General features: G+C 30.3%; 46 protein-coding genes (2 of these 46 cut by a window edge). 26 read left to right on the top strand and 20 right to left on the bottom strand.

Annotation, left to right across the window (positions count from 1 at the left end; translation table 11 throughout):
• The 6 genes from AC2GW8_RS04180 to rlmD form a co-directional block, all read right to left on the bottom strand.
• Window positions 1-149 carry the start of a DUF1835 domain-containing protein gene (locus tag AC2GW8_RS04180; protein ID WP_440881534.1) on the bottom strand. It extends 793 nt beyond the left edge of the window, so the window shows 149 of its 942 coding nt (coding positions 1-149); the start codon lies at window positions 147-149; its stop codon lies off the left edge, out of view.
• A 154-nt stretch (window positions 150-303) separates the two neighbouring features.
• Window positions 304-627: a translation initiation factor gene (locus AC2GW8_RS04175; RefSeq protein WP_440881533.1), complete on the bottom strand. Its 324-nt coding sequence runs from the start codon at window positions 625-627 to the stop codon at window positions 304-306.
• 2 nt (window positions 628-629) lie between these two features.
• A complete protein-coding gene (locus AC2GW8_RS04170; RefSeq protein ID WP_440881532.1) occupies window positions 630-1,577 on the bottom strand; it encodes an isopenicillin N synthase family dioxygenase in 948 nt (315 codons plus the stop codon).
• A gap of 61 nt (window positions 1,578-1,638) precedes the next feature.
• Window positions 1,639-2,355, bottom strand: coding sequence for a DUF6048 family protein (locus tag AC2GW8_RS04165; protein WP_440881531.1), 717 nt, complete (start codon window positions 2,353-2,355; stop codon window positions 1,639-1,641).
• Complete coding sequence (locus AC2GW8_RS04160; RefSeq protein WP_440881530.1) at window positions 2,336-2,821, bottom strand: DUF6452 family protein; 486 nt, start codon at window positions 2,819-2,821, stop codon at window positions 2,336-2,338. Before AC2GW8_RS04160 ends, AC2GW8_RS04165 begins: the two co-directional genes overlap by 20 nt.
• A gap of 44 nt (window positions 2,822-2,865) precedes the next feature.
• Window positions 2,866-4,317: a 23S rRNA (uracil(1939)-C(5))-methyltransferase RlmD gene (rlmD, locus tag AC2GW8_RS04155; protein WP_440881529.1), complete on the bottom strand. Its 1,452-nt coding sequence runs from the start codon at window positions 4,315-4,317 to the stop codon at window positions 2,866-2,868.
• 270 nt (window positions 4,318-4,587) lie between these two features.
• Here rlmD and rocD point away from each other — a divergent pair, with 270 nt between their 5' ends.
• Window positions 4,588-5,826, top strand: a complete 1,239-nt coding sequence (gene rocD / locus AC2GW8_RS04150) for an ornithine--oxo-acid transaminase (protein ID WP_440881528.1) — start codon at window positions 4,588-4,590, stop codon at window positions 5,824-5,826.
• 73 nt (window positions 5,827-5,899) lie between these two features.
• Here the strand turns inward: rocD and AC2GW8_RS04145 are convergent, their stop codons facing one another.
• From AC2GW8_RS04145 to AC2GW8_RS04130, 4 genes are all read right to left on the bottom strand, one after another.
• Window positions 5,900-8,872: a DEAD/DEAH box helicase gene (locus AC2GW8_RS04145; protein ID WP_440881527.1), complete on the bottom strand. Its 2,973-nt coding sequence runs from the start codon at window positions 8,870-8,872 to the stop codon at window positions 5,900-5,902.
• A gap of 167 nt (window positions 8,873-9,039) precedes the next feature.
• The gene (locus tag AC2GW8_RS04140; protein WP_440881526.1) at window positions 9,040-9,372 is read right to left on the bottom strand and encodes a CCC motif membrane protein; all 333 of its coding nucleotides are present in this window, start codon (window positions 9,370-9,372) and stop codon (window positions 9,040-9,042) included.
• Window positions 9,373-9,395: 23 nt separating this feature from the next.
• Window positions 9,396-9,668, bottom strand: coding sequence for a DUF2752 domain-containing protein (locus tag AC2GW8_RS04135; RefSeq protein WP_440882182.1), 273 nt, complete (start codon window positions 9,666-9,668; stop codon window positions 9,396-9,398).
• 23 nt (window positions 9,669-9,691) lie between these two features.
• Window positions 9,692-10,015, bottom strand: coding sequence for a YbaB/EbfC family nucleoid-associated protein (locus AC2GW8_RS04130; protein ID WP_440881525.1), 324 nt, complete (start codon window positions 10,013-10,015; stop codon window positions 9,692-9,694).
• A gap of 68 nt (window positions 10,016-10,083) precedes the next feature.
• On the opposite strand from AC2GW8_RS04130, the gene AC2GW8_RS04125 reads away from it, so the two are divergent.
• The 3 genes from AC2GW8_RS04125 to AC2GW8_RS04115 all read left to right on the top strand — a co-directional run bounded on the left by AC2GW8_RS04125 (window position 10,084) and on the right by AC2GW8_RS04115 (window position 14,218).
• Window positions 10,084-12,246: a S9 family peptidase gene (locus AC2GW8_RS04125; protein WP_440881524.1), complete on the top strand. Its 2,163-nt coding sequence runs from the start codon at window positions 10,084-10,086 to the stop codon at window positions 12,244-12,246.
• Window positions 12,247-12,333: 87 nt separating this feature from the next.
• Window positions 12,334-13,341 (top strand): cysteate synthase, encoded by a 1,008-nt coding sequence (gene capA, locus AC2GW8_RS04120; protein WP_440881523.1) that lies wholly within the window; start codon window positions 12,334-12,336, stop codon window positions 13,339-13,341.
• A 16-nt stretch (window positions 13,342-13,357) separates the two neighbouring features.
• On the top strand, window positions 13,358-14,218 hold the full coding sequence (locus AC2GW8_RS04115; RefSeq protein WP_440881522.1) for a glycosyltransferase family 2 protein: 861 nt from the start codon (window positions 13,358-13,360) through the stop codon (window positions 14,216-14,218).
• A gap of 84 nt (window positions 14,219-14,302) precedes the next feature.
• Here AC2GW8_RS04115 and clpB read toward each other — a convergent pair whose 3' ends face one another.
• Window positions 14,303-16,909 carry an ATP-dependent chaperone ClpB gene (clpB, locus tag AC2GW8_RS04110; RefSeq protein ID WP_440881521.1) on the bottom strand — a complete coding sequence of 869 codons (2,607 nt, stop codon included), beginning with the start codon at window positions 16,907-16,909 and terminating at the stop codon, window positions 14,303-14,305.
• A gap of 142 nt (window positions 16,910-17,051) precedes the next feature.
• Here clpB and ytxJ point away from each other — a divergent pair, with 142 nt between their 5' ends.
• Both ytxJ and AC2GW8_RS04100 read left to right on the top strand, forming a co-directional pair.
• A complete protein-coding gene (gene ytxJ, locus AC2GW8_RS04105) occupies window positions 17,052-17,444 on the top strand; it encodes a bacillithiol system redox-active protein YtxJ (RefSeq protein ID WP_440881520.1) in 393 nt (130 codons plus the stop codon).
• 70 nt (window positions 17,445-17,514) lie between these two features.
• Window positions 17,515-19,071, top strand: coding sequence for a DEAD/DEAH box helicase (locus tag AC2GW8_RS04100; RefSeq protein WP_440881519.1), 1,557 nt, complete (start codon window positions 17,515-17,517; stop codon window positions 19,069-19,071).
• Between the two features lie 112 nt (window positions 19,072-19,183).
• Here the strand turns inward: AC2GW8_RS04100 and fahA are convergent, their stop codons facing one another.
• Window positions 19,184-20,464, bottom strand: coding sequence for a fumarylacetoacetase (fahA, locus tag AC2GW8_RS04095; RefSeq protein WP_440882181.1), 1,281 nt, complete (start codon window positions 20,462-20,464; stop codon window positions 19,184-19,186).
• Between the two features lie 202 nt (window positions 20,465-20,666).
• Here fahA and glyA point away from each other — a divergent pair, with 202 nt between their 5' ends.
• Complete coding sequence (gene glyA / locus AC2GW8_RS04090) at window positions 20,667-21,941, top strand: serine hydroxymethyltransferase (RefSeq protein ID WP_440881518.1); 1,275 nt, start codon at window positions 20,667-20,669, stop codon at window positions 21,939-21,941.
• 212 nt (window positions 21,942-22,153) lie between these two features.
• On the opposite strand, the gene AC2GW8_RS04085 is transcribed toward glyA, so the two are convergent.
• Window positions 22,154-23,530 carry a DNA recombination protein RmuC gene (locus tag AC2GW8_RS04085; protein ID WP_440881517.1) on the bottom strand — a complete coding sequence of 459 codons (1,377 nt, stop codon included), beginning with the start codon at window positions 23,528-23,530 and terminating at the stop codon, window positions 22,154-22,156.
• A gap of 103 nt (window positions 23,531-23,633) precedes the next feature.
• Here AC2GW8_RS04085 and AC2GW8_RS04080 point away from each other — a divergent pair, with 103 nt between their 5' ends.
• Window positions 23,634-24,167: a lysophospholipid acyltransferase family protein gene (locus AC2GW8_RS04080; protein ID WP_440882180.1), complete on the top strand. Its 534-nt coding sequence runs from the start codon at window positions 23,634-23,636 to the stop codon at window positions 24,165-24,167.
• Between the two features lie 392 nt (window positions 24,168-24,559).
• Here the strand turns inward: AC2GW8_RS04080 and AC2GW8_RS04075 are convergent, their stop codons facing one another.
• From AC2GW8_RS04075 to AC2GW8_RS04060, 4 genes are all read right to left on the bottom strand, one after another.
• Window positions 24,560-27,541 carry a TonB-dependent receptor gene (locus tag AC2GW8_RS04075; protein ID WP_440881516.1) on the bottom strand — a complete coding sequence of 994 codons (2,982 nt, stop codon included), beginning with the start codon at window positions 27,539-27,541 and terminating at the stop codon, window positions 24,560-24,562.
• A 132-nt stretch (window positions 27,542-27,673) separates the two neighbouring features.
• A complete protein-coding gene (locus tag AC2GW8_RS04070; RefSeq protein ID WP_440881515.1) occupies window positions 27,674-30,385 on the bottom strand; it encodes a TonB-dependent receptor in 2,712 nt (903 codons plus the stop codon).
• Window positions 30,386-30,607: 222 nt separating this feature from the next.
• On the bottom strand, window positions 30,608-31,621 hold the full coding sequence (locus tag AC2GW8_RS04065; RefSeq protein ID WP_440881514.1) for a FecR family protein: 1,014 nt from the start codon (window positions 31,619-31,621) through the stop codon (window positions 30,608-30,610).
• An 83-nt stretch (window positions 31,622-31,704) separates the two neighbouring features.
• Window positions 31,705-32,271: an RNA polymerase sigma factor gene (locus tag AC2GW8_RS04060; protein ID WP_440881513.1), complete on the bottom strand. Its 567-nt coding sequence runs from the start codon at window positions 32,269-32,271 to the stop codon at window positions 31,705-31,707.
• A 150-nt stretch (window positions 32,272-32,421) separates the two neighbouring features.
• Here AC2GW8_RS04060 and ychF point away from each other — a divergent pair, with 150 nt between their 5' ends.
• Both ychF and AC2GW8_RS04050 read left to right on the top strand, forming a co-directional pair.
• Window positions 32,422-33,513, top strand: a complete 1,092-nt coding sequence (gene ychF, locus AC2GW8_RS04055) for a redox-regulated ATPase YchF (RefSeq protein ID WP_440881512.1) — start codon at window positions 32,422-32,424, stop codon at window positions 33,511-33,513.
• An 80-nt stretch (window positions 33,514-33,593) separates the two neighbouring features.
• Window positions 33,594-34,265, top strand: coding sequence for a DUF2461 domain-containing protein (locus tag AC2GW8_RS04050; protein WP_440881511.1), 672 nt, complete (start codon window positions 33,594-33,596; stop codon window positions 34,263-34,265).
• A gap of 46 nt (window positions 34,266-34,311) precedes the next feature.
• Here the strand turns inward: AC2GW8_RS04050 and AC2GW8_RS04045 are convergent, their stop codons facing one another.
• A complete protein-coding gene (locus AC2GW8_RS04045) occupies window positions 34,312-35,637 on the bottom strand; it encodes an MATE family efflux transporter (RefSeq protein ID WP_440881510.1) in 1,326 nt (441 codons plus the stop codon).
• 109 nt (window positions 35,638-35,746) lie between these two features.
• Between AC2GW8_RS04045 and AC2GW8_RS04040 the strand changes: the two genes are divergently transcribed.
• The 4 genes from AC2GW8_RS04040 (at window position 35,747) to AC2GW8_RS04025 (ending at window position 41,114) form a co-directional block, all read left to right on the top strand.
• Complete coding sequence (locus AC2GW8_RS04040; protein ID WP_440881509.1) at window positions 35,747-36,139, top strand: acyl-CoA thioesterase; 393 nt, start codon at window positions 35,747-35,749, stop codon at window positions 36,137-36,139.
• Window positions 36,140-36,170: 31 nt separating this feature from the next.
• Window positions 36,171-37,289 carry a DEAD/DEAH box helicase gene (locus AC2GW8_RS04035; RefSeq protein WP_440881508.1) on the top strand — a complete coding sequence of 373 codons (1,119 nt, stop codon included), beginning with the start codon at window positions 36,171-36,173 and terminating at the stop codon, window positions 37,287-37,289.
• A 1-nt stretch (window position 37,290) separates the two neighbouring features.
• A complete protein-coding gene (locus AC2GW8_RS04030) occupies window positions 37,291-37,920 on the top strand; it encodes a trimeric intracellular cation channel family protein (protein WP_440881507.1) in 630 nt (209 codons plus the stop codon).
• A 128-nt stretch (window positions 37,921-38,048) separates the two neighbouring features.
• On the top strand, window positions 38,049-41,114 hold the full coding sequence (locus AC2GW8_RS04025; RefSeq protein WP_440881506.1) for a glycosyl hydrolase family 18 protein: 3,066 nt from the start codon (window positions 38,049-38,051) through the stop codon (window positions 41,112-41,114).
• Window positions 41,115-41,424: 310 nt separating this feature from the next.
• Here the strand turns inward: AC2GW8_RS04025 and AC2GW8_RS04020 are convergent, their stop codons facing one another.
• Window positions 41,425-42,636: an RsmB/NOP family class I SAM-dependent RNA methyltransferase gene (locus AC2GW8_RS04020; protein WP_440881505.1), complete on the bottom strand. Its 1,212-nt coding sequence runs from the start codon at window positions 42,634-42,636 to the stop codon at window positions 41,425-41,427.
• A 608-nt stretch (window positions 42,637-43,244) separates the two neighbouring features.
• Here AC2GW8_RS04020 and AC2GW8_RS04015 point away from each other — a divergent pair.
• From AC2GW8_RS04015 to AC2GW8_RS03980, 8 genes are all read left to right on the top strand, one after another.
• Window positions 43,245-43,454: a hypothetical protein gene (locus tag AC2GW8_RS04015; protein WP_440881504.1), complete on the top strand. Its 210-nt coding sequence runs from the start codon at window positions 43,245-43,247 to the stop codon at window positions 43,452-43,454.
• Between the two features lie 386 nt (window positions 43,455-43,840).
• Window positions 43,841-44,131, top strand: coding sequence for a hypothetical protein (locus tag AC2GW8_RS04010; RefSeq protein ID WP_440881503.1), 291 nt, complete (start codon window positions 43,841-43,843; stop codon window positions 44,129-44,131).
• 259 nt (window positions 44,132-44,390) lie between these two features.
• On the top strand, window positions 44,391-46,508 hold the full coding sequence (gene recG, locus AC2GW8_RS04005; RefSeq protein ID WP_440881502.1) for an ATP-dependent DNA helicase RecG: 2,118 nt from the start codon (window positions 44,391-44,393) through the stop codon (window positions 46,506-46,508).
• A gap of 1,180 nt (window positions 46,509-47,688) precedes the next feature.
• The gene (locus AC2GW8_RS04000; protein WP_440881501.1) at window positions 47,689-48,414 is read left to right on the top strand and encodes a helix-turn-helix domain-containing protein; all 726 of its coding nucleotides are present in this window, start codon (window positions 47,689-47,691) and stop codon (window positions 48,412-48,414) included.
• 104 nt (window positions 48,415-48,518) lie between these two features.
• Complete coding sequence (locus tag AC2GW8_RS03995) at window positions 48,519-49,160, top strand: peroxiredoxin family protein (protein ID WP_440881500.1); 642 nt, start codon at window positions 48,519-48,521, stop codon at window positions 49,158-49,160.
• Window positions 49,161-49,338: 178 nt separating this feature from the next.
• The gene (locus AC2GW8_RS03990; protein ID WP_440881499.1) at window positions 49,339-50,616 is read left to right on the top strand and encodes an N-acetylmuramoyl-L-alanine amidase; all 1,278 of its coding nucleotides are present in this window, start codon (window positions 49,339-49,341) and stop codon (window positions 50,614-50,616) included.
• Between the two features lie 1,419 nt (window positions 50,617-52,035).
• Window positions 52,036-53,445, top strand: coding sequence for a hypothetical protein (locus tag AC2GW8_RS03985; RefSeq protein ID WP_440881498.1), 1,410 nt, complete (start codon window positions 52,036-52,038; stop codon window positions 53,443-53,445).
• 74 nt (window positions 53,446-53,519) lie between these two features.
• Window positions 53,520-54,776, top strand: a complete 1,257-nt coding sequence (locus AC2GW8_RS03980) for a thiol-activated cytolysin C-terminal domain-containing protein (protein ID WP_440881497.1) — start codon at window positions 53,520-53,522, stop codon at window positions 54,774-54,776.
• A gap of 231 nt (window positions 54,777-55,007) precedes the next feature.
• On the opposite strand, the gene AC2GW8_RS03975 is transcribed toward AC2GW8_RS03980, so the two are convergent.
• Entirely contained in the window at window positions 55,008-55,175 is a 168-nt protein-coding gene (locus AC2GW8_RS03975) for a hypothetical protein (protein ID WP_440881496.1), read from the bottom strand.
• Between the two features lie 298 nt (window positions 55,176-55,473).
• On the opposite strand from AC2GW8_RS03975, the gene AC2GW8_RS03970 reads away from it, so the two are divergent.
• The 4 genes from AC2GW8_RS03970 to AC2GW8_RS03955 form a co-directional block, all read left to right on the top strand.
• Window positions 55,474-56,049, top strand: coding sequence for an SEL1-like repeat protein (locus AC2GW8_RS03970; protein ID WP_440881495.1), 576 nt, complete (start codon window positions 55,474-55,476; stop codon window positions 56,047-56,049).
• Window positions 56,050-56,634: 585 nt separating this feature from the next.
• Window positions 56,635-57,033 (top strand): GlcG/HbpS family heme-binding protein, encoded by a 399-nt coding sequence (locus AC2GW8_RS03965; RefSeq protein WP_440881494.1) that lies wholly within the window; start codon window positions 56,635-56,637, stop codon window positions 57,031-57,033.
• An 85-nt stretch (window positions 57,034-57,118) separates the two neighbouring features.
• A complete protein-coding gene (locus tag AC2GW8_RS03960) occupies window positions 57,119-57,622 on the top strand; it encodes a hypothetical protein (protein WP_440881493.1) in 504 nt (167 codons plus the stop codon).
• 15 nt (window positions 57,623-57,637) lie between these two features.
• On the top strand, window positions 57,638-57,671 hold the beginning of the coding sequence (locus AC2GW8_RS03955) for an MIP/aquaporin family protein (RefSeq protein ID WP_440881492.1). Its footprint extends 608 nt past the window's final position; only the first 34 of its 642 coding nucleotides appear in the window; its start codon is at window positions 57,638-57,640; the stop codon falls past the right edge of the window.

The following is a 57,671-nucleotide window of genomic DNA, read 5'->3' as shown; positions in this document are numbered from 1 at the left end:
TTCCAAAAAACTTCGCTTCCAACATTAATAGTTGTTTTTCCTTCACATAATATTTCCCGCCATGTAATGATTTCACCGTTAATTCTTATGTGTTTTAAAGCTTGGGTAATGTTGTCTCCGTTTGCGATGTGTAATGTTGAAGCTGTCATAATTTTGGGAATGATTGAAGATTTCTTAATAGTATAATTAAAACGATACTTTTTTATTTGTATTGTTTGTTGTTAATTATTTGTATGGTGTAATATTAAGATAAAATTTATTAAAAATAAAATGCTAGGGTTTATTTCCTAGCATTTTAACTTTTTAGCCTCCAACTCTTTTGACATTAAACCCTTTTTCTTTAAGTAGTTTCATTATTTTGTCTCTGTAATCTCCTTGAATTATAATACAATCGTTTTTATAGCTACCTCCAACGCTTAATTTAGTTTTTATTTCTTTGGCTAATTTTTTAAAGTCTTCAGTAGCGCCATCATAACCGTCAATTATGGTTATTGGTTTTCCTTTTCGTTTTTCGTACTTACATAATAGTGGCTTTTCTTGTAGCCAGATATTAGACTTTTTTTCCTCTTTTTTTTCTTCAAATTGATGATCTGGAAAAAGATTTTTAAGTTGGTCTTGTAAATCCATTCTTATTTTATAAGTCCAAGTTCCCTTAAACGTTCATTTAAAAAATCTCCAGCTGTAATATCTTCAAATTGTTTAGGGTTGTTTTCTGAAATACAATTTTCTAAAACATTTAATTTCATATCAGAAATTGGGTGCATGAAGAAAGGTATTGAATATCTTGAAGTTCCCCAAAGTTCTTTTGGTGGATTTACAACGCGATGAATAGTTGATTTTAATTTATTATTACTATGTCTTGATAGCATATCTCCTACATTAATCATTAACTCATCTTGTTGCGCGATAGCATCTATCCATTGTCCTTCATGGTTTTGAACTTGTAGTCCTTTCCCGTGAGCTCCCATGAGTAATGTAATTAAATTAATATCACCATGAGCCGCTGCTCTAACAGCTCCTTTTGGTTCTTTGTTTATGGGAGGGTAATGTATGGGTCTTAAAATACTATTTCCATTTTTAATGTATTCATCAAAATAAGTTTCTTCTAAGTCTAAATATAAGGCTAAAGAACGCAATACATATTTAGCCGTTTTCTCGAGCATTTTATATGTTTTTTTACCAACTTCATTAAATTTAGATAGTTCTTTAACTTCGACATTTTTTGGATATTCAGCCTCTAATTTTGGATTGTTTTCAACATATTGACCAAAATGCCAGAATTCTTTTAAATCTCCCTCTTTTTTACCTTTTGCAGATTCTTTTCCAAAAGACACATAGCCTCTTTGTCCTCCAATACCAGGAATTTCATATTTCTGCTTGGTATCAACTGGTAAATCAAAAAACTTTTTAATTTCGTCATATAAATCATCTACCAATTGCTTACCTAAAAAATGACCTTTTAGAGCGACAAAACCAATGGTTTCATAAGCATTTCCAATTTCATTAATGAACCTTTGTTTGCGTGTTTCATCTTCTGATAGAAAGTCTTCTAAATTTACACTTGGAATTTTATTCATTGTTAATAAGTTTTTATGTAATTCTCGGTAAAGTTAGTGAAACAAGGAATAATAAGAAAAATTACTTATTAACAAAAGGAATTAAATAGGAAATTGTGTAGAAAAAACCAAAGCCTGTGTTACTTTCTAAAATTCTATTAAAACCTGGGGTATATAGGGTTTTAAATCCTGTTTGATCTTTAATGCTTAATAGTATTTTATAGGAAAAACCACCGCCAATGAATAAGTTTTTAAAGGTTTCAACCTTAATTCCAAGTTGTATTTCTATCCAATGAGCGGTTAGTCCTGTTTGTTCTCGTTCAGAATTAATTGTATTTACTGGAAAGTAGATCGATGAACCAGGTCCTTGAGTGACGTTTGGAGTATAACTGTCTAGGGAATGATCAAACAAAGCGAAACCATATCGTCCACCGACAAAGATTTCATTATTCATATCCAGCCAGTTCTCATAAGCATTATAGTTAACCCCAACCCTAACGAAATTACCTTTTGAAGAAGAGGTGGTAAAATCTTCAAAAGTAGTTTCTTTTTCATAGCCCAACTCTGATGCTAAGTACCAATTTTTTGCTATTCTATAATCTCCAATAAATTCAATACCATTGTAACTTTTATCAAAAATTCCTAGAATAGGTCTACTGATGTCCATACCAATTCTTAAACCATAGCCTGTTTTATATTTGATACTGTCGTTTGATGAATTTTTTAGAGACTCTTCTTGTGTATAGCAACTAAAAGAAACTAGAAAAAATAGAATAGGACTAATGAAATACTTGTACATGTGATCGGATTTGGTTGTTAATTTCAGGAATACTTTTATTGGAAATACTATCAATCCATTCGTTATTAGTTGTTGATAATTCAATATTTTTAAAAATATATCTAAACCCACAAGACCTTGAAACATAATCTTCAACAGAATTGTAATTTATTCTTAGAGTTACATACTTATTATTAGCTAAAGTACCTTCTTTATCATTTATTTTTAGAGTATAAACTGTTTCCGAGGTGTTTCCATTAATAGGAATGGCGATAGAGTCTAATGATTGGTTTGTGAATAGACTGTCTGTTTTGCTCTCTGCTATTGCTGAAAATTGATTTACACTTTTTAGAGAGGTGATATCATTTTTATCATAAAACCTAATTATTAAGTTAGGCGTTACAGGATTTTCTGTGCAAAAATCATCTTTTTCACATGAATTAAAGGCGAATAAGCATAGTAATAAAACACTAAAACATTTTTTCATTTGTGTATCTTTCAAAATATTGATAAGTAAACTTAGTTATTAAGCTATTTTTCAAATAGCACAACAGTTTCTATATGGGATGTATGTGGAAACTGATCTACCAAACTTATTTTTTTAATTTGATAGCCTGAATTCACTAACTCTTCCGTATCACGAGCCTGAGTTGCTGGGTTACAAGATACATAAACCATTCTATCCGCGCCTAAATTTATTATTTTTTTAAGTGTTTTTGGTGCGATACCAGCTCTTGCGGGGTCTAAAATAATTGTTCTTATTTTATTTCTGAATTTCGGGTGCTCCATTAAGAATTTTCCTACGTCAGCAGCAAAAAAATCAACTCCTTTAATGTTGTTGCGCTTTGCATTTTTTTTTGCATCTCTTATGGCAGAAGCGACGATATCAACGCCTACAATTTTTGTATTTGTTGCCTTTGAAGCAATAATTTGACCAATAGTTCCTGTTCCACAAAATAAATCCATTACGACTGTATTATCAATAGCATCTTTATTTTCAAGAGCATAATCAACAACTTTAGAGTATAGTTTTTCAGCAGATTTTGGATTTGTTTGAAAAAAGCTTTTCATACTTATTTCAAATTTTAAGTTTAGCAGTTTCTCAACAATTTTTTCATCACCGTAAATGAGCTTTATACTACCGGTAGTGGCAATAGTTCTGTCTCCAGTTTCATCGTTAATGGTGTGTAAAAGCCCTGCAACTCTACTTCCAAATAAATCAATTAAAAATTGAGAAAATTTATTAAGATTAAACCTTGAAAGGTCTTTTGAGGTGGTTACTAAATTAAAAAGAAGTTGATTGGTATCAAACGATTTTCTAACCACAAAATATCTGAAAAATCCCTCTTTTTTAGGAGCATGCCATGGAGTTAAATCTGTATTTTTACAGTAATTACGTATCTTATAAAGATTGTTTTCAAATTCATCATCAAATAAACCACTATCCTTATTAAGGTTTTCACCAATCCACCACGTACCACGTCTTTTAAAGCCTAAAGTAAATTCATCAATATCTGTTTTATTTTTAGTATCATAGCCAATTGCGGAAAAACTATATTCCATTTTATTTCGGTAATGAAACGAATTTGGAGAAGCAATAAATTCATCAAAAAAATCCTCGATATGCTCAATTTTTCCAATTTTTTTAAAGAGATCCATAGTACTAGTGTATTTGTACTCATGTTGTTTTTCAATTGGAAGGTTTATATAAGGAGCTCCTGGTATTTGTTGATAAGAAGATTCAATTTCGTTATTAGATATCTTAAGAACTTCTAAAAGTTTACATTCTGCGTACTTTTTTTTCGATTTGTCCACTCTAGCTTTTACAAATTGACCAGGAAGTGTATTGGGAACAAATACTACAAATTCTCCTAACTCATTTCTAATTCGCCCTATACCTTTACCTCCAAAAGCATAATCTTCAATTAATATTTCTAAAACTTCTCCTCTTTTTACGAATTTATTTCGTTCTCGTCTTGGCATTTATTCTGTTTGATTTATGATAGCAAAATTAGGAAAAGTTATTTTTAGGTTTGAGTTAAAAAATAATAATCATCTTTTTTTTGAAAAACTTTAAAAATTGATCTCATTTTGATTAATTAAAATGAGATTATTATTTTTAATAAATGAAGATATTTGCTATTTTGCGATATCATAGGGATGATTTCTCTCCCACGCTGCTTTTTCGGTACAATCGAAAAAATAAAGGTACAGTAGGAATGGTTATTTTATCAATTTTTAAAAATTACGAAAATGGCTGTTTTAGAACATTTAACTTCACAGCAAGCAATTGATTTAGAAAACAAGTACGGAGCACATAACTATCACCCATTACCAGTGGTATTGAGCAAAGGTGAAGGGGTTTATGTTTGGGATGTTGAGGGTAAAAAATACTATGATTTTTTATCTGCTTATTCTGCTGTAAATCAAGGGCATTGTCACCCAAGGATTACAAATGCACTTGTAGAGCAATCTAGCATTTTAACATTAACTTCCAGAGCATTTCATAATAATGTTCTCGGACAATATGAGAAATATATAACAGATTTATTCGGTTTCGATAAAGTTTTACCTATGAACACCGGAGTTGAAGGAGGAGAAACTGCTATAAAATTATGTAGAAAATGGGCTTACAAAGTTAAGGGGATTGAAGAAAATAAAGCGAAAATATTATTCGCAGAGAATAATTTTTGGGGTAGGACCTTAGCAGCTGTTTCTTCATCGACAGATCCAAGTGCGTATAAAGATTATGGGCCTTATTTGCCAGGTTTCGAAATAGTTAAATACAATGATTTAGAAGCTTTAGAAAAAGCTCTCGAAGATCCTAATGTCGCTGGTTTTATGGTTGAGCCTATACAAGGTGAGGCAGGAGTAATGGTCCCTGATGAAGGATATCTAAAAAAAGCTTTTGAGCTTTGTAAAAAGAAGAATGTACTTTTTATTGCAGATGAGGTTCAAACAGGGATATCAAGAACAGGTAAGTTGTATTGTTGCCAACACGAGGGATTTAGACCGGACATACTTATCTTAGGAAAAGCTTTAAGTGGTGGGGTGTTCCCTGTTTCAGCAATACTAGCAGATGATGAAGTTATGCTAACCATAAAGCCAGGAGAGCATGGTTCTACTTTTGGCGGAAATCCGCTTGCTTGCAAGGTAGCAATGGCTGCATTAGAAGTAGCTGTAGATGAGGGGCTTGCAGAAAATGCTGAGTACTTAGGTACAATCTTTAGAGAGGAGCTAGGGCAGTTTGCTCGTGAAAATGAATTAGTAACTCTTGTTCGCGGAAAAGGTTTGTTGAATGCCGTAGTAATTAATGATACTGAAGATAGTGATACAGCATGGAATATTTGCATGAAATTACGCGATAATGGATTGCTAGCCAAACCAACACACGGTAATATAATACGTTTTGCACCTCCGTTGGTTATGAATGAGACCCAGTTAAGAGATTGTATTAGTATAATAAAAAATACGATTAAAGAATTTTCATAGTATAAAAAAGGCATTGATTATAAGTCAATGCCTTTTTTTAATAGTTTTAATAATAAAGTTTGTTAATTATTTTTTAATATTCTATTTCTCTTATATTTAAATGCTTTTTTAGTAATCCTGAAGGAGTCTTGTTCATTTCATTAAAAATTTGAGTATCACCAAATAAGATAAAACTGTCTTTTGCTCGAGAGACGGCAACATTTAGCATATTAGGTTTATTGTCTCTGTCAAAAAACATAGTACCTTCATCTTTACTTGAATAAACTGAGCTGAACAAAATTATACTTCTTTCTGCTCCTTGTAAAGCATGAACAGTGCCAATTTTAACATCGTTAATATTATATCCAGCATTAACAAGTGCTTTAGATAATTCGGATTTTTGACTAGCAAAAGGAGTAATAATTCCTAATATATTTTCTATTGAATTTACATTATAAGCTTTTTGGATACTTTCTTTATTTTGTTGCAACCATAAAATTATAGTATTAACTTCTTTGATGTTAAAACGGCTATTGTATTTTTTTTCACTAACCCCTTCTACATGATAGGCTAGCATTGATGGAAAAATCTGATCTGCTTTAGCCTTCCCTTTCATTGGTTTTAAAATTCCATTGTATGCTAATTCGTTACAGAAGTTAATAATTTCATCATTACATCTTCTGTGTTCAAGAAGAATTAAGCCATTTTCTTTTTTATCATTAATAATGGTTTCGTATTCGCATGCATTCTGTGCCATTTTCATTATACTACCACTTGATGCTAAAAAGCCTAATTTGTCAAGTAGTTCGTTTTCTTGACTACTTTCTATAATGTTTAGAGAAGATAAATTTCCAGTATCAATTTTTGGAGGAATAGACCAGATTGGTTCAATTTGTTTTAAATCTCCTATTACAAAAGCTTTTTTGGCAAGAGCAAAAAGAGGTATGCTAACTTCGGGAGTTACTTGTCCAGCTTCGTCAATTATTAGTAAATCTATAAAGTTAGTTAAAGGAAAGTATTCAAAAATGGCTTTACCTTCTTCACTTTCCCCTTGAAATTGACTTCTTACAAAATGAGAAGGAGCCATATAAAAAGTAGCAACAAAACAAGGCGTAAGCATTGAACGTCTTTTCCATTGCTTCTTTATTGCAATTTCACCAGTTCCTTTTTCAGTATTATTTTCAATTGTGTCAATTGTTTCAAGAATCCAACGTGCTTCCCAATAATGCGTTGCTAATAAGAATGCTTTATGGCGAAGAGTGAGGTCAATTTCATTATAAAAATATCCCTTTAGTTGATTATCTTTTGTCTTTTTTTGTAATTCATAATGCCACATTCTATCTTCAGAAATTAAAGGTAGGCCTTCAATACTATTTTCTTTTTTCCAGTTGCTTAGTTTTAGATTTGCTTGTAATAGCAAATTTATATTAGCAAGTAATTGTTTAACATAAGATAATACAGTGTCTTTATTGACAAGTTTATTTTGGGGTATTTTGAAAATATGTTTTGAATTGTTAGAATTTTTCTCAAAAGTAAAATGTACCTTAATTTTATTTATAAACTCCTCTTTTTTATACTCCGTTTTAAGTTCATTTAACAATGAGCGCCATTGATGAAGTTTTGTGATATTAATATTTTCATTAGATATATGATTACTACTATCTAATAATACATTATTTATAAATTCCATTGATGATATATAATCATTTGAGAACCGGGTAGCATTAATTAGATTGGTTTCAATATTTATTAATTCTTGCTGTAATTGATAGCATGCCTCTTCTAGAGATGTTTCTTTATAGCCAAAATACGTATTATATTTTTCGAGAAAATAATATTCTGCATTGATTAGATATTCTTTATTTTCAAGCTCACATAGACTTCCTTCGTAACCGAATAAATTACCTTTAAGATAATTAATTTCACTCAATTTTTTTTCGCTCTTTGAATTGGAAGGAAGGTAGGTTGCATATCCATGAAAATTAGGTATCCATCTTTTTGAAAGCCCTTCTGTTGTACTTCTTGAATTGATAAAACTGTCAATAATGTTTGTTACTGCTTGGTTATTATTTGAGCAAGCTAAGATTAAGGGAGCCTCTTCTCCTTCTATTGCAGCCTTTACAAACTCAGTAGCAACAATACTTTGAAGTAGCGTTGTTTTACCTGTTCCTGGAGGGCCGTTTACAGCTATTATAGGATTTTCCTCTGCAGTAAGATACGATAGTAGTGTTTTTCTTTGACTTATTGATAGAGGGAACTCATTTGACATCTGTCCTAGGTGCAAATGATTATAATGCAAATAACCTTCATCGGTAATCGGAGAGGTTCTATACCGGTCTGCAGGAGTTACAATTTTACTTAATAAGGGGAGTTCATCTAAGTGATCAAGTAGATTTTCATAAAGAAATAAAATACTTTTAGCAGTAGAGATTTTTGAACTAATCGCAAAATATGTAAGGCTGTGATGAGTTGTATATTTTTCAGCTCTGTAATGAGAAATTGAGTTAAATGTAACTTCGTTGAAAATATGGTTAATATAATCCCAATAAACATTCCAGTTTATGGGGTTATCATTTTCATCTCCCTTCGGTTGTTCTAAATTACGAGCATTAGTCACATTTTCAATACTAGAGAAAATAAAATCATTTTTTATATCAGCTATTGGAGTTAGGTAGTTTCTTACTATTAGAGGAAATAAATCTTTTGGAGCTGATAGTTTTCCAGATCTATCCAAAGTAGCGGCAATCCAGAAGGGATGAATAGTTTTCTGTTTTAAACGAGAGTTTTCTGTTTCATATTTTAGATGAAATGGAGAGATCAATATTTGAGTTTCATTAATTTTTTGCCATCGAGTACTATCTTTTTTTGAAATTCCTTTTAACCGGTTTATTCTTTTTTCTTCTAGTTCTAGTATTTCAAAGGCATTTTTTGTGCTTATTAAAGCATTGATAATATTAGAAGAATTTTGATGATAAAGATGTTTTATTCTAGAAATATCAATAGCTAAATTTTCGCTATCAAACAGACTATGTTTATAATAAAGTAGCCAATTCTTTTCTGAATTCATTTCAATTAAAGTTCTGTAATTTAGTAATATTATTTTATAGAATGGCGAGCGAAAATACTGTAATTTATTTTCTTTAGAAAAGATTTTATTGTAGTGTTTTAAAATTAAAATAAGAAGCCCAAAGTATATACTTTGGGCTTCTTATTTTAATTTTAAATTATTTTTATTTACCAGCCATTCAGTCTGTCTTGAAGAATTTCAGGATCTTGTAAGGCTTCCCACCCTATTGTTGTAAAAAGATTAATAATAAAGATCATGTAAGAAAAGCTCAGGATAATTCCAATTATGGCTAGAATTTTACCCGTATTCAAAGTTTGAAAGTTTGAGTATACTCTTGGATTTAAATCATATTTTACTTTATCTTGTCTATATAAAATAAGAGCAGTAATTCCCAGTATAATTCCAGGTATTCCATAACAGCAGCAACTGATTATTGAAATAATACCTAAGACTAAAACTGCTGTAGCATTTGGTAATTGTTTTTGTTCAAGTTCGTTCAAGACAGTGTTTTGTTTTAGTTAAGTTAATTAAATAATTTGTTTATTTTTATGATATAAGCCAAAATTATGATGCTTACATTAATGATACCCAAAATTAATAAAATATTTAAGCTGATTTTTTTTTTAAGGAAAAAATGAATAATTGAGTATACAACAAACAAAATAGTTGTGTAAATCGCAGGGAACATATTGAACGCATCCAAAAAATTTCCTTCTAAAAGTAATATTAAAGACCTTTGAAATCCACAACCTGGACAATCAATACCAAATAGTTTTTTATTTAAACAAGGTATCAAATAATTTTCAAGTTCCAAGTTTTTTATTTAAATATATCCATTCCAGGAATGTTAGGAATACCATTTTTGGCAGCAGTAGCTAATTCTTGTTCATTAATATCGCCAGCTTTTTTCAACGCTTTATTAAGAGTCAATATTAAATAGTCTTCCAGTTCTTCTTTGTCCTGCAGTAGGGATTCATCTACAAAAATGGATTTGATTTCACGATTTGCCGTAACTGTAACTTTGATATTTCCGTTAGCAGATGACTCATCTATAAGAACAGTATTTAGTCTGTTTTTTGTTTCTTCAACTTTATTTTGGGCTTCTTTTAATTTACCCATCATGTTAGAAAGGTCTCCAAACATTTTTTATATTTAATATTTAACTTTTGCAAAAATAATATTTTAACTTCGAAAAAAAAACTAAAATAAAAATGAGAAAAATTATAGTTACAATAATAACATTAAACATTATTTTTGTTTCCTGCAAAAAAGAAAGAATGAATACAGATATACAAATTCCAGTAGCTGAAAAGCAAGTAACAAGGTTAGAAAAGCACGGAGATGTAAGAATAGATAATTATTTTTGGATGCGCTTGACTGATGAGCAAAAAAATGCCAAAGTTAAGGATGAACAGACTAAAAAGGTGTATGCTTATCTGGATTCTGAGAACGAGTATTTTGAGAAAGAAACAGCACATACAAAGGCATTTCAAAATGACTTGTTTGAAGAAATGAAAGGGAGGATAAAAGAAGATGACGAATCCGTTCCTTATAAAGAAAATGGATATTTTTATATCACAAGATTTGAAGTTGGAGATCAATATCCTATCTATAGTAGAAAAAAAGAAACATTAGACGCCAAAGAGGAGATTATTTTTAATGTTAACGAAGAAGCAAAAGGACATGACTATTTCCAACTTGGAGGATTAAGTATAAGTCCAAATAATAAATTAGCATCTTTTGCTGTAGACACTATTAGCAGGAGACAATATACGTTACAGGTCAAGAATCTTATAACAGGAGAAATACTTAAAGATAAAATTGAAAATACAACTGGAGGATCAGTTTGGTCTAATGACAATAAAACTTTTTACTACACTAAAAAAGATCCAGTTACATTGAGAAGCTCTCAGGTATACAGACATATTTTAGGATCAAATACATCTGATGATGAGTTAGTATATGAGGAAACAGATGAAACATTTGGTGTATTCGTTACAAAATCAAAATCAAAAAGATATATTGTTATAGGTTCTTATAGTACTGTATCTAACGAGTATAGAGTTTTGGACGCGGATAATCCAGCAGGTGAATTTAAGATAATACAACAGCGGGAAAGGGATTTGGAGTACGATATTGCTCATTATGGTGATTTTTTTTACATAAGAACTAATAAAGATGGAGCAACGAACTTTAAATTAATGAAAACCTCTTTAGACAAAACATCTAAAGAAAATTGGGTAGATGTTATACCTCATAGAGAAGATGTTTTTATGGAAGATTTTTCAATATTTAAAGATTATTTGGTTTTAGAGGAAAGAAGTGAAGGGCTCAATAAAATTAGAATTAAGCGCTGGGATGGTCAAGAAGATTATTATTTACCTTTTGAAGAAGAAACCTATTCTTCGGGTGTTTATTCAAATCCAGATTTTGATACAGATATAATTCGGTATTCATATAACTCTATGACAACACCAAGTTCTGTCATTGATTTCAATATGAAAGAAAAAACTAAAGATGTTAAAAAAGAACAGGAAGTACTAGGAGGCAAGTTTGACAAAGCAAATTATATAAGTAAGCGCTTGTGGGTTCCTTCGCGCGATGGTAAGAAAATAGCTTTATCAATAGTTTATCATAAAGATACAAAGCTAGATGAAAATACCCCTGTTTTGCAGTATGCTTATGGATCATATGGACATACTGTATCTGATGGTTTTTCTACAACCAGATTAAGTCTTTTAGATAGAGGTTTTATATTCGCTTTAGCCCACATAAGAGGAGGGCAGTATTTAGGAAGAGACTGGTATGAGGAAGGTAAAATGTTAAAAAAGAAGAATACGTTTACAGATTTTATAGATTGTTCAAAGTTTTTAATTGAAAAAGGGTATACTTCTCCCAAACATTTATATGCTATGGGTGGATCAGCTGGGGGATTGTTAATGGGAGCAGTTATAAACATGAATCCAGAAATTTATAATGGAATAATTGCACAAGTACCATTTGTAGATGTTATTTCTACAATGTTGGATGATAGCATACCTTTGACTACAGGAGAGTATGATGAATGGGGAAATCCAAATGATAAAGAGTATTATAATTATATTAAGTCTTATTCTCCATATGATCAAGTAGAGCCCAAAGCTTATCCACATATGCTGGTAACAACAGGTTTACATGATAGCCAGGTTCAATACTGGGAACCAGCTAAATGGGTAGCAAAAATAAGAGAATTGAAAACAGATGACAATTACCTGTTTTTACATACAAATATGGAGGCAGGCCATGGTGGAGCTTCAGGCAGGTTTGATGCCATTAAAGAAGTAGCCGAAGAATATACGTTCTTTTTAATGTTAGAGAATAAGTTAGAAAAATAATTATATTTTTGCCCAAGGAAAGAGTAAGAGGGTGTTATTATGAAAACAGAAAAATACGCACTCTACTTTTCATAATGATACCTTTTTATGATTTTAGAGAGAATGAGACATGCTGGAGTTACAAATTCAGTTTTAGATTTAGTAGGGGAAACACCTTTAGTTAAATTGCACAATATTAGTAAAAACGTTCCAGGAAACTGTTTTGCCAAATTGGAGGCTTTTAACCCTGGTCACTCAGCTAAAGATAGAATAGCTTTACATATTATTGAAACAGCTGAAAGAAAGGGAATAGTGAAAAGAGGAGATATTATTGTTGAGACAACATCTGGTAATACAGGTTTTTCTTTAGCAATGATTAGTATTGTAAAAGGATATAGGTGTATTTTGGCTGTGAGTGATAAATCTTCACAAGATAAAATTGATATGTTAAAGGCAATGGGAGCAGAGGTACATATTTGTCCAGCTAATGTTCCTGCAGATGACGCTCGATCTTATTATGAAGTCGCTAAAAGATTACACAAAGAAAATCCCGGATCAATCTATATCAATCAGTATTTTAATGAATTAAATATTGAAGCCCATTATTTAAGCACAGGCCCTGAAATATGGGAGCAAACGGAGGGTAAGGTAACACATGTTGTGGTAGCTAGTGGTACTGGTGGGACTATATCTGGAACTGGACGCTTTTTAAAGGAACAAAATCCAAATATAAAGATTTTGGGAATAGATGCTATCGGATCGGTTATTAAAAAATTCCATGAAACAGGAGCTTTTGATTCAAATGAAATAAGTCCATATAAAATTGAAGGATTAGGAAAAAACTTAATCCCAACATCTACCGATTTTGATATAGTAGATGTTTATGAAAAAGTTTCAGATAAAGATTCAGCATTAAAAGCAAGAGAACTGGTAAAAACGGAAGGAATATTTGCGGGTTACACCTCAGGAGCAGTTTTACAAGGTTTACAGCAGTATGCAGATCAAAACTATTTTGATAAAAATAGTGTTATTGTTGTAATTTTACCTGACCACGGTTCTCGCTATATGAATAAAATTTATTCAGATCAATGGATGGCAGATCAAGGATTTATGTAGGTTTTTTAAAAGTTTAATGAGTAGTATATCTAATTTTTCTGTAGTTATTCCTTGTTTCAATGAGGAAAAATATATTAGAGATTGTATTCAATCAATTCTAAATCAAACATTATTACCTTCAAATTTAATTATTGTAAATGATGGTTCTATAGATAAAACTGTAGCTATAGTTGAAGAAATAAAAGAGAATTCTAATCTTCTTAAGATTATTCACACAGATAAACAGGCATCTTTTGAGCCTGGAGCTAAAATTGTTCAAGCTTTTAAGGCAGGTTTATCAACATTGAATGAATGGGATGTTGTCTTTAAAATTGATGCAGATGTCCGGTTACCATCGAATTATTTTCAAGAAGTAATTAGCTTGTATGAAAGTGATAATATGATTGGTATGGTAGGAGGATTGGCTTATATTAAAAAAAAAGAAAAGTTAGTTTACGAATCCATTTCTTCGAAGGAACATCTTAGGGGACCTATAAAATCATATCAAAAGAATTGTTTTGAAGCTATAGGGGGTATGAGAGAAACTATTGGTTGGGATACCATTGATGAAATTTTAGCTCAGTATTATGGTTATAAAGTTAAAATAATTAAGGATTTAAAAGTAGTTTTAGCTAAACCAACTGGTTTTCGATATCGTAAGTCACACGCTTCCAAACATGGTTTGGCAATGTATAAGATGAATTATGGATTTATGCTCGCGATTATTGCTACAGCTAAAACTTCTTTTAAAAAGAAAAGCCTTTCTACTTTTTTTCAAACTATGAAAGCTTTTACAAAAGCTTATATTAATAAAACTCCAAAGGTAGTCAACAAGAAAGAAGGGGCGTTTGTAAGAGACTATCGATGGGCTAAAATAAAACAAAGAATAACATTTTAAAATTTAAAATAATAATTGTGTGTATATAAAATATTGAAGGATTAGTCCCTCAATATTTTATACATAAATTTAACTTTTAGCAGGTTAATTATTTTCAATTAAATTAGATTGATTTCTAAAAACTAATTGATCATCAAATGCGTCAAGTAAAACAATACTATCTGTAACTACTTTTCCTGCTAATATTTCTTTTGATAGTGCGTTTAATATTTCTTTTTGAATTACTCTTTTAACAGGGCGTGCTCCGAATTCTGGTTGATATCCTTTTTTAGCAAGGTATAAAATGGCTTCTTCTGTAGCATCGATAGTAATGTTTTTCTTGGCGATCATTTTTTTAACTCCATTTAATTGAAGCTCTACAATATTTTTAATATTTCTTTCAGATAAAGGCGTAAACATTACAATATCATCGATTCTATTTAGAAATTCTGGACGTACACTTTGTTTAAGTAGTCCTAAGACTTCGGTTTTTGCTATTTCCATAGTAGAGTATATATCTTGTTTCATGTTTTCAAACTTTTCTTGAATAATATGACTACCCATGTTTGAGGTCATGATGATAATTGTATTTTTGAAATCAGCAATTCTGCCTTTGTTGTCTGTGAGTCTACCTTCATCAAGTACCTGTAATAAGATATTAAATGTATCAGGGTGCGCTTTTTCGATTTCATCGAGCAATACTACTGAATACGGCTTCCTTCTTACAGCCTCTGTTAACTGTCCTCCTTCATCATATCCAACATACCCTGGAGGTGCGCCAACCAATCTACTAACTGAATGTCGTTCTTGATATTCACTCATATCGATACGAGTCATTGCGTTTTCATTGTCAAAAAGATAGTCAGCTAACGCTTTTGCAAGCTCTGTTTTTCCCACTCCTGTTGTTCCTAAAAATAAAAATGAACCAATTGGTTTACTTGGATTTTGTAGTCCTGCTCTTGAACGTCTAACAGCATCAGAAACTGCTTCTATAGCTTCTTCTTGCCCTACAACACGTTTATGTAATTCAAATTCAAGACTTAATAGTTTTTCGCGTTCAGATTGCAACATTTTAGTAACAGGAATTCCTGTCCATTTAGCTATAACTTCAGCAATATCATCGTATGTTACTTCTTCTTTTATTAACGAGTTTTCCTTTTGATTTGCTAATATTATTTGCTGTTTGTCTAGTTGTTCTTGAGCTTCTTTAATTTTACCATATCTTAATTCAGCAACTTTACCATAGTCACCATTTCTCTCAGCTTTATCAGCTTCTAGTTTAAATTCTTCAATTGATGATTTTAATTGTTGAATTTGATCAATAACGTTTTTCTCGGATTTCCACTTTGCATTTATTTCATTTCGTTCCTCCTTTAAGTTAGCTATATCTGCATTTAGAGACTTTAACTTCATATCGTCATTTTCACGTTTTATAGCTTCAATCTCAATCTCAATCTGCATTATTTTTCTATCTAGTACATCAAGTTCTTCAGGTTTGGAATTAATTTCCATCCTTAGTTTAGATGCAGCTTCATCCATTAAGTCAATAGCTTTATCTGGTAAAAATCGATTGGTTATATATCTTTGCGAAAGTTCAACAGCACCTATAATAGACTCATCTTTTATTCTTACTTTATGGTGTGCTTCATACTTGTCTTTAATACCTCTTAAAATTGAAATAGCGCTTTCAGTATCAGGTTCGTCAACGATAACTTTTTGAAATCTTCTTTCAAGCGCTTTGTCTTTTTCAAAATATTTTTGATATTCATCAAGTGTCGTAGCTCCAATAGCTCTCAGCTCTCCTCGCGCTAGTGCGGGTTTTAAAATATTAGCTGCATCCATTGCTCCTTGACCACCACCTGCACCAACTAAAGTATGAATTTCATCTATAAAAAGAAGAATATCTCCATCAGAGTTAGTCACTTCTTTTACGACGCTTTTTAACCTCTCTTCAAATTCACCTTTGTATTTAGCCCCAGCGATTAAAGCTCCCATATCCAAAGAATAGATCTCTTTATTCTTTAAATTTTCAGGAACATCGCCTCGTATTATTCTATGTGCCAATCCTTCAGCAATAGCCGTTTTTCCTGTTCCTGGTTCTCCAACTAAAATGGGGTTATTCTTTGTTCTTCGTGATAATATTTGAAGCAAACGTCTAATTTCCTCATCTCTACCGATAACAGGGTCAAGTTTTCCGTCTTGTGCAAAAAGGTTTAAATTTTTGGCATATTTGTTTAAAGAGTTATAGCTTTCTTCTGCACTCTGAGAAGTCACATTATTACCTTTTCTTAGCTCTTGAATGGCTGAGTTTAAATTTTTTTCAGTTACACCTTGGTCTTTTAGTATTTGGGCAATTTGACTTTTGGATTTAAATATTGAAATAATTAAATGCTCAATTGAAACAAATTCATCATTCATTTTTTTTGAAATACTAGTAGCTTCTGTAAGCGTTTTATTAGCCTCTCTTGATAACACTATTTCACTACCAGATACCTTGTTAAAACTTTCAAGTTGCTTGTCGATAACTTGTTTGATAACTTGTAAATTAACATTTAGTTTTTTTAGTATAAAAGGCAATATATTTTCATCAACAACAAGAAGTGCCTTGAATAAATGCTCATTTTCAATTTGATTATGAGAGTATTTATTAGCAAGTAATTGAGCTTGTTGTATTGTTTCTTGTGATTTTATCGTATAATTGTTGAAATTCATAATCATTTTATTTTATGATCCATAACTCAAAATCAGTACCAATAAACTGTAGAAAGTTAATATTGACATTTTGTCTTGTGTTTAGTGGTTTTTAATGACTTTTTGTCTGTTGTGGTTGATTGGTAAATAAAAAAATATAATAATGGGGATACTAAATAATTTTTTCGGTTCATCTAAAGAAAATAAAAACAAAAAAGTAACGTTTGTAAATTGGATTGACTTAAATAGTGTCGATCAATTAAGTGAAATTGAAGCTTTGTCAGAGAACGAAACTGTGGCTATTTTCAAGCATTCAACCAGATGCGGAATAAGTAGTATGGTTATAAAAAGTTTTGTTGAAAAATTTGATAGTTCTCTAAAAGACTTTAAAGTTTACTATTTAGATCTTTTAAAATACAGACAAGTTTCTGATGAAGTAGGGTATAAATTTCAAGTTATACATCAATCACCGCAGTTGATTATAATTAAAAATAAAGAAGTTCTAACTCATGCGTCTCATTATGAGATCACAAAAATTGATTTAAAAAGTTTTTAAATTTCCTTTTTAATTTTTGAAGATTTCTTCAAATTCATCGTATTTTTGTTGTCTTCAAAATAGGACAAAATTGAGTAAAGAAGCAACGACTACCAAGAAAATTGTAGGTAAGAACTTATACGATTATCAAAAGCAATCGATACACAATATCTTTAAGAGTTACGAAAATGCTCCTGAGAATTATCATTTACTTTTCCAATTACCAACAGGAGGAGGAAAAACAGTTATTTTTTCTGAAATTACAAGACAGTATTTAAAGCATTATAAGAAGAAGGTACTTATTATGACGCATCGAATAGAGCTTTGTAAGCAGACAGCTAGAATGTTAAGAGAATTTGGTGTTGATAACAAAATAATTGATAGTAAGGCTAGTTTAGATGATCAAGGTAATTATGATTGTTTTGTTGCGATGGTAGAAACGCTTAATAATCGATTGAACGATGATATGCTTGATATTTCAGATGTTGGATTGGTTATTATTGATGAAGCACACTATAATTCTTTTACAAAACTTTTTAAATTTTTTGATAAATCATTCATTTTAGGGGTCACAGCAACTCCTTTGAGCTCAAATATTAAACTTCCAATGAAAAACAACTATGACGAATTGATCGTTGGAGAGAGTATTGCAACTCTAATAGAAAATGAATACTTGGCTAAAGCTAGTGTTTACTCTTACAACGTTGGATTAACTTCGTTAGAGGTTGGAGCCAATGGTGATTATACCGTAAAGTCATCGGAAGATCTGTATACAAATACGGACATGCTATCAAAACTTTTACAAGCATATGAAGAAAGAGCAAAAGGAACAAAAACATTAATATTTAACAACGGAATTAACACTTCTTTACATGTTTATGACACGTTTAAAAGAGCAGGTTATCCAATTGCTCATTTAGATAATACAAATACCAAAAAAGAACGTGACTTTATATTGAAATGGTTTAACAAAACACCAAATGCTATTATTACTTCTGTAAGTATATTGACAACTGGTTTTGATGAACCTTCAGTTAGCTCAATTATTTTAAATAGAGCTACAAAATCACTTACATTATATTACCAAATGATTGGTAGAGGGTCTCGTATTTTACCAGGAAAGTCTGGATTCAATGTTATAGATCTAGGAAATAATTTTCACAGATTTGGACCTTGGGGAGCAGACTTAGATTGGCAAAAAATGTTTAGAGCTCCTAATTTCTATTTAGATAATTTATTAAGTGATGAAGAAATTGAGAGTGATTTTAGGTATGAGCTTCCTGAAGATGTAAAAAAAGAATTTGCCAATTCAAAAAATCTTTATTTTGACGTTAAGAAAGTTTATGTTCAAACTATTCAATCAGGTCAATCATCAAAAAAAGTTTTAGAGAAAAGCATAGAGCATCATGCAAAATTGTGTGTTGAAAACAGTGAAGATGTATTTGATGCCCTCATCTTGGCTAAAAAACTAGGAGGAGATATTGACGATAGAATTTTTAGATATTCAAAATGTATTTGTAAAAGCACTCATAATTTTATTGATTGGTTACAAGATGATTATAGAAAAAAACTGAATACCTACATAAGAAATAATTTTGATGAGGTATATGAACAAATCCATGGACACCCTCCTCCAGAAGAAGAGTAGAGAAAAGTCGAATGAAAAAAGCTATCTATTAATTTAAATAGATAGCTTTTTTTAGAAATGAATTACATCAAGTTTTCTGTAAGAAGTTAAGCTCATGACCAACTGTATATGGTTAATCTTGAGCTGGGAGTACTTTACCGGAACATTCTCCAAAACCTATTCGAACATCATTATTTTTAGCATACCCTCTTAGAATAACAGTATCATTATCATTAATAAATTTACGTTCAGAACCATCGTTCATTTTTAATGGATTTTGACCTCTCCAACTTAATTCTAACATAGAACCATAACTGTCTTTGGTAGGGCCTGAGATGGTGCCGCTCCCCATCATATCTCCTGCATTTACAGGACAACCATTTATAGTGTGATGAGCTAATTGTTGAACCATTGTCCAGTACATATATTTAAAGTTCGAATTACATACTACAGTTTCTTCTGAATCTTCAGGTTTAATGGCTACTTGTAAATTTATGTCATAGCTGTCTTTACCTTCCTTTCTCAAATAAGGTAATGGCTCATGAACTTGTTTTGGATTATCTACTCTAAATGGTTCTAAAGCATCTAAAGTAACAATCCAAGGAGAAATTGTTGATGCAAAGTTTTTACCTAAAAAAGGACCTAATGGAACATATTCCCATGCTTGAATATCTCTTGCGGACCAATCATTAAAAAGTACTAATCCAAAGATATAGTCTTCTGCTTCTTCAATAGGAATTCTTTCACCTAAATCATTAGCCACCGTTGTAATGAAAGCCATTTCTAGTTCAAAATCTAGTAATTTTGAAGGACCAAAACCAGGCTTATTAGTTCCCTCTGCAGGCTTTGATTGTCCAAAAGGACGACGAACTGGTGTTCCTGAAGGAATTATTGAAGAGCTTCTTCCATGGTATCCAATAGGAATATGTAACCAGTTTGGCAACAAAGCATTTTCTGGATCTCTAAATAAACTTCCAACATTTGTCGCATGTTCTTTACTTGCATAAAAGTCAGTATAATCTCCAACACTTACAGGCAGTTGCATTTCAACTTCCTCCATAGTGAAAATTACTTTATCCCGATGTCCTTCATTATCGCGTAATTGGTGATTTTTGCTATCAAAAATATCAGCAATTCTATTACGAACTAAACGCCATGTTTTTCTTCCATCTGCAATAAAATCGTTTAGTGTATCTTGTAAAAATATATCATCTGTTAAAGGAATTCCTTCAAAGTATCCTAATTGGTGTAAAGCTCCTAGATCAATAGCATAATTACCGATTCTAGTACCAATTGTAATTATATCGTCTTTTGTTAAGAAAACACCGAATGGTATATTTTGAATTGGAAAATCTGAGTCTACATCAACAGTTAACCATGATTTTCTGTTTGGATTATTTGCAGTTATTTCCATTAAATTAATTGTTTTATTTGACATCAAACCTACATATTTTTTTTATTTTACACCAGTGATGTATAGTAAAATATAGAAAATATAACAGATGGTAATTTCGTTGCTTGATGAATAGATTTAAATAGATGAAATTCCGATTTAACAAGTATTAATTACCTTTAAATTGATTACATTTGATTTTAGAATTTAACAAAGTATAAAAATGCAAAGAGATCATCAAATTTTTGACCTAATCATCGAAGAAAATAATCGACAGTTACATGGTCTAGAGTTAATTGCTTCTGAAAACTTTGTGAGTGAACAAGTAATGGAGGCACAGGGTTCAGTTTTAACTAATAAATACGCTGAAGGCTACCCAGGAAAGCGATATTATGGTGGGTGTGAAGTAGTTGATGTTGTGGAACAAATAGCAATAGATAGAGCGAAAGAATTGTTTGGAGCTGAGTATGTAAATGTACAGCCACACTCAGGTAGTCAGGCAAATACAGCTGTTTTTGCCACGTGTTTGAAACCAGGAGATACTATCTTAGGTTTTGACTTATCTCATGGAGGGCATTTAACTCATGGATCTCCTGTAAATTTTTCAGGGAAATTATACAACCCAGTATTTTATGGTGTTGTTAAGGAAACGGGGCTTATAGATTATGATGACCTAGAAAAACAAGCAAATAAGCATAAACCGAAATTAATAATAGCGGGAGCCTCAGCTTATTCTAGAGATATAGACTTTAAAAGATTTCGAAAAATAGCGGATAACGTAGGGGCTCTTTTATTAGCTGATATATCTCACCCTGCGGGATTAATAGCTAAAGGAATATTGTCAGATCCTTTACCTTATTGTCATATTGTAACAACTACTACTCATAAAACTCTAAGGGGGCCAAGAGGAGGAATGATCATGATGGGGAAAGATTTTGAAAATCCATTTGGTTTGACTCTTAAAAGCGGGAAACTTAAAAAGATGTCTACACTTTTAAATGCTTCTGTATTTCCTGGAAATCAAGGAGGGCCATTAGAGCATGTAATTGCAGCAAAAGCAGTAGCCTTTGGAGAAGCTTTAACAGATGAGTTTTTAGAATACCAAATTCAGGTAAGAGAAAATGCACGAGCTATGGCTACAGCATTTATAACTAAAGGGTATCATATTATTTCTGGGGGTACGGATAATCATATGATGTTAATAGATTTAAGGAATAAAGGGGTAACAGGTAAAGATGCAGAGCTAGCTCTCGGGAAAGCAGAAATTACAGTAAATAAAAATATGGTACCTTTTGATACTCAATCACCGTTTGTAACATCAGGTATTCGAATAGGAACATCAGCAATTACAACAAGAGGATTGATAGAGGAGGACATGACAAAGATTGTAGATTTAATTGATGAAGTCATAATGAATATTGAAAATGATGAAGTATTAGAAACAATAGCTGACAAAGTTTATGACTTAATGCATCACAAAAGATTATTTGTAATGTAATAAATTTTAAATTTAATAGTATTTTTGAAACCGGAGATAAAAAATCTTCGGTTTTTTTATTAATTCAAAGTATTGAAATAATTTTCATTATTAAAACATCACAAAAGTTTTTATTGACAAGTTATGTTTAAAACAAGAGAAATAGGTTAGTAAAGCACAAAATTTCTACTTTTATTTATTTAATATTAGGTTGTTTTTTATAAAAGTTACGTTTAGTTGCTATCTTGAGCTCTTTCAATAATCTTTTCAGGTAAGGCCTTTTTAGCCTTAGCGCCCATCTTTTTTAGTTTTTCTACACTAGTTATTAAGTTTCCTCTACCTTCAACAAGTTTATTCATCGCAGCACTGTAATCTGTTTTTGTCGCATCTATTTTTTTACCAATATTAATAAGGTCTTTTAATAAACCGTCAAACTTATCATATAAAGCACCAGCTTGACGTGCTATTTCAAGAGCATTTCTTTGTTGTTTTTCATTATTCCACATAGTATCTATAGTTCGTAATGTTGCCAATAGAGTAGTGGGAGTTACAATAACGATATTTTTTTCAAAAGCTTTATTGTATAGTGTATTGTCTTCATTTAAAGCAACGGCAAAAGCAGGCTCTATTGGAATAAATAATAGCACAAAGTCAGGAGATTCAATTCTATAAATATCTTCGTATTTTTTTTCAGAAAGTTGCTCAATATGTCTTTTTAGAGAATTAAGATGTTCTTTAAGGCAACGTTCTTTTTCTTGTTCATTTTCAGTATTCGTATATTGTTCATAAGCTTTTAAAGATACTTTCGAATCAACGATCATTTTTTTATTATCAGGCAAGTGAATAACAACATCAGGCATAATACGTTTGCCTTCTTCATTGCTGAAAGATTGTTGAACAAAGTATTCACGATTTTTTTCCAAGCCAGATTTTTCAAGCACCCTTTCTAGGACTAGTTCCCCCCAATTACCTTGGATTTTGCTATCTCCTTTTAATGCTTTCGTTAAGTTTAAGGTTTCTTTACTCATTTGAGAGTTTAATTCTTTTAAATTAGAAAGTTGTTCTTTTAAAGCAGAATGCATTGAAATACTTTCTTTTTGAGTGTCTTCTACCTTTTTTTCAAAAGTTTTAATTTTCTCTTGAAGTGGGTTTAATATATTTTGAAGATTTTCTTTGTTTTGAATCGTAAATTTATTTGATTTTTCATCAAGAATTTTATTTGCTAAATTCTCAAACTCTTTCGTGAATTTTTCCTGTAATTGTCCTATTTCCTCTTTATTTTCTTTTAATTTTAAATGTAAATTTTTTAGCTCTTCATTTTTTTTTACAAGTTCTATAGATGAAAAATCTTTTTCGCGACGAAGTGCGTTTATTTCATTGTTTTTTTGATCCAAATGATTTGTGAATTCTTCTTTTTGTTTACTTATAAATTTATCGATTTCAGTTTTTTGTACTACCAAGTTGTCTAATTTACTTTGTAATATATTTTTATTTTTTTCTAAATCGTGAATAAATTTATTTGCTTTTATTTTTCCTAATAGGTTTCCTATTATGGTTCCCAAAGTAATACAAATTAAAGCAACAATTATAACAAGTAAAGTAGCGTTCATTTATCTATTGAAATTAAAATCAAAACAAATATATGGTAAGTTATTCGAAAAATATTTGTTCTTAATGTTGAAAACCGTATCATTGAAAATTATTTACGGAGAAATGATATCTAAATTCATATATACAAAAATTTTAGGGTGGAAGTTAGTAGGAGCTTTTCCTTCTGATATTCAAAAATATGTAATTATCGGAGCCCCCCATACCAGTTGGAAAGACTTTCCAATTTCTATTTTAGCAAGGAATTCATTCGGAATAAAAGTGAATTTTATCGGAAAGAAATCACTTTTTAAACCACCACTTGGATTTATATTTAAATGGTTAGGCGGTACACCAGTAGATAGATCAAAAAATAATAATTTAGTTGAATCTGTTATTGATTTGTTTGATTCAAAAGAAGAGTTTAGGCTTGGTTTAGCTCCTGAAGGAACAAGAAAAAAAGTAGATAAGTGGAAAACAGGATTTTATTATATAGCAAAAGGAGCAAGTGTTCCTATTGTTATGTTTACTCTTGATTTCGGTAAAAAGCAGGTAGCAGTATCACCTCCATATTATCCTACCGATGATATTGAAAAAGACTTTAAAGTTTTTCATGATTTTTATAAGGACGTAAAAGGAGCAAATCCTAGTCAATTCTAAAAAATTGTGTATTTCAATTATAAGTTTTGATAATTGTTGTTTCTTACGACTATTTATGAGTTGAAAAAATAGAGAAAAATATTATACTCTTCTCAGAAAACTCTTTTTTTTATAAGGAGTTTAGTAAGCTTCAATAGCTCATTTAGATTTTTATTTTAAAATAACAAAGTACAAGAAAACAAATAAAACAAGAAAGCTTTATATATCTGAACTATTCTTAATGAATTATTTGATAAAAATAGATAGAGGTTGAATGGTGTTTTAGGTAATGATTTTAATATAGTTTAAAAAGCTAATATTTTTTAACAAAAAAAATAAAACCCCAAAGTTTAATTCTTTACTCTGGGGTTCAAACGTATAATTACTATTATATAATGAAAACAATTAAATTCTTAAAATTTGTAATTTACAGATAGGTTAAACATAGAACCTAATTGACTAAAATGATAACCATCATAAGTCATTTGAGAGTATCTTTGATTAAACGTGATTAAGTTAGATTGTTCTTTTAACAACGCTGGATTATTTAATACATTAACACCTGCTACGTTTTCTGCTTTAAAATTCCATTCAGGTAAAACATTTAAAATATTGTTCGCATTAAAAGAAACTGTCCAGTTTTTATTAACATTGAAGTTAATTCCCAGATCTGTTACTATTTTAGGTGTAAATTCTGTTCTTAAGTTGTTGTCAAGACCTTGCTGTTTAAATATGGTTTTACCAAAATAAGTGTTATTCAAGGTAAATCCGAATTTCCCTATATTATAGGTATTTCCTAATATCCATTTAGTTCTAGGCCTTGAAGTGAAAAATAATGCTTCTTGTGTAGCATTCACAACCGATTGTCCAGAATTAGCAGCAAATTCAGGGTTTTTTACAGCACCATCTCGTTCATTTTGAATTGTATAGTTACCTGATAAATTAAAGCCCAACGTACCTTTACCTACTGGTAATTTGTTATAGCTTACCACAAAATCGATTCCTGATGTTTTAGTATCGATTGCATTTACAAAAAAGCTAACATCATTTAAACCTTCGAAAACAGAAGTGCTTGGTGGTGTTAATTCTGTACTTAGTACAATTCTATCATCCACTGCTATACTATAGTAGTCAACAGTGAAAGAAAAGTTTTTAAAAGGCTTACCACCAATACCTACTGTGAAGTTCGTAGATTCTTCTGCTGTTAGTTTTGGAATGCCTAAAAGTCGTGCCTGTGGAGAAACATTGTTAACTAATCCACCCACTTGTATCCCTTGGCCTGGAACAAAGCTATATTGTGCTTTTTGAGTATAGATTTGATGTAAGGTCGGCGCTCTAAATCCAGTAGAAACAGAACCCCTCAATGTATATTTGTCATCAATAAATTTATATCTAGAACTAGCTTTCCAGATGAAAGTACTTCCAAAGTCAGAATAGTTTTCTATTCTTGCAGTACCACTTATCAAAAAGTCTTTATTGATATCCCAATCAAGACTCGCATAGGCACCAAGATTATAACGATTAAAGCTTCCAGAATCTTCTGGTCTATTTCCCGCAAATGAGTCTGCACCACCACCGTCATAAGAAGCTAAATCACCTTCAATAATTTCAAAGTTTTCAGTTCTGAATTCAGCACCAAACGCAATAGCTACTTTATCAGACAATATTCTAGATATATCGAGGTTACCAACAATATGGCTGAATGCTGTACCTCCTGGATCAAAGCTTACAGGACTACTTTCTCTGTATAATTGAGTCCCTTGAGAGATTTCTCCTGAATCTACAGTTCCGTTACCATTAGAGTCAATCCAAGTCGAGGGTGAGAGAACAACATTTCTATTATGAGAATTATTAACAGTATATGTTTGTTGGTTTCCACCAAATGTTATACTTGAATCAATGTTCCAATCATTAACTTTCGATTTAAAGCCAAGTGTAGCATTATAATCATTTAAATTACCCTCAAATGTTGGCACGTAACCGTCATATCCATTAGCTCCTGGGAAAAAGTTTGTTAGGTACGGCATATCTCCATTTTCTCTCCATCCTGAAATAGCTCGAGTTCCACTACTATTTCTTGGATTAAAAAAGTCATTTTGTTGCCTCCAATAAGGTGTTCTATAGTTAGCGAAACTATTTACTTTTTTATAAACATATGCAGCATTAAAGTACAGCTCGTTATCTTCTTTTAAATCTACTAGTCCGTTTATCAAAAACTTCGCGGCAGTTGTGCCAGGAGATCCGTTGATATTGTTTGCATCAGGGTTTCTTGAAAGAAAATCGTCTACAGCGTTTCGACCATTTATGTTACCTTGATTAATTGCGGATAATTTTGTGTTGTAGTCAGCTGAACCTATATAGGTATTGTTGAAATAATTTTCTTTGTCTTGCTCATTAGCGAAAGTTGAAATATCAACACCGCCTAAAGTTCCGTCATCGTTAACATAACTTTTGTAACTATTTGGGTTAACTTCGACAAAGTCTGCAAATTCTCCATCAGCATCAACTGTTCCAGGTCTATTAGCCAAAGCAGTTTTAGAAAAGTCTACAGTATAGTTAATAAAGCCTTTTCCGTCACCTATTTTACTACCATTATTAACACTTATTCCTAACATTTCACCATCACCTTCACCTGTAATTCCAGACCTGAAAGTAGCAGAACCATTTTTATAATCATCTTTTAAAATAATGTTCATTACTCCAGCAATGGCATCAGAACCATATTGAGCAGAAGCTCCGTCACGTAAGATTTGTATCGTTTTTATTGCATCTGTTGGTATACCAGAAATATCAGCTCCTGTTTCTCCTCTTCCAGGAGAGGTTTGCGTGTATAATAAAGCACTTAGGTTTTTACGTTTACCATTGATAAGAATAAGAGTCCTACTGGGCCCCATATTTCTGATTTCATAAGGATCCAATAAAGAGGTCGCATCATTTACAGGTGTGTTTACTGTATTAAATGATGGTATTTTATATTGTAAGGCCTTGTCAAAAGTAGGTTGACCTGTAGCTTGAAGCTCTTTAACTCCTACAATATCTACAGGAAGAGGACTTGATGTATTACTCCTTGCTGGTGTCCTACTACCTGTAATAACAACCTCCTCTAATTGAAGACCTTCTTGTAATGTAATTGAGAAGGAGGTTTTACCACTAACAGCAATTTCTTGTGTTTCAAAACCAGAATAACTAACAACTAAAACGGCTCCTTGATTTACATTCAATTGAAATTTCCCATCAAAATCTGTGGTCGTACCGTTTTGAGTTCCTTTTTCTAAAACGTTAGCTCCTGGAAGTGTTTCATTATTTGCATCTTTTACCACTCCTGATATTCGTGTTTGTGCTAATGCACTAAAACTGATAAAAATGGAAAAAAGAAAAGTCAGTATTTTTTTCATAAATAATATTTTAGTTAAAAAAATTAAGAATATGTAAAGGTTGTTGATTCAATTTTGTCATATTCGCTACAATAATATAAAGATGGTGTTTATATTATTATACCCTTTTTTATTAAAAAAAATACAAAATAGTTAAAGTTTTATTAAAAATTTAGTGTAGTAAAAGGCTCCATTTGTTCCCATTTGAATTGCGTCCCATAGTCCTCCACTATCGGTATTTCTAGCTTGTTCAGTAGGATAGGTATTGAAAAGATTATTAACTCCTGAATGTATAGAGAAGTTATTATATAATTTAAAGGTTAAATGAATATCTGAAGTATATTTACCCTGATAATAGTCAATAGAAGATTCAAAAGGAATGTTCTCTTTAAAAATTTGCCAATCAATTAATTCAACACTGCTGAATCTCGTAAGCGTAGTACTTATGGTAAAATTTTTCAGTGAATAAATAGCGTTAAATATTAGTTTATGGTTCGGGGCAGAAGCTAATAGAAAATATTGTTCTCTAGGTCCAAAAAAGGCATCTTCGCTAAGAGTTTTATTGTTTATTTTCGTTATTTTCATTTTATTGACGTTACCTACGATATCGATATTCAATTTTGAATTGTTGAAATATTTTTTCCATCCTAATCGAAAATCGAGTCCTATTGTTGATGTATTTACACCGTTAGCAAAAAATTGTACGTTAGTTACTTTAGGGTCTATTTGTGAGGCATCAAAATTCCCACTTAAAATGATTCTATCTTTTATGAGTATATGATAAGAATCAAGAGAAAAATTAAAGTTTTTAAAAAGGTTATAATTAAAACCAAGACTGTAATTGACTGCTTTTTCTTCTGTTAGTCTACTTATGCCAAATCTTTTAGTTATAGGATTATCATTTGCGATTAAAAATGATTCTGTGGCTTTACTATCAATAAAATTAGTGAATTTTAGGTTGTAATATATTTGTGCTAAAGATGGAGCTCTAAAGCCAGTACTATATGAGAAGCGTAGCTTTGCTTTTGGAGAAATTTTATAACGAGTAGCTATTTTGGTGTTTATAGAACTTCCAAAATCACTGTAATTCTCATAACGCATAGCAGTTGCTAACAACCATCTTTTTGTAAAGTCAATTTCACTATCGAAGTATAAGCTAACACTTGTTCGCATTTTATCTACTTCATTTTCTATTGAATATCCTGGAAATCCTTGAGACCCGCCAGGTCTTATTTTTCCATTGTGTGTATGTAATAGGTTATTGGGAGTTGAAGCTGTAGCAATATTTCCATTTATATCATATAGTGCATAAGAAGCTTCTTCTCCAGAAAATATTTGATAATTTTCAAATCTATTTTCAAATCCAGCAGCAATATTTAAACCATTTAAAAAGTTCTTATAGTGTCTAGATATATCTAAATTAGTAGTATTTTGAAGCAAGTTATGTCCGCCAGCATTAAATTTCTTTGGAGACTTATCTAATAGTGAGGCATTAAGCGTTTCTTTGATAAAGTATTGAAAATGGTTAATTCCAATTGTATTGCTAAGATCGATATTCCAATTATAAAAATTGCCTTTTGAGCCTATGGTAAGAGATTTGTCTGAAATATTGGATGTTATGATCGGATTGAATCCTGTAGGATAAATTTCAGTAATATTACGTTCGCTTTCCGCAGGTCTTGTAAATGCATACGCACGGGTGTCTTTAAAATTATACCCCCCATTGGTATAAAATTTTGCATTCTTTGTTAACGGAATTTCAGAATTAAAAAAAAGACTACTGGTTTTAGTCGCTGGGTCTCCATAATTTTCTCTAATATCAGTTCCTCTTCTAAAAGTATGATTTTTACTTAATAACTCTGTTGATAAATTAAAAAATCCTTGTTTACCTATTTTTTTACTGTAATTTATATCGGCTTTATAAAATACCCCATCAATTCCTCTTCGATTTTTATTTGTATTATTAGATGCATTATTGAAACCAAAAGTAGTATTTACTAATGTTTTGTCAGGTTGATCTTTTAGGACTATATTTATTACGCCAGCAATGGCATCTGAACCGTATTGGGCCGAAGCACCATCTTTTAATATTTCAATTCTTTTGATAGCAGATGTTGGAATTGCATTTAAGTCAGTTCCAGAGTTTCCTCTCCCCCTAGTTCCATAGAGATTGATAAGGGAAGCTTGATGTCTTCGTTTACCATTAATTAAAACTAAAGTTTGATCAGGGCCAAGTCCTCTGTATGTAGCAGGAATTATATGATCTGATCCATCTGACCCAGATTGTTTAGTGGCGTTAAATGAAGGAATTTCATTTTGAATTAGTTGATTTATTTGAATAAATTCACTTTTACTTTCAGCGTTTTTTATATCAATCACATCTGTTGAAACAGGTGCGTCAATTTTTTGTCTAGTATTATTTCTAGAGCCTACAACTAGTACTTCATCGAGTTTAACTCCAGATTGCAAACGAATTGTTATTTTTTTTTTGGAAGGATACACTATTTTTGTACTATGACTAATATGAGATATTTCAATAGAAGCCCCCTGAATGATTTTTAATTCAAAATTCCCATTCTTATCAGTTACAGTGCCTCGTTGCGTTTTCTTCTCGATAATACTAGCTTTTTCAACAGGGTAATCAAATTGGTCAAGAACTGTTCCTTTTACCAAAATTAATTTCTTTTCAGATGTTTTTTCGTTTCTTAAAGAATCAATAATTTTTTTATTAATAGGATTGTTTTTATCTTTTTCTAGTATTTGTTCAATTTGATAATCCTTTTCAAAGATTACATAATAATTATTACCAAGAGATTCAACCTTTAAAGAAGTATTATTTTTTAATATGTCTATAGATTCTCTCAAAGATAGCTTTGTAAAATCTATTTTTTTTAAATTCCTGTTTTTTATGACCTCTGGGTTATAAGTAAAAAAAACATTATGGTTTTCATTTAAAAAAACAAGTAGATCTGAGACTGATATATAATTCGAATTTTGAGCATTAAGACTGCATAAGGACACGTTAAAAAAGCATATTATTATAACAAATAAAATGATGTTTTTTTGTGTCATTAAAGTACTTTGAAGTTAATAATTTTTGTAAACAATTAGTTTTTTATTATCCTCTTTAATGGTAATATTTGCAGCTTTTTTTACTGCGTTTAAACAAATTTCAAGATTTGTTGTAGGAACAGTTCCTGTGATAAGAATTTTTTTAGTTTTCTCATCAATAAAATCAAAGTTAACCCCATAGGTCTCTGAAACTTTTTCAAGTGCATCCGACAGAGTAGAATTTATAAAAATAAGTTTTCCGTTCTTCCAGGCTACTTGATCATAGCCTGAATTTAAATGATCATCAACTATAATTTTTTTTGAGTGAGATGAATATTCTATATAGTTACCAGGAACCATATTTTTAGATAAACCATTGTTAAGACTAAGTTTAACAGAACCTTCTTCAAGAAAAACTTTTGTTTTATTTTTTTGTGTATTTACATTGAATTGCGTTCCAAAAACTTCCACAGTTAAATCTTTGGTGTTTACCCAAAATTTAGCATTTGAAGCTCTTTTTTTACTAACATTAAAGAAAGCTTCTCCCTTTAGCCAAACTTCCCTAGCATTATTTTTTTTATAAGAAATAGTTGAATTTGAATTCAAAGTGACTAACGTTCCATCACTTAATTTTAACTCTAAAACTTCTCCAAAAGATGTTTTATGTGTTACCTTCATAAAGTCACTATAAAAATACCATGAACTTACGGAGATTAAAAGAAGAAAACTAGCAGCTATACCAGATATAAGATACTTATCCCTTTTATTTAGAAAAGGTCTTTTTTTCTTTATTGGAGACTTCACTTTCTTTAATCTATTTTCAAGTTTACTCCATTCAAAATCGATTTTTTCTTCTGGAATTACATCTTTTTTAAAATTGATTCCAATAATTATATCTCTTGCTTCATAGACTATATCTTTCTTACTAGGATTGCATTTTAGCCAGAAATCCCAAAAATATACATCTGAAAGCTGATTATTGAGTGCCCAATTTTTGAATGAACAGTCGTTTATAAAATCGTTAATGTTGGTGTACTCTTTTTGTGTCATACGAAAACTTATGAGGGGGTGCCATCTTAAGTAAGATATTATTTTGACAAATATACTCTTAAATAATATATAAATTCGCATTCTTATAAATTTAATAATTCAGAGATAGCGACTTCTTCTCTTAGGTTCTTAATAGCTTTATGTAATGTGTTAACGACACTCTGGTAGTTAATACCCATAGTATCAGATATTTCTTGAGGTTTGAGATTACAGTGAAATTTTAGATAGACAACTTCTTTTTGTCTTTTGGGAAGTTTATTAACAAGATTGGCAAGATTTTTATTACGAAAAGTTACAGATTCTTGATTGGCCATGAACTCCTCTTGGGTGAAATTAATATCGACAATGTCGGCGTCAATGTTTCTAACAACTGAGTATTTTTTATTTTTATTCAAACGTTTAATGATAAATCGTCTAAATGAAGAAAAGAGATAAGGAGCTATTGTTTCCAAGTTACTTAAATTTTCCTTGTGCTCGTATATGTAAACGAAAAAATCTTGAAGCGCGTCTTCAGTTAAAACAGAATCGTTGGATATTTTTAGTCCGTAACTAAAAAGCATTGGATAGAACTTCTTAAATAGTACTGAAAAAGATTTTAAATCTCCCTCTTTTAAGGATCTCCATAAAGTTTCATCACTTAATTCACTCATTCTCTAGGTCGGTTGTATCTTGTAAATGTAATAAAAAAAAATAACTTTTTAAACCTATGCAAAACTCACCGTGAAATAGTTTTAAAATTGTATGTCTTTTAAAAAAAAGTATTGTACTATATTTGTTGCGCTAAACTAATACAATATATAATGAAAGCTGGAATTGTAGGATTGCCTAATGTCGGAAAGTCAACTTTGTTTAATTGCCTGTCAAATGCTAAAGCACAAAGTGCAAATTTCCCTTTTTGTACAATAGAACCGAATTTAGGAGTTGTAAATGTACCGGATAATCGTTTAGAAAAATTAGAAGAGTTAGTAGCTCCGGAAAAAGTTATTCCTGCGACTGTTGAAATAGTTGATATTGCAGGGCTTGTAAGAGGTGCAAGTAAGGGAGAAGGGTTGGGAAATCAATTTTTAGCTAATATCAGAGAGACAGATGCAATAATACATGTTCTAAGATGCTTTGATAACGATAATATAGTTCATGTAGATGGATCAGTAGACCCAATAAGAGATAAAGAGACTATTGACATAGAGCTACAGTTAAAGGATCTTGAAACCGTTGAAAAAAGATTAGATAAAGTTAAAAGGGCAGCTAAAACGGGTAACAAAGAAGCTAAGAAGGAACTAGAAATATTAGAAACTATTCAAAAAACACTTTTAGAGGGAAAATCTGTAAGGACACTTGAATTTTCAGAAAGTGAAGAGGAGCTAGTGAAATCAATGCAGTTTATTACATCTAAACCAGTTCTATATGTTTGCAATGTAGATGAGAGTTCAGCGAAAGATGGGAATGATTACGTAAGTAAGGTTAGAGAAAATATTCATGATGAAGAGGCAGAGATTATTGTTTTAGCAGTGGCTACTGAAGCTGATATTACTGAATTAGAAGATTACGAAGAACGTCAAATGTTTTTGTCAGATATAGGACTTGAAGAGCCAGGAGTTTCAAGATTAATACGATCTGCATACAATTTACTTAATTTACAAACTTATTTTACGGCTGGAGTGAAAGAGGTTAGAGCTTGGACAATAGATATTGGAGCAACAGCACCTCAGGCAGCAGGCGTTATCCATACTGATTTTGAGAAAGGTTTTATTAGAGCAGAGGTGATTGGTTATGATGATTATGTTACTTTTGGTTCTGAATCTAAGGTGAAAGAGGCAGGGAAAATGAGAGTAGAAGGTAAGGAATACGTTGTTTCTGATGGAGATGTAATGCATTTCAGATTTAATGTTTAGGATGATGTTACAAAATGAAAATGTTAAGCTCTATTGAAATTTTTCAATAGGGTTTTTTATTTAATCTAAATTTATTTTTGATGAAATTTAAAAAAGAAAGTTTGTTTTTTTTGAAAGACTTAAAACAGAATAATAACCGAGATTGGTTTTCAGAAAATAAATCAATATTTATTGAAGCTCAAAGTAATGCCAAAGAATTATTTGAGTCTATTAAAGAAAAGCTAGAAGAACATGATGAGATTGGAAAAGATAAACTATTTCGTATTTATAGAGATGTAAGATTTAGTAAGGACAAAACACCATACAAGCATCATTTTGCGGGCTCTTTTTCACGAGAAGGAGCTCGTTTAAGGGGAGGGTATTATTTAAGAATTAGGCCGGGAGAAAGCTTTGCAGCAGGTGGTTTTTTTAAGCCTGAAAAAGAAGATTTATTAAGAATAAGGAAAGAATTTGAATTAGATGATTCCGAAATTAGAGATATTTTAAACAATAAAAAGTTTAAAAATTATTTTGGAGGGAAATTAGAAGGAGATGAATTGAAAACAGCTCCAAAAGGATTTGATAAAAAACATCCTTCAATAGATTTAATAAGAAAAAAGGCTTTTATTGCAATAAGAAATTTCTCAGATGAAGAGGTAATATCGGATAACTTTGTTGCAGAAGTTGATAAAACTTTTAGAATATTGAGACCTTTTTTTGATTTTATGAGTGATGTTTTAACTACCGATTTAAATGGAGAGTCTATAATATAAAAATTTGATTATCCTAAAAATAGGATTCAATTTATTTAAACTGCTTTTAAAGATTAGTCTTAATCTCATGTTTAAGGACAAACAAGGTTATTATAGTTGATAAAATATCTGCAATTGGAAAAGAGACCCATATTCCGTTGATTCCATAAAATTTTGGTAAAATATAAATTAACGGTATAAGGAAGAAGCCTTGTTTTAAAAGAGCTAATAATAGCGCTTTTAAGGTTTCTCCTATTACCTGAAAATAAGCTGATCCAATTAACTGAATTGTTATTAGAGGTGTTGCTAAAAAAGTTGTTGTTAGCGCTTTTGAAGTCACTTTAATCATACATTTATTGTTCGTAAATATTCCAATTAAAGTATTATTGAAAAACATAATCAAAATGAAAATAATTAAAGCAATACCTGTTCCAAATATTAATGATATTCGAATAGTTTCTTTAACTCTTTTTAAATCTTTAGCTCCGTAATTATAGCCAGCAACTGGTAAAAAACCTTGTGTTATACCTAATACAGGAAATAAAGCAAACATCATTACTCTATTAATTATACCGTATATGGATATTGAAATAGCGGAGCCATATTTTAGTAAGTTATAGTTTAAAATTATAATAAGAAGACTTATAGTACCTTGTCTAACAAATGTAACACTACCAAGGGACATTATTTCTTTTATTAAGGAAGGAACGATAGATATTTTTTTCAGATAAATAGTTGTTTGTTGCTTTTTTGATAAAAAGAAGTAAAAAACAAGAATTCCACTTACTAAAAAGGAGCATGTTGTAGCCAATCCAGCACCGAACATACCTAAGTTTCCTATTTTAATGAACAAAATGTCTAAAATAATATTTATAAATACCGGGAAAATGATTACTGCCATAGCATATTTAGGTTTACCAAGTGCCCTAATTATAGGGTTTCCCATCATAGCAAAAGTAAAGAAAGGCACCCCATAAATAACGATGCCGAAGTATTCTTTGGCTAAAACCTCTATAGCTTCTTTAGCCCCAAATAATTTGAGTAAAGGAGTAGGGAATAAAACACCAATGAAAAGAGATAGAAAAGCTATACAAAAAGTTAAAAATAATTGATTCTCAAAAACTTTATTAACTTTGTACTTGTCTTTATTACCAAGAGCACGAGAAATTATAGAACTTCCACCAATACCGATACCCATCCCTGCAGAAGAGATGAAAAAAACAATAGGCAATGTTGTAGTAAGTGCACCAATAGCCAATAAATCAACCCAACGTCCAACAAAGATAGTATCAATAATTAAATTTAGTGACATAGCTAAAATTCCAATAGAGGAAGGGATTGCTTGCCTTAGTATTAGCAAGCTAATTTTATCTACACCGAATTTACTGATCACTATTTAATTTTTATCAATTAAATAGCTAATATCAACTTATTCAGGTATATGTCATATTTTGTGAAAGGTTTTTAAGGATAAATTAACATCGTTTCTTTAAGTTTGTTAAATGAATGTTTATGAAAAAACTCAAGTAGTTCAAAAAAGTGAGATAGATCAATATAACCACGTTAATAATGTAGTATATGTTCAATGGATTCAGGATATAGCTAATGAGCATTGGCAAGAGCTTACAAAAGAAATAGAGGAGCTAGATTATGCTTGGTTTGTGGTTCGTCATGAAATAGATTATATAGCACAGGCACTTTTAAATGATGTTGTAATTATTAAAACTTGGATAGGTAAAACAGAAGGGGTGAAGTCTGTACGCCATGTTGAAATTAGTATAAACTCTAAGTTGATTGTGAGGTCACAAACAATTTTCTGTTTGGTTGATAACAAAACAGGAAGACCGAAAAGAATTACTGAAGAAGTGACAAAATTACTTTTGAGAGAAAAATAAGCAATATCTTTGTTTACTTAAATAAAAAGGGATGATGACATTCAGAGAACTAGGAGTAAGAAAAGATTACATAAAAGGATTACATGAATTGGGTATTAAAAAGCCAACTCAGGTTCAAAAAGAATCGATACCTTATTTGTTAGGCAATAACTCTGATTTTATAGGTTTGGCAGAAACAGGGACAGGAAAAACAGCTGCTTATGGGATCCCTGTGCTACATAAGATAGATACTTCAAAGGATACTATTCAAGCTTTGATTTTGTCTCCAACACGAGAATTAGTTCAACAAATAAAAAAACAATTGTTTAAGTTTACTAAATATGCAGATGATAAAATATTTTTAGAGGCTGTTTATGGTGGAGAAAAGATTGAACGTCAGATAAAAAATCTAAAGCGAACTACACATATTGTCGTAGCCACTCCAGGTAGGCTTATCGATCTAATAGAAAGGGGTAGTGTCAATTTAAAAGATATAGGGACTTTAATTTTAGATGAAGCAGATGAAATGTTAAGCATGGGCTTTAAAGAAGAATTAAATCGTGTTTTAAAGTATACTTCAGGAAAAAGAAAGACATGGTTATTTTCGGCTACAATGCCTCCAGAGATTAGAAATATAGTTAAGAAATATATGACTGCTTCTACTAAACAAATTGAAGTGAATAAGAATTTATATGTGAATAAAAATATAACACATCAATTTATTGAAACCACGATTCCTGAAAAGGTTAAATTAATAGTGAGATTTTTAGAGAAAAAATCTTTTAGTAGAGGGATAATATTTTCTAGAACCAAAGCAGGCGCACAAAAGTTAGCCAAAGAATTGAGGGAAGAAGGATTTTCAGTAGAAGCATTGGAAGGAAATATGCAACAAAAAGAAAGGGATAAAGTGATGAGATCCTTTAAGAATAAAAATCTACAAGTTTTGGTTTCAACAGACGTTGCAGCAAGGGGAATTGATGTGAAAAACTTAAGCTATGTTATCCATCATCAGTTGCCAGAGAAGAATGAGTATTACACGCACAGAAGTGGAAGAACAGCAAGAGCAGGAGAAATAGGGGTTTCTTTGGTTTTAGTTCTTAAAAATGAAAAAGAACGGTTGCTAGAATTAGAAAGGTCTCTAAAAATAAAAATTACTGAAATTTCTATTTAAGATGAATGTAATTTACATCCTTGACATTTGTGGAACATTCGCTTTTGCTATTAGTGGAGCTCTGGTTGCAATAAAAAAGGAGTTTGACGTCTTTGGAGTAATTATTATAGCTTTTGTAACTGCAGTGGGAGGTGGTATGTTAAGAGATGTTCTGATAAATGCTCATCCTATAAATTGGATTGGAGATATAAATTACATTTGGATTATCTTTTCAGCAGTTATATTTACGTTTTTATTTAAATCAAAGATTTCACCGTTACGTAAAACAATGTTTTTATTTGATACAATTGGAATTAGCGTTTTTACTTTATTAGGATTAGAAAAAGGATTAGCTCATAATTTACATCCATTTTTAGCACTTGTGATGGGAATGGTTTCAGCTGTTTTTGGAGGTGTTATAAGAGATGTGCTTACAAGAAAAATTCCATTAATTTTTAAAAAGGAAATTTATGCTTCGGCTTGCTTATCAGGAGGGCTGATATATCTTTTGCTTGATACAATTCATATAAATGATGATATTCAGTTTATTATATCTGCCCTTGTTATTATGATAATCCGAACTGTAGCAGTCATCAAAAAGTATGAATTACCAAAGATTAAAGATGATTTATTCTCTTACTTTAGAAAGTGATTTATTTATTTTTGTAGATATTTTATTCTTTTCAATTTGTTTTAAGTTGTTTATATAGTGTTGTTTGTCGATTTTTTTTTAAAGGTTATTTTATAATTAAGAATTTTCAAGAAATTTAATTATATATTATGAAACCCTTATCACAAACACGAAAAAAAGTGTTTTTTGCACTTCTTTTCTTAATAACCTGTTCATATGCGCAGGTGAATACTGGTGGAAATGCTACTAAAGCTAACCATCAGAAACAAATTATTGGTTACATTACAAATTGGGATGCTTGGAAAAATAATAAAGCAGGTGTGCCTGGAGCTGGTGCTCTTACTCATTTGAATATTGATTATTCGAAATACACAATTTTAAATTATTCTTTTTTTGGAGTAGCAAAAGATGGATCCTTACATAGTGGAGATCATAGAAACAAAAACATCCATAAAAAAGGAGTTTCTCAAGAACCAAATGATATCTTTTTTACAGATATTTATAGTAGTTGGGATCTTCATATTTTATTTGGAGAAATTGAGCCCTTGCAATACATAAACGAAGATGCTAAAAAAAGAGCCGAAGCACAGGGGTTTGAAGTAGAGGTTAATGGGAGATCATGGAAACAACCTACTTGGGGATTATCTGGAAACTTACCTTTGCCTCTTCATAAAGAAACTGGTGCACCAGGTTTACTGGAATTAGCACATAAAAATGGAGTTAAAGTAATGGCTTCAATAGGTGGATGGAGTATGTGTAAACATTTTCCAGAAATGGCTGCTGATCCTGTTAAAAAAGAAAAATTCATTGAAGATTGTAAAAAATTAATAGCGACTGGTTTTGACGGTATCGATCTTGATTGGGAATACCCAGGACCTTATTCTGGAATGAATTTTACTGGTACAGAAGCTGATTTTCAGAATTTTGTTAATCTTGTTGATGATATTAGAAGCGCAATAGGTCCAGATAAACTAATAACTTCGGCAATGTCAGCTGATCCAAGAAAGTTAGAAGGGTTCAATTGGAATCGCCTATCAAAATCAATGGACTATTTCAACATGATGACTTACGATTTTAATGGAGGATGGTCAAATAAAGCGGGTCACAATGCACCTGTTTATAGTTATACCGATGCAGAAGTTCCATTTTTTAATTGGCAATCAACCTTAAAAAAGTTAAACGAGTTAGGGGTTCCAAATAGTAAAATTTGTTTTGGAGCTCCTTTCTACGGAAGAGGAGTGGTGACGGAAGGAACTGCAATGTTAAATTCTAAAACAGTAAAACGCTCAGAAACAGTTCAACCAGACGGGCCTATATCAACATCAGCAGATTATACAAATTGGAAGAAAGAGGTGTATGATGGAACTCCGAATTACTTTTTTATCAAACAAAAAGCGTTAACGCCCAATAGTGGATGGACAAGAAAGTGGGATGATGAAGCAAAAGTACCTTATTTAGTAAAAGGCAATTTCTTTTTAAGTTATGATGATGAAGAATCAATCGGTATTAAAGCTCAATTCATTAATGATAATTCATTAGGAGGAACAATTGTCTGGACAGTATACGGAGATCTAGAATTTGGAGGTTCTGTTACATCATACGGAAGTAAACTGAAAAAATGGTCCAATGTAAAATCTCCATTAGTTAATAAAATAAACGAGGTTTTTGCAAACGGTAACGGAGGAGGTAATATGGCTCCAACTGTAAATATTACAGAGCCCATAAATAATACAACTTTTGAAACAGGTAAGAAAATTGAAATTAAAGTAAATGCATCCGATAGAGATGGAACCATAGCAAAGGTAGAGTTTTTTAACGGTCAAAATAAGTTGGGCGAAGACACTAGTAAGCCATATTCATATACTATTTCAAATGCAAAGTCAGGAAACTATAATTTAACAGCAAAGGCGACAGATAATAAAGGATTATCAACTGTTTCTAAGGTAGTAAAAGTAACAGTTAAAGATGAGGGGCAAAATACAGCACCTGAGGTATCAATAATAACTCCAAATGGCGGAGATTCATTTGTTGAAGGATCAACAATGGTAATTGAAGCCAAAGCATCAGATGTTGATGGAAGTATTGAAAAAGTAGAGTTTTTTCGGGATGGTAAGAAATTAGGTGAAGTAACGCAATTACCTTACAAATTTACAGTTAGCGATTTGAATGTAGGAAACTATACTTTAACAGTAAAAGCAACCGATAATGAAGGGGCAACAACTACATCAAAAACAGTTGAAGTAGAGGTTGTTAAAGATATAACAGATTCATGTAGCCAATATCCAGAGTGGTCATCTCAAGTTCCATACTCCGCAAAATCAGATGTCAAGCATAATAACATCCATTATAGAAGTAAATGGTGGTCAAGAAATCAAAATCCAGCGAATAATTCTGGACAGTGGCAAGTTTGGGAAAAAATAGGACCATGTGATGGAGGTGGAGCTAATACTACAAACAAGCCTCCAAAAGTACAAATAGACTCACCAATTGCAGGAACAGACTTAATTAAAGGAGTAACAATATCTATAAAAGCTAGTGCCTCAGATACTGATGGGAATGTTGTAAATGTAGAATTTTTTAACGGGACAAATAAATTGGGAGAAGATGCCTCTGAGCCTTACACATATGATCTTGTAAACGTTTTAGAAGGGGAGTATTCTTTAACAGTTAAAGCTACTGATAATAAAGGAGCTTCAACGGTTTCTAAGAATGTGAAAGTAGTAGTAAAATCTAATTCAACAGTAAATGATTGTATTGGAATTACTAAATACGTAGCAGGTACTACTTATAGAAATAAAGAAGAAGTTCAGAATAAAGGAACAAAGTATAACTGTAAAATAGCAGGGTGGTGTTCGTCATCATCTGCATGGGCTTATGAACCAGGAGTTGGAATGCATTGGCAGCATGCTTGGACAAAAGTAGAGCAATGTTCATCATCTTTAGTGTCAGGGAAGAAATTGACAATTTTGGAGAATCCTGTAACCAATCAATTAACGTTATTAAATGTTTTGAATGTTAGTACTAGGTCTAGACTTGAAGTTCAAGATGCTGAGGTTTATATTTATGATCCTGCAGGAAATCCTGTTGAATTCAATTTTGAAGCTGATAATAACAATATAAACTGTAATGTTAGCTCTTTAAAAAAGGGACCATACGTGTGTGTTGTTTACTACAATAAACAGAAATATACAGGTAAATTTGTAAAAACTAAATAATAACCTGAGTTTATATTATAAAAATATTCTATTTAGCATATGTTAAATAGAATATTTTTATTTTAACATAAGCAATAAAAAAAACTTAAATAGTTGTTATAGATGTGAAAAACAAATTAAAAACTGTAACAAGATTAGAATTAAATCGTTTACAAATTGATTACTTAACATGAAAGGTTAGTAATTATATAGTTTTTAGTAGTTGATAAAAAAGGCTTAAAAGTAATACTCTTTTAAGCCTTTTTGATATTTTAAAGTTAAGACTGTACTGTATAACGATGTGTCTTTAAAAAAACAGAACTATATAACATTAGTTTTTTTCAAGTAAAGCCATATAAAATCCATCATATCCAGATAAGTGTGATAAAACCTTTTTATCACTAATAAAAGAAAAGTCTTTTCCTTCATCTGAAGCTAAAAATAATTCAATTTGTTGCTGGTTTTCTGATGGTAATACAGAGCATGTAGCATATACAAGTTTACCTCCTTGCTTTACCATTTTTGAATAGCTAACTAATACCTCTTGTTGTATACCTCTAATACGATCTAAAAAAGAAGGTTCAAGTTTCCATTTACTATCAGGATTTCTTCGGATAACACCTAATCCTGAACATGGAGCATCAATTAACACCCTGTCAGCCTTGCCATAAAGTTTCTTAATTACCTTAGTTGAATCAATGACTTTTGTATCTATATTATGTACACCGTTTCTTCTTGCACGCACTTTTAGTTTTTTCAGCTTACTCTCATAAATATCCATAGCTATAATTTGCCCCTTGTTTTGCATTAAAGAAGCTAGATGTAATGTTTTTCCACCAGCACCAGCACAAGTATCAATAACTTTCATACCTGGTTGAACATCTAGGTAGGTTGCTACTAGCTGAGACGAAGCATCTTGAACTTCGAAATATCCTTTTTTGAAAGCCTCCGTTTTAAAAACATTGGCACGTTCTTTTAATTTTAAAGCATCATCATACCCTTTAATAGAAACGGCATTGATATTTTCAGTTGCTAGAACCTTTTGAAGTTTATCTTTGGTAATATTAAGAGTATTGGTTCTTAAAATAACTTCTGCTTGTTTGTTTAGAGCGGAAATCTCTTTCGTCCAAACATCTTCTCCTAATTCCTGTAATCCGATTTCGTCAATCCAATCAGGAATTGATTCACGATATTTCCTAATTTTAGATAGCTCATCAAATCGACCTTTGATTCTTCTATTAGGGGTAGGTTCTATTTGATTCCAATCTGGCAACTGTATACCTCGCAACACACACCAAACAGCAAACATACGCCATAAATCAGGCCTAGAAAACGGCTCTTTTACATTAGCTATTTCAGCATATAAACGTTTCCAACGAACAATATCATAGATCGTTTCTGCTACAAACTTTCTATCTCTAGCTCCCCATCGTTTATCTCTTTTTAAAGCCAACTCTACCGCTTTATCAGCATAAACATGTTCATTAAAAATATCGCGTAAACTGTCAATAACCGCGAAAACTAAGTTTCTATGTAATCTCATCGAGTTAATTTAATTTGCAAAGATAGTTGATTTTAGCCGTTTATCATGTCTTACTTTTAAAGGATCTATGATCCGACCCAAAGTGAAAAAAAAGGAAAATATGCGATTAATCTGCTTACCGATAATTCAATTTTTCAAATATTTATAGTCTTTTTATAAGTGCGTTTTTGTTTTTTGGGTAGAAATGGTATTTATAAAAAAGAAAAAAGAGCTGTGTTTAATAATTTTAACCGTTGTCTAAAACCAAGTGTAATTAATAATTACTTTGGAAAGTGAATTTTTAAAAATCAACCTAATAATCTTTAATTACATCTGATGAAAATTTGCAATATACCATAAATAAAATATTGCTAGCAGTATGAAAAAAAACATATTTTTATGGTTTTAACGCACTCACTTTTTAAAGTAAATGTTTGTTCTTGCGATATACCGAAACCAGTAATTGAATTAAAATTAGTTGATTATAGTTTTTGAAGAAAATGTAATTTTGACCTATACTGTACTTTTGATATTACACAGTACTACAAAAAAAGTTACAATTCAAAAGCAGTAGCGTTCCAATTTCAATCTTAACTTCTCAGTAGCTCATGATGGTTTAAGATACATAGATGATTGATTCTATTTTTAATTTAGCTAAGTATAAAAATATTAAAAGCAGAAAATTTAAAATAGATTTTGAAAAAGATGTTTTACCTATTATTCAAAAATTGAATTTATGGGAGAAAACATATATTTTAGGAACTAAAATACTTCTAAGAACTAGAATTTTTTTACAGTTTTATGAAGAATCAAAGGAAGTCAAAGTTAATTATCAATAACACAATTGGCAATAATTTATAATTCAATTACAGCGTAATTTGATATGCTTGAATCTATGTAAGATATAAAAAACCATATTTAATTTTAAAAAGATTGCTAATTTATTTTTTGTTAGGGGGCTAATTGTAAGTCTACTTTCAATAAATACCATATTCATTTTGAGACATAATCCACTGGCGTGCTCAAGCTTTATTGAGAATTCTTATATTCTTTCTTTACATAATTACTAAATAAACTTTCAAATAAAACTACTCTTATTTGCTGAAATTAGACCATATTTCCGATCTATGATTTATTTACTAACTTTATTGTTTAATCTGCAAGACTAATCATAAACAGAGTATTAGGTACAATGATAATGATTGGGGTGCAAAAACAGAAAACTATGAAATTATTCAAATCTCTATTTGTTGTTATAATTATTTGTTTTTTTGCAGTTTCATGCGACAAAGAAAACAGTAAGTCAGATAGTTTTGAAATTAAAGGAATAATTCAAAAGCAGGTTATAACTACTTATCAATATGGAACGCATGTTATATCCGGATATGCTTTAAGAAGCAATGCTGTAAATTTAGATAACTATATCAATCAAAATGTAACTGTTGTAGGGTATAAGATTGACGGATATCCAATTGATGGAGGACCTGACTTCATTGAAGTAGAAAAAGTAGAGTAAAGTACTTATCACTAACTAATAAGTAATTTTAATAATTTTATGTTGAAGATTTAAATAAACAAGATTTTTTTAATACTCTTAACTTTGAATTCTTCAAAAAAGCTAAACCTCCTACCCAGACCAATATTTTTTTAGCGAGATGAGTTGATTATTTATCTTAATTTAAATTATAATGAAACAAACATTTATATTTGAAAAGGATGTTTGCTAGATAAGAAGTCCATAAATTAACAAACAGTAGTATAGAATATAACTTAAAATGAACTTAAATAGTCCAGTTACCTACATAAAGGGAGTAAGTGTGGCCAGAGCTGAATTACTATATTCGGAATTGGGCATAAAATCGTGCAGAGATTTATTACATTTTTTTCCATTTCGTTACGTAGATAAAACGCAGTTTTATACAATTAATCAATTGCAGCAGAACACTTCAGAAGTTCAGGTAGTAGGGAAAATTACAGGAATTAAAACGGTTAAGCAAAAACGAGGAAGTAGGTTGGTAGCTGTTTTTTCAGATGCAACAGGAACAATAGAGCTAATTTGGTTTAAAGGAGCCAAGTGGATTCAAGATAATTTAAAAGTAAATGTTCCGTATGTTATTTATGGAAAGTTAAATTGGTATAATGGAAAAGCGAGCATGCCTCATCCAGAGATGGAAACAGTACAGGCATATAAAAATAAGGTGCAAATGGCTATGCAACCGGTATATCCTTCAACTGAAAAGTTAACTAATAAAGGGATTACGAATAAAGTTGTTAGAGGAATAATAATGAATCTTTTTCAGCAGTTTTTTAATACTATTGAAGAGAGTTTACCTCAATACTTAATAGAGGAACATCAGTTAATTGCAAAAAAGGAATCTCTTCTCAATATTCACTTTCCTAAAAGTCAAGAATTACTAGCTAAAGCTCAATATCGTTTGAAGTTTGAGGAATTATTTTTTATTCAATTGCAATTACTTCAAAAAAAGCTTATTCGGAAATCAAAATTAAAAGGGTTTGTTTTTGGTGAAGTTGGTAATGAGTTTAAGGATTTTTACGAGAATCATTTACCATTTAGTTTAACCAATGCTCAGAAGAGAGTATTAAAGGAAATTAGAAAAGATATTGGCTCTGGAACACATATGAATAGATTATTACAGGGAGACGTAGGTTCAGGAAAAACTATTGTCGCTTTACTTACAATGCTGCTGGCAATTGATAACGGATATCAAGCAACAATAATGGCTCCTACTGAAATTTTAGCCATACAACATTATAATGGAATAGCAACACTTCTCGAAAATACAAGTATTAAAGTTGACTTATTAACAGGATCAACTAAAACAAAAAAGAGAAGAGAAATTCATAAAGGTTTAGAGGAAGGAAGTTTGCATATTCTTATTGGTACTCATGCTATTTTAGAGGATAAAGTACGATTTAATAATTTAGGAATAGCTATTATTGATGAACAGCATCGATTTGGCGTAGAACAACGATCTCGTTTGTGGAAAAAAGGTAGACAAGATGACGGAAAAGCATTGGTACCTCCACACATATTAGTGATGACAGCAACTCCAATTCCAAGAACTTTAGCAATGTCTGTGTACGGTGACTTGGATGTTTCAGTAATAGATGAATTGCCTCCAGGAAGAAAAGAAATAAAAACAGTTCATAGGTATGATAGCCATAGACTAGGCGTATTTAAATTTTTAAAAGATGAAATAAAAAAGGGAAGACAAGTATATGTAGTATATCCATTAATTCAAGAATCAGAAGCAATGGACTATAAAGACTTAATGGATGGCTATGAAAGTATAGCAAGAGAATTTCCTAGTCCTGATTATCAGATAAGTATCGTTCATGGACAAATGAAAGCGGTTGATAAAGATTTTGAAATGGAACGTTTCGTAAACGGAGAAACTCAAATTATGGTGGCAACTACTGTTATTGAGGTAGGAGTTAATGTTCCTAATGCTTCTGTAATGGTAATAGAAAGTTCTGAGCGTTTTGGTTTAAGTCAGTTACATCAGTTGCGAGGTAGAGTGGGACGAGGTGCCGAGCAAAGCTATTGTATTTTATTATCAAGCTACAAATTATCTTCTGATGGTAAAACTAGGCTAAAAACAATGGTGGATACATCTGACGGATTTAAAATAGCTGAGGTAGATTTAAAGCTGCGTGGACCTGGTAATATTATGGGAACACAACAAAGTGGTGTTCTTAATTTAAAAATAGCGGATGTTGTAAAAGATTCTCAAATACTTCATAAAGCTAGACATATGGCTATTGAAACAATTAATGATGATCCAGCTTTAGCAAAATCAAGAAATGAGATTTTAAATAAAGTGATTTCAGGGCTTCGAAAAAACATGGGAATCTGGAGTAATATAAGTTAACTTTAATTTGTTATTTTGTTTAATAATAGATGGTTATGTGTAGTTGGTAGGTAGGTGAAAAAATCAAATAACTAGATGCTTTACTACTAATAAACCAGTCTTAAATTAGTTATAATAGTTAAAAAATGTATTCAAAAAAATCCCGCTCAAAATATGAGCGAGAAAAAATGCATTTAATAAGAAAAAACTTAGTTCGTTCTCTAAGTTATTCAAAATTCTTAAAATTTATTTAAGTATGAAATAGGTAATATCCCTAAATCGGATTGTATAAAAAACATCATGAATAGGGAGTATTGAGTGTTTAATTTTAGTCAATTTTAAATTAAAATATATTTTTTTTATTTAACTAGAATAGTTAACGGGAGAAAAATGCTTTATGATGCAAAGGGAAGTTTACCTAGACTATTAAACGGTATCAGAATAACGAGTAAATAAAAACTGCGCATTAAACTTGTTCAAAATGTAGTTAGAAGTTTGGTTAACACGCAGTGATATTTATACCAACTTTAACTTGTCTGCATAGTCCCCTGAGACAAGCTATTAGCTTTTTCAAAGCTATAAAAAATGAAATAAAAAATAAATAAAATAGTTAAAAATTAATATTTAAATAATCTCCTAAACTTATAGCAAGAAAAAAATATTAATCTATTTTCAGTATCAAAACTGTATTATTTAAAGCCAAACTAAGTAGACTAATTTAATAATATCTTAAGCAAGATTATTTCCTTAAAACAATTGTAAAAACTATTCTTTTCTTTAAAAAAAAATACAGTATTTAATTATTAAAAAATTAAGTGTTTCATATTTTAACATTAAGAACTTTAAATTATATTCAATTTTGTTTTAGATTAGTAAAAAAATAAATTTAAAGTTAATATTAATGATCAAATTTATTACCAGCAGTATATTTATGTTTAATCTAAGTATAAATATTTTGATAAATAATCGTTGTTATGAAAATTAGAACAGAATATGACTATTTCAAGTTTAAATTAAAAAGCTAAGAATCTGTATTTATCAATTATATTTCGCAACTAAAATATATAGACAGTTAGTAATTATTAAAAAAGAATATTTCTATAGGCGTATTAAAAATTAGTTTTTATGAAATTAAATTGTCTATAAATAGTTATTCTGTTTTAAACTACTTAATCTTTTTTACTCCAAATAATTTATTTAAATGATTTTTCCTATTATAAATAATACAATTATTACCCCTGATATTTTAAATGTTTGTGTTCTTTTAAGTGGAAGTATAACCATTAAGAATCATAAAGAAAATATAGTTATGTGTTCAAATAGTTTCTTTTTTTTTAATAGAGGCTTTGAAATTATAGCAAGTTCTCCTTTTGTAGATGGTTTTATATTAAAAATAGATAGCGATTTTTTAATGGATTTTTCGGATTTAAAAGAGCAAGCAAAGAAGATAGAGTATATTCATGATTTTATAAAAATTAAAAATATTGAAAACAAGAGAAGATTATTTCATTCAATCTTAAAAATATCAGACAACACAAAACTTAAGAAAAGCTTTTTACACATTTTATGGAATGAATTGTTTGATGATTTTTTTTCTAGAAATGAAAAAAAATCAATTGTAGTACAGTTTTCTGAATTAATAGATCAGCATATCCAGCAAAATTTATGTGCAGGGGCTTATTCAAAAATATTAGGAATTCCATTAAAAGTATTGATCAAAGAGGTGAGAAAAAGTGAAAATAAAACCCCCTGTCATTTTATTACAGAAAAAGTAATTGAAAAAGCAAAATATAAACTGTTAAATACAGACGACTCAAGTAAAATGATTGCTTATTATTTGGGGTTTAATGATCCTTATTATTTTATTAAATATTTTAAAAAAAGTACAGATTTGACACCGACTCAATATAGAAAACGCACAAAATAAATAGTTTTAAAAAAAGAATATATTCCATCTTTTCATTTTTTATTTCATTTTTTATAAATGAATAGTATTTCATATTTGTATTCATAATTTAATTTATTCATAATATGAAATTATCAGATAAACTAGCACAAAAAAAACAGGCTACAATACAAAATATTTCCAATGAAAAATGGGAGATTATGGAAAAAAGCACCAATTCTTTGAAAGAAGCTAAACTAAGTGAAAATGCTGTCAAAAAAGGGGATTTATTTCCAGACTTTAATCTTGTTAACATAAATAATAAATGTGTTAAAATTAGTGATTTCAAATATGAGTATTTAGTGATTTCTTTTTATAGGGGAGGGTGGTGCCCATACTGTAATATGGAATTAAAAGCTCTCCAAAGTATACTACCTGAATTAAAAAAGCACAATACTGAGTTGATTGCTATTTCTCCTGAAAAACCAGATAACTCTTTAACGACGACAGAAAAAAATGAATTGTCATTTACTGTTTTAAGCGATGTAGATAATAAATATGCTAAATTATTAGGGTTGGTTTTTCAAATGCCCGAAGATTTAAGAAAATTATACCATTCGTTCGATATATATGTTGATATGCATAATGGAAATAAAGACTATGAATTACCAATGCCAGCTACTTATATAATAAATAAACAAAAAGAAGTTGTATATAGTTTTATACCTGAAGATTACACAGAAAGATTAGATCCAGAGAAAATTCTCAGAATAATAAAAAATGTCTAAATCTTCTTACTTGTAAAGAGGTATTATTGTAATAGCATCCTTTAATATTTAAGAATATTTATGCATCGAAATAAGACTATTCGTTAAACTAAAAGTATTCTATTTTTATTAGTAAAAATAGAAAGGTGTTTACTTACTTTTGTCCGTTAACAAAGAAAATTATATTGGACTAAGAATTATGAATACACACCTAAATTGGATTAAACAAATTATTATTTTTTGTTTGATAGGAATACAAGCTTACGCGCAAAACACAAGTGATGAAATATTATCTAGGGAATTTTATTTAAAAAAAGCGAAGAAATATCTTTTAAAAGATTCTTTAGATCATTATCATCAGCTTGAATTTAAAGTAGAAGGGGTATTCTTTTTTAAAGATTCTGTAAATAAACAAGAAAATAATTTTGATTATTTTATTTCTTGGAAAGATTTAAAGAATTTAAAAAAAGATATTGAAAATCAACCTTATGATTCGGTCTATAACGCATTCATAAGAAATAAGAAATATGTTTCCTTAGGAAAAAATAACATTAATAAAAGTATTTCAAGAAAACGAATTAAAATAGCAATTAGCCCCGGACATTTAGCGACCAATTTTATGGAGGCTAAATATGAAGAAAAGTATATTGAATTTGATAACGGTAAAATAAAGTTTTATGAGTCTGATTTAGCTTTGAGGACAGCACTAATTCTTAAAGATAAATTATTGAAAGAAGGGTTTGATGTTTTTTTAACAAGATCAGACAAAAAGCCTGATATTTGGAATTTAGGTTTTGATAAATGGAAAAAAGAAAAGTTTGAACTAACTTTAAAAGAGCAACTTGAGCTAGGTGAGCTTAACGATAATCAAGCAGAATGGTTTAAAAATGAGGCTACAGATCAGCAAATTTTTAAATACTTATATGCTAAATTCGAATTGCGTAAGAGAGCAGAAATGATTAATGAATTTGATCCAGATTTGACAATTGCAATACACTACAATGTAGATGAAAAGAATAAAGACTGGAAAAAGAGTACTAATAAAAATTTTATGATGACTTTTGTCCCTGGTTCTTTTTTGACAAACGAGTTAAAAAAACCGATAGATCAACTCAATTTTTTGAAACTATTGGCAACAGATAACATTAAAAAATCAATTCAATTATCAAAAGAGTTTATCACTTTTTTTCGCAAGATGTCGTGTATTCCAATAGCAACTGCTAATGATGCTGATTACTTAAGTAAATTTTGTGTTGTAACTGAAGAAAAAGGTGTTTTTTCAAGAAATTTAGCCATGACACGATTGGTAAATTCTCCTATACTTTATGGAGAACCGCTTTATCAAGATAATAAAAAGGTTTCAAGATCTTTAAATTTACATAATCCTGACAGAAAAAATAAAAAAAGAACCTCTAAGTATTTGAAAAAAGTGGCTGATTCATATTATAAATCAGTATTAAGTTATTTAAGAAAGTAGTAGAAACAAATTTAGAGCAATAAGTTAAACTAAAATAGAAAAGTATCTTCTCGAAAGAAAGATGCTTTTTTAGTTTTTGAATAAGTTTAAAAGGAAGAAATGTTGTAAAAATTATTCAATTAAATATTACAATAAATGTTTTTTAATGGATTTAATTTATTAATAAAGAGGAGGCTATTATTAAAACTGCGCATTAACTTCTTTCATGAAGTTGTGGGCTATAGATAGTAGAAAGTTTGGTCAATACGCAGAATCTAAATAAAGTATAAATTTAAATAAAAATAATTTAAAAATAACTTAGGGGAAATACTGAATGTTATATCGGTGTTTTTACTAGTTAAAGTTTTGATAGAAAAAAAAGAATGGTTTTGAATTAATGTCAAAAAATGAAATTTAGCGTCGTATTACTTAATCTATGTTAGTGTGAATATTCGTTAGTATAAAGTGTATTTTATACTGATAATTATAAGCGTAATACATAATTTTAGCAGGTTTTAAGTGAAGTTTAAACTTCTTTTGATAATATGTTTTTCTATTTTTATTATCGAAGACCAAATCCTTTCTAAATATTTATGTTATTTCTTTTCTAAAGGTTTGCATTAAGATTCTTAATACACTCGTGTAATTACTTATTCAAATAAATATAGCTCTAAAAGGAACGAGTTTTTCAATTATTATTCTTAGTTGTCTACTAGTGTTAAAACTTTTTTTAGTTTCCAAAAGGCGCAACTACTTTTCACGAATATCAAAAATTATTCTGACCTATTAACAAATCATTTTAGGAAAAATAGCATATAAAATTAAAATACTTTTGTTAGATAATACTTTGTATTAGAGTTTTTTTGTTGTAGACTATTTAACTTTAAAATACTAGTTTTTTCTCAAATAGTTAAGAGATTTCTGTATTAAAAATTTTGGAAGTTGAACCGAAAATATTCATAATATTGTATGTTGTTGAACTGCTTGAACTTTTTATCAATGTTTGGTTTTTACTAATGATTAAATATTAATAAATAATGGTAAAAAAAGAACCTAACGTGTTTTCTTAATAAAAAAACATTACATTTGGCTTCTACGAAAATACTTATATTCCATTTTGTCGGGTATATATAATTATTTACAGTTTTTTAATGATTAATTCCGAGTTTCAAAATTTTGTTACTCTAAAGGATATACTTTTCATTCTCTTAGGCTTTTGTTATAAAAAGTTTGAATGAGAGTATTCTTTTTAGGATCATATAAAAATAATTTTATCAGATAATTTTTTTTATCAAATTCTAAGTATTAATAATACTTGCTTATTTGACTTAATAGACTCTGGTAAAGTATAAATAAAGGTAGAGCTGATAAACTACTATAATAACAGGGTGTATTCCTGAAAAACCAAACGAGTAAGGATTAATTCAAAACTAAATATTTATGACACAAGATGAAGAAAAGGAAGTACTTAAAGCACTTTACGATAGGATATTTGATGTTATTACTTATCAACCCGCAGGAGGAGAAAACCCTTTTACAGAAACTGAAACTTTTATTCATTTTTCAAAAAACTCAGCGGTTAATCCAAAATCTTTTTTAAATCCAAGAACTCCTTCAAATCCAACAGGAGACTTAAAAGCTTCCGAAGAGTTTTCTCGTATGGTTGACGTAGTTTCACCTTTATCATTGGAGTGGCAAAATTCAGGAGATAGACTTTCTGAAAATTACTCAAATATTGTGAATTCAGCAAATGTGACAACGGAGCAAGATGAGAAACAAGTAGCTATGTATAACAAAGCATACGATTATTTACGACCAGAGAAAACAGAAAAAAACCCTTTTACAGATGAAGAAATAACATCAAGAAGTGATTCTAAGGATTATGTTGATTATGAGGCTAATATGGAAGAGTACGTTTCTGCAATATCTATGTATCGTGGAGCCTATAATCTATATTTAGATGACTTAGAGTCAAAAGACCAAGAAGTTAGCTCAAAAGCAGATCGAGATTGGCAAGCAAAAGCACCAATGCTTGAAAATGAAATAAAAAAAGCTTTTAGAAAATTGTCATCAGGGAACGCAAAGTTTGTTAAACAAGCCCTAGATATTCTAAACACAACTATAAATGATGGTATTCGTGCCGCTATAAGTGTTGCTAAGGAGTCTATTCAAGAGGATCGTAAATTTAGTTCTTCTTTAGGGTTTGATAATAAATGGTTGTTGAGTTATCCTTCGCCTTCAAATTGGAATGAAGAAGGAGCGCTAAATTTTACAGAGTTTAAGTTGAGTGGCGGTAATACGAATATACGTTCTAAATCTACAGAACATAAATTTGGTCTTGATGTCAATGTAAATTATGGATTGTGGAATGTAAAAACAGGCGTAGGAGGAGAGTTTAAGAATTCAAATAGTTCAACAGATAAGGACAGTTTAGAGATTACAGCTAAGTTTGCTAAAGTAGATATCAAAAGGCCATGGTTCTCTGAGTCATTGTTTAGACTTGGAAGCTGGTCTACGAAATTAGTTGAAAAGCATGGTATTTCTAATGGACAAATTGATTCAAGTAATAAAGGGAATTATTTACCGATGTACCCAGTATCCTTTATAGTTGCCAAGGATATCTCTATAAAAGCAGATTTTTCACACGAGGAAGAAGAGCATATTTCACAGTCTGTAAATGGAAGTGTTTCAGTTGGATATGGACCTTTTTCAGTTGGAGGAAATTATGGATTTGGTTCAACAGAAGATAATTTTTCATCAGATTATCAAAACGGTGAAATACGAGTGCCTGGTTTACAGATTATTGGATGGGTTAGTAGGGTTATTCCTGCTTCACCGCAAGAAGGCTAGTTAAACGTAAAATTTAAATACTGTAGAAAAACATTTTCTACAGTATTTTTTATGACTTTACAAAACAATAAATTATGAATATACATGAGGCTTTTGCGAGTGCTTTGGGTAAAAGTGATTTGAAATCAAGGAGTAGTATAGGTTCCAGAAGTGACTTAAAAGTGAACGCTGATACAGAGAAACAAATTGTTCAATTGAATTCTGTTCCTGTTACAATTGACGCAAATTTGTATAAAAATGCCAGAAGCAATACGAAACCTTTGGGTGATATAGGTGCTTTATTTAATTTTAGTCAATTAGTTGACCCGGTTCCTAGAATAGGTAAATCTTATGCAGCAAGTACTTCTTCATCAGAAAAATTATACGGTCATATTTTAAAAAGTGCGACAATAATTTCTAATAACGATTTTGCGAGGTCTGTTATTAGTGAGTCTCGCGAAGACTATAATCTAAAAGCTTTTTCTGATAGAGATGGAACACCAGGGCAATGGAGGCCTGTATATGCTATTCCAGAAGATTGGCACTCAGCTAATGATAATCGTTTTAAAAGTTTAATAATTGACCCATCCAGTAGCATCGCAAATACTATATTTCAATCAGTTCCTGGTACCCATGATTTAGATTTTATACTAGAGGGTGGTCAAAGAAAAAAAATGCACCCTGATTCAAAAATCAACTCTGTGGAGATGAAATATATGCAAGTTGAACTAGATAGGCCTTGGTATAATCCACTACTTTTTCAATTGGATGGATGGTATCTTTCAAACGAATCAAAAGGGTACTGCTCTTCTGGTGAGCTACAAGATAACAAAGGGGTCTTTCCCTTGATCCCTACTAGTATGATTATTGCCAAAAGAATTAATGTAAATGCAACATGGGCAGAGGAGGATCAAGAGATTATTAACGGTTATAAAGAATTAGGAAAGCCTTTATATCTTGGACCTTTTCAAATTTCAGAAACAATTGATGATACACTTAAAATTATTGGTTGGATCAGTGAGGTTATTCCGTTTTCACCAAAAATTTCTAAACCAGTAGAAACATCAATTAAGGTAAATAATAAAGGAGCATATGTGTCAAGATTTACTGTTACTTGGAATGTAAATGGCGTCTTAGAAAAGGGAATTTCTGGAAATTTTCCTGTGCTAGCAAATAAAGAAATTTCAGTTCCAGCATTTGCATCAGACATAAAGATAAGTATTGAAATTATGACTCTTCCTTTGCCTGAAATATGGTCTACAGTTAAAACAATTCAGTTAGAAAAGCCTGAGTCCGTCGAGTATGAATTATCTGGCACCACTTTTTCTCCAGTACTTGATCAAATAAAGTAATGGTAAAATTAGAACTCTTTAGTTCGTTATATTATTTAATAAATTATCACTGATAATTTTCAAACAAAAATTAATGCCCATACCTCTTTGATGTTTATAAGTAACATTAAAATATATAGTTATTAAGAAACACCTTCATTAAATAAGGTGTTTCTTAATTTTAAAAGGTTTAGATAAAATAACTTTTATAATATATTTTTAAATGTAATAAAGAGCAATTAAAATTTCTATTTATTGATTGCAAGGAGGATCTTCATTACATGGATAAGTCGTTGTTTGAATATCAGTAATTGATAAGTTTTCCGGATTGGTATGAACATTAGTACAATTACAAAGATCTTCATCTTTAGTACAGCTAACCAATAAGAATAGAATTAATACTAAAATTAATTTTGGCATTTTGAATAATTTTAATTTGTCTAAGATAAAATTTTCAAAAACTAACTTAACCTAATAAAAGTATAATTTTTTAGATTGATAAATAATCATTCAGAACTTACTCAGTACCTATAATATTAACGAAATATAAATTACTATCCTATAGGGTAATGTTTATTTTTCTTTAAATAAACCATGTAGTTTTATAGTTATTTTTTTTCGTTTAAAGTTAAATTTTGAAGGTAAGTTTATATAAAGTATTTATATTTGAATGTTATGGGTAATTAAATAAATAATATTATAATTTAATAATTTAATTATGGGAAATGACACTTTAATAATAATTGAATACGGAATAGGTGCCTTATTGTGTATTATAGCTGGTTTTTTTGCTTTAAAAATAGGAAAAGATTTATACATGAGCGGAGCAGGTATTTCTGAAGAAGGAAGCTCAATCGAAGTTAAGGGAGTAAAAGCACAGATGAAAACGGTAGGCTCTGTTGTAATGTTAACTTCAGTAGCCTGGGGTTTTTTAGGAATGCAAATTTTTCCCGATTATAAAAGAAACAAAGATGGAATTATTTTGGGAAGTCCAGCGCCTAAAATGGCATCTAGTAATGATTTTGCTCCTGAAAAGTTAACTGAATTAAAAAGCATGTATTTAGAAGGGGTGCAAAGAGATTCTGTTTCAACATTCAAGACATGGAAAGTTTTAGCAGAGCATGAGGTTCCTCAAGCAAAAGCAATCATCAGTTACGCATATAAAAATGGAGTAGGTGTTGAAAAGAATATTGATTCAAGTAAATTTTGGACTCGAAAACTTCAAGGAAAAAAGGCAGAGCAACTTAACGAAAAAAATATAAAAAAAACTTTTGTAAGTGTTCCAAAAAAGTAAATAAAATAATTGATGTAGAATGTTTTGAACAAAAAAATAAAATAATTTCAGTATTTTAATATTCAAGATTATTGTAAAACCAGATATGTTTTTATAAAGATATAGATTAAAACTGAAGTATTACTGTGGTTAAATTTTCTTTTTTCTGAATTGGAAAGCCAAAAAGAGCACTCATTCTATTATTTCAAATTAAAAATCATTTTTAGAAGTCACGATACAAAAGTGACTTTTATTTTTTTACTGATAATAGAATATTAAATTTAGTGATAGTGTAAATTTGAAATTTATTTAGACATTTTAATTTAAGAAGTAGCGAGACAAAAACTGCGCATTAATTCACTTCATAGTGTAGTTAGAAATTTGGTTAATACGCAGTGACTACAAACATACACGATGTAATATAATTAATAAAAATGAAAATAGCTAGTTAATAATTAGAAAATTCATTTAAGTGTCAAATTCACTGTCTTTTGACTTATTTTATTTGACCTTTTTTCATAAGCTGTTGAACTGTTTTAGTAATTGTAAAAGAGCTTCTCTGTTTTACTTTTGTAGTGAATAAAAAACAATTTTAAAACAGAAATTATGAATATTACGTTAGCAGATGCAGAGAAGATTATTTTAGCAGCAAAAGAAAAGTCTCTAGAAATTAACACTAAAATGAATATAGCAATTGTTGATTCTGGAGCAAACCTTGTAGCTTTTAGCCGTATGGATGGAGCTTGGTTAGGTTCTCTAGATATTTCTATAAAAAAGGCTAAAACAGCTCGGTTTTTTGATATGAGTACAGGCACAATAGGAGAGTTATCTCAGCCAGGTAGACCTTTATTCAATATAGAGCATTCAAACAATGGGTTGATTACATTCCCAGGAGGTTTACCGATAAAAAATGAGTCAGGGGAGGTAATTGGAGCCATTGGAGTTAGTGGAAGTACAGTAGAAAATGATCATATTGTTGCGGAAGCAGGTGCTTCAAAGATTTAATAAAATAAAAGATAAAAAATAAAATAAAATAAAAGATAAAAAATAAAAGGTAATTCAGGTTACCTTTTATTCTCTTGTAATTAAAATGAAGTCAATATTTATTACATTATTTTCATTGAGTATAACGTTTTCATTGTTTTCTCAAGATAAAAATCAGAAAAAATATCCAAATATTAATGGTTTTATAGGTACTGCAATTCCTATTCTATCCTTATCAAACGATGGTTTGTTATCAAATTTTGATAAATCAACTACATTAGCGTTTCCTTTTGGACTTAACTTAAACAAGTCTAAAAAATTTTCTTATTCAGTTGAATTAGATCCTATCATTACTTTCAAAAAAGAAGGCTCTTCACTAACCAATTTAGCAATCTTACCTGGAATTTTATTTCATACAGAGTATTTTACTTATGGTATAAGAGCTGCATTTGAAATTAATGGACGTTATGGGGCAAGTTTTTCTTTATTAAGAAATATTTTTAAAGGAAACGGTTTTGATATTGTCATTGGTTTACCTCTAGATTTAAGATTTGGAAATAGTTTACCATCTAGTGCAGGAACAGGATTAATTGTGGTAGTAGTAATATAAAAATTGAAAATTAAAATGAATAAATATATTTCAGAATGTATAGGAACAT

This window comes from Tenacibaculum profundi (genome assembly GCF_057162725.1).
The sequence above is the reverse complement of the archived record's forward strand: the minus strand, read 5'-3'. Positions and strand labels throughout refer to the sequence as shown.

Coding starts and splice junctions, on each gene's coding strand:
- AC2GW8_RS03980 (WP_440881497.1), top strand. CDS start 53,520: ATGAATATACATGAGGCTTTTGCGAGTGCTTTGGGTAAAAGTGATTTG.
- AC2GW8_RS04030 (WP_440881507.1), top strand. CDS start 37,291: ATGAATGTAATTTACATCCTTGACATTTGTGGAACATTCGCTTTTGCT.
- AC2GW8_RS03965 (WP_440881494.1), top strand. CDS start 56,635: ATGAATATTACGTTAGCAGATGCAGAGAAGATTATTTTAGCAGCAAAA.
- AC2GW8_RS04050 (WP_440881511.1), top strand. CDS start 33,594: ATGAAATTTAAAAAAGAAAGTTTGTTTTTTTTGAAAGACTTAAAACAG.
- AC2GW8_RS03975 (WP_440881496.1), bottom strand. CDS start 55,175: ATGCCAAAATTAATTTTAGTATTAATTCTATTCTTATTGGTTAGCTGT.
- AC2GW8_RS04160 (WP_440881530.1), bottom strand. CDS start 2,821: ATGAAAAAATGTTTTAGTGTTTTATTACTATGCTTATTCGCCTTTAAT.
- rlmD (WP_440881529.1), bottom strand. CDS start 4,317: ATGCCAAGACGAGAACGAAATAAATTCGTAAAAAGAGGAGAAGTTTTA.
- AC2GW8_RS04175 (WP_440881533.1), bottom strand. CDS start 627: ATGGATTTACAAGACCAACTTAAAAATCTTTTTCCAGATCATCAATTT.
- recG (WP_440881502.1), top strand. CDS start 44,391: ATGAACTTAAATAGTCCAGTTACCTACATAAAGGGAGTAAGTGTGGCC.
- AC2GW8_RS03970 (WP_440881495.1), top strand. CDS start 55,474: ATGGGAAATGACACTTTAATAATAATTGAATACGGAATAGGTGCCTTA.
- AC2GW8_RS04000 (WP_440881501.1), top strand. CDS start 47,689: ATGATTTTTCCTATTATAAATAATACAATTATTACCCCTGATATTTTA.
- AC2GW8_RS04115 (WP_440881522.1), top strand. CDS start 13,358: ATGAGTAGTATATCTAATTTTTCTGTAGTTATTCCTTGTTTCAATGAG.
- rocD (WP_440881528.1), top strand. CDS start 4,588: ATGGCTGTTTTAGAACATTTAACTTCACAGCAAGCAATTGATTTAGAA.
- AC2GW8_RS03985 (WP_440881498.1), top strand. CDS start 52,036: ATGACACAAGATGAAGAAAAGGAAGTACTTAAAGCACTTTACGATAGG.
- AC2GW8_RS04010 (WP_440881503.1), top strand. CDS start 43,841: ATGAAATTATTCAAATCTCTATTTGTTGTTATAATTATTTGTTTTTTT.
- AC2GW8_RS03990 (WP_440881499.1), top strand. CDS start 49,339: ATGAATACACACCTAAATTGGATTAAACAAATTATTATTTTTTGTTTG.
- AC2GW8_RS04170 (WP_440881532.1), bottom strand. CDS start 1,577: ATGAATAAAATTCCAAGTGTAAATTTAGAAGACTTTCTATCAGAAGAT.
- clpB (WP_440881521.1), bottom strand. CDS start 16,909: ATGAATTTCAACAATTATACGATAAAATCACAAGAAACAATACAACAA.
- ytxJ (WP_440881520.1), top strand. CDS start 17,052: ATGGGGATACTAAATAATTTTTTCGGTTCATCTAAAGAAAATAAAAAC.
- ychF (WP_440881512.1), top strand. CDS start 32,422: ATGAAAGCTGGAATTGTAGGATTGCCTAATGTCGGAAAGTCAACTTTG.
- AC2GW8_RS04060 (WP_440881513.1), bottom strand. CDS start 32,271: ATGAGTGAATTAAGTGATGAAACTTTATGGAGATCCTTAAAAGAGGGA.
- AC2GW8_RS04065 (WP_440881514.1), bottom strand. CDS start 31,621: ATGACACAAAAAGAGTACACCAACATTAACGATTTTATAAACGACTGT.
- AC2GW8_RS04040 (WP_440881509.1), top strand. CDS start 35,747: ATGAATGTTTATGAAAAAACTCAAGTAGTTCAAAAAAGTGAGATAGAT.
- AC2GW8_RS04025 (WP_440881506.1), top strand. CDS start 38,049: ATGAAACCCTTATCACAAACACGAAAAAAAGTGTTTTTTGCACTTCTT.
- AC2GW8_RS03995 (WP_440881500.1), top strand. CDS start 48,519: ATGAAATTATCAGATAAACTAGCACAAAAAAAACAGGCTACAATACAA.
- AC2GW8_RS04035 (WP_440881508.1), top strand. CDS start 36,171: ATGATGACATTCAGAGAACTAGGAGTAAGAAAAGATTACATAAAAGGA.
- AC2GW8_RS03960 (WP_440881493.1), top strand. CDS start 57,119: ATGAAGTCAATATTTATTACATTATTTTCATTGAGTATAACGTTTTCA.
- AC2GW8_RS04015 (WP_440881504.1), top strand. CDS start 43,245: ATGATTGATTCTATTTTTAATTTAGCTAAGTATAAAAATATTAAAAGC.
- AC2GW8_RS04020 (WP_440881505.1), bottom strand. CDS start 42,636: ATGAGATTACATAGAAACTTAGTTTTCGCGGTTATTGACAGTTTACGC.
- glyA (WP_440881518.1), top strand. CDS start 20,667: ATGCAAAGAGATCATCAAATTTTTGACCTAATCATCGAAGAAAATAAT.
- fahA (WP_440882181.1), bottom strand. CDS start 20,464: ATGGAAATAACTGCAAATAATCCAAACAGAAAATCATGGTTAACTGTT.
- AC2GW8_RS04080 (WP_440882180.1), top strand. CDS start 23,634: ATGATATCTAAATTCATATATACAAAAATTTTAGGGTGGAAGTTAGTA.
- AC2GW8_RS04145 (WP_440881527.1), bottom strand. CDS start 8,872: ATGAATTCAGAAAAGAATTGGCTACTTTATTATAAACATAGTCTGTTT.
- AC2GW8_RS04075 (WP_440881516.1), bottom strand. CDS start 27,541: ATGAAAAAAATACTGACTTTTCTTTTTTCCATTTTTATCAGTTTTAGT.
- AC2GW8_RS04165 (WP_440881531.1), bottom strand. CDS start 2,355: ATGTACAAGTATTTCATTAGTCCTATTCTATTTTTTCTAGTTTCTTTT.
- AC2GW8_RS04085 (WP_440881517.1), bottom strand. CDS start 23,530: ATGAACGCTACTTTACTTGTTATAATTGTTGCTTTAATTTGTATTACT.
- AC2GW8_RS04125 (WP_440881524.1), top strand. CDS start 10,084: ATGAGAAAAATTATAGTTACAATAATAACATTAAACATTATTTTTGTT.
- capA (WP_440881523.1), top strand. CDS start 12,334: ATGATTTTAGAGAGAATGAGACATGCTGGAGTTACAAATTCAGTTTTA.
- AC2GW8_RS04130 (WP_440881525.1), bottom strand. CDS start 10,015: ATGTTTGGAGACCTTTCTAACATGATGGGTAAATTAAAAGAAGCCCAA.